At 55.3% G+C, this 57,671-nt stretch carries 42 protein-coding genes and 3 tRNA genes; 19 read left to right on the top strand and 26 right to left on the bottom strand.

The window, feature by feature from the left end:
• Positions 1-40: 40 nt before the first annotated feature.
• The 4 genes from map (at position 41) to ACKWMY_RS21005 (ending at position 5,003) form a co-directional block, all read left to right on the top strand.
• Positions 41-835: a type I methionyl aminopeptidase gene (map, locus tag ACKWMY_RS21020; protein ID WP_409486992.1), complete on the top strand. Its 795-nt coding sequence runs from the start codon at positions 41-43 to the stop codon at positions 833-835.
• Between the two features lie 61 nt (positions 836-896).
• Positions 897-3,560: a bifunctional uridylyltransferase/uridylyl-removing protein GlnD gene (gene glnD / locus ACKWMY_RS21015; RefSeq protein ID WP_409486991.1), complete on the top strand. Its 2,664-nt coding sequence runs from the start codon at positions 897-899 to the stop codon at positions 3,558-3,560.
• 42 nt (positions 3,561-3,602) lie between these two features.
• Entirely contained in the window at positions 3,603-4,427 is an 825-nt protein-coding gene (gene dapD, locus ACKWMY_RS21010; protein WP_021179905.1) for a 2,3,4,5-tetrahydropyridine-2,6-dicarboxylate N-succinyltransferase, read from the top strand.
• Positions 4,428-4,613: 186 nt separating this feature from the next.
• On the top strand, positions 4,614-5,003 hold the full coding sequence (locus ACKWMY_RS21005) for a DUF3461 family protein (RefSeq protein ID WP_021179904.1): 390 nt from the start codon (positions 4,614-4,616) through the stop codon (positions 5,001-5,003).
• Positions 5,004-5,254: 251 nt separating this feature from the next.
• On the opposite strand, the gene ACKWMY_RS21000 is transcribed toward ACKWMY_RS21005, so the two are convergent.
• Together ACKWMY_RS21000 and truC are read right to left on the bottom strand one after the other, a co-directional pair.
• On the bottom strand, positions 5,255-5,704 hold the full coding sequence (locus ACKWMY_RS21000) for a flavodoxin (RefSeq protein ID WP_024529501.1): 450 nt from the start codon (positions 5,702-5,704) through the stop codon (positions 5,255-5,257).
• A gap of 33 nt (positions 5,705-5,737) precedes the next feature.
• Positions 5,738-6,496: a tRNA pseudouridine(65) synthase TruC gene (gene truC / locus ACKWMY_RS20995; RefSeq protein WP_211134368.1), complete on the bottom strand. Its 759-nt coding sequence runs from the start codon at positions 6,494-6,496 to the stop codon at positions 5,738-5,740.
• 296 nt (positions 6,497-6,792) lie between these two features.
• On the opposite strand from truC, the gene ACKWMY_RS20990 reads away from it, so the two are divergent.
• Together ACKWMY_RS20990 and ACKWMY_RS20985 are read left to right on the top strand one after the other, a co-directional pair.
• Positions 6,793-7,794 carry a linear amide C-N hydrolase gene (locus ACKWMY_RS20990; protein ID WP_409486997.1) on the top strand — a complete coding sequence of 334 codons (1,002 nt, stop codon included), beginning with the start codon at positions 6,793-6,795 and terminating at the stop codon, positions 7,792-7,794.
• A gap of 287 nt (positions 7,795-8,081) precedes the next feature.
• The gene (locus ACKWMY_RS20985; protein ID WP_024529498.1) at positions 8,082-9,404 is read left to right on the top strand and encodes an alpha/beta fold hydrolase; all 1,323 of its coding nucleotides are present in this window, start codon (positions 8,082-8,084) and stop codon (positions 9,402-9,404) included.
• Positions 9,405-9,536: 132 nt separating this feature from the next.
• On the opposite strand, the gene pbpC is transcribed toward ACKWMY_RS20985, so the two are convergent.
• The 4 genes from pbpC to ACKWMY_RS20965 all read right to left on the bottom strand — a co-directional run bounded on the left by pbpC (position 9,537) and on the right by ACKWMY_RS20965 (position 19,000).
• Positions 9,537-11,900 carry a penicillin-binding protein 1C gene (gene pbpC, locus ACKWMY_RS20980; RefSeq protein WP_409486990.1) on the bottom strand — a complete coding sequence of 788 codons (2,364 nt, stop codon included), beginning with the start codon at positions 11,898-11,900 and terminating at the stop codon, positions 9,537-9,539.
• Between the two features lie 55 nt (positions 11,901-11,955).
• Complete coding sequence (locus ACKWMY_RS20975; RefSeq protein WP_409486989.1) at positions 11,956-17,952, bottom strand: alpha-2-macroglobulin family protein; 5,997 nt, start codon at positions 17,950-17,952, stop codon at positions 11,956-11,958.
• 71 nt (positions 17,953-18,023) lie between these two features.
• The gene (locus ACKWMY_RS20970) at positions 18,024-18,467 is read right to left on the bottom strand and encodes a hypothetical protein (RefSeq protein ID WP_409486988.1); all 444 of its coding nucleotides are present in this window, start codon (positions 18,465-18,467) and stop codon (positions 18,024-18,026) included.
• Positions 18,468-18,673: 206 nt separating this feature from the next.
• Entirely contained in the window at positions 18,674-19,000 is a 327-nt protein-coding gene (locus ACKWMY_RS20965) for a YqcC family protein (RefSeq protein ID WP_024529494.1), read from the bottom strand.
• Between the two features lie 152 nt (positions 19,001-19,152).
• On the opposite strand from ACKWMY_RS20965, the gene ACKWMY_RS20960 reads away from it, so the two are divergent.
• Positions 19,153-20,391 carry an MFS transporter gene (locus ACKWMY_RS20960; RefSeq protein WP_024529493.1) on the top strand — a complete coding sequence of 413 codons (1,239 nt, stop codon included), beginning with the start codon at positions 19,153-19,155 and terminating at the stop codon, positions 20,389-20,391.
• Positions 20,392-21,010: 619 nt separating this feature from the next.
• On the opposite strand, the gene syd is transcribed toward ACKWMY_RS20960, so the two are convergent.
• The gene (gene syd, locus ACKWMY_RS20955; RefSeq protein WP_409486987.1) at positions 21,011-21,559 is read right to left on the bottom strand and encodes a SecY-interacting protein; all 549 of its coding nucleotides are present in this window, start codon (positions 21,557-21,559) and stop codon (positions 21,011-21,013) included.
• Positions 21,560-21,622: 63 nt separating this feature from the next.
• Between syd and queF the strand changes: the two genes are divergently transcribed.
• The 3 genes from queF to xni all read left to right on the top strand — a co-directional run bounded on the left by queF (position 21,623) and on the right by xni (position 24,833).
• Positions 21,623-22,468: an NADPH-dependent 7-cyano-7-deazaguanine reductase QueF gene (gene queF / locus ACKWMY_RS20950; RefSeq protein ID WP_409486986.1), complete on the top strand. Its 846-nt coding sequence runs from the start codon at positions 21,623-21,625 to the stop codon at positions 22,466-22,468.
• Between the two features lie 183 nt (positions 22,469-22,651).
• Positions 22,652-24,016 (top strand): nucleotide 5'-monophosphate nucleosidase PpnN, encoded by a 1,365-nt coding sequence (ppnN, locus tag ACKWMY_RS20945; protein WP_024529490.1) that lies wholly within the window; start codon positions 22,652-22,654, stop codon positions 24,014-24,016.
• Positions 24,017-24,074: 58 nt separating this feature from the next.
• Positions 24,075-24,833 (top strand): flap endonuclease Xni, encoded by a 759-nt coding sequence (xni, locus tag ACKWMY_RS20940; RefSeq protein ID WP_199061441.1) that lies wholly within the window; start codon positions 24,075-24,077, stop codon positions 24,831-24,833.
• Between the two features lie 30 nt (positions 24,834-24,863).
• Here the strand turns inward: xni and rlmM are convergent, their stop codons facing one another.
• The 4 genes from rlmM to ACKWMY_RS20920 all read right to left on the bottom strand — a co-directional run bounded on the left by rlmM (position 24,864) and on the right by ACKWMY_RS20920 (position 28,088).
• Complete coding sequence (gene rlmM, locus ACKWMY_RS20935; RefSeq protein WP_024529488.1) at positions 24,864-25,967, bottom strand: 23S rRNA (cytidine(2498)-2'-O)-methyltransferase RlmM; 1,104 nt, start codon at positions 25,965-25,967, stop codon at positions 24,864-24,866.
• Entirely contained in the window at positions 25,960-26,355 is a 396-nt protein-coding gene (locus tag ACKWMY_RS20930) for a DUF423 domain-containing protein (protein ID WP_024484299.1), read from the bottom strand. Before ACKWMY_RS20930 ends, rlmM begins: the two co-directional genes overlap by 8 nt.
• A gap of 52 nt (positions 26,356-26,407) precedes the next feature.
• On the bottom strand, positions 26,408-27,325 hold the full coding sequence (locus ACKWMY_RS20925) for a transcriptional regulator GcvA (protein ID WP_024484298.1): 918 nt from the start codon (positions 27,323-27,325) through the stop codon (positions 26,408-26,410).
• 538 nt (positions 27,326-27,863) lie between these two features.
• Positions 27,864-28,088, bottom strand: a complete 225-nt coding sequence (locus ACKWMY_RS20920; protein WP_024529487.1) for a YgdI/YgdR family lipoprotein — start codon at positions 28,086-28,088, stop codon at positions 27,864-27,866.
• A 193-nt stretch (positions 28,089-28,281) separates the two neighbouring features.
• Between ACKWMY_RS20920 and csdA the strand changes: the two genes are divergently transcribed.
• Positions 28,282-29,487, top strand: a complete 1,206-nt coding sequence (gene csdA / locus ACKWMY_RS20915) for a cysteine desulfurase CsdA (RefSeq protein ID WP_024529486.1) — start codon at positions 28,282-28,284, stop codon at positions 29,485-29,487.
• 19 nt (positions 29,488-29,506) lie between these two features.
• Entirely contained in the window at positions 29,507-29,941 is a 435-nt protein-coding gene (csdE, locus tag ACKWMY_RS20910) for a cysteine desulfurase sulfur acceptor subunit CsdE (RefSeq protein WP_199061509.1), read from the top strand.
• Here the strand turns inward: csdE and tcdA are convergent.
• Positions 29,932-30,738 carry a tRNA cyclic N6-threonylcarbamoyladenosine(37) synthase TcdA gene (gene tcdA / locus ACKWMY_RS20905; protein WP_409486985.1) on the bottom strand — a complete coding sequence of 269 codons (807 nt, stop codon included), beginning with the start codon at positions 30,736-30,738 and terminating at the stop codon, positions 29,932-29,934. The genes csdE and tcdA overlap by 10 nt on opposite strands.
• Positions 30,739-30,816: 78 nt before the next feature.
• A complete protein-coding gene (gene mltA, locus ACKWMY_RS20900; RefSeq protein WP_074031362.1) occupies positions 30,817-31,962 on the bottom strand; it encodes a murein transglycosylase A in 1,146 nt (381 codons plus the stop codon).
• Positions 31,963-32,199: 237 nt separating this feature from the next.
• On the opposite strand from mltA, the gene ACKWMY_RS20895 reads away from it, so the two are divergent.
• From ACKWMY_RS20895 to ACKWMY_RS20885, 3 genes are all read left to right on the top strand, one after another.
• Positions 32,200-32,276, top strand: a tRNA-Met gene (locus tag ACKWMY_RS20895).
• 65 nt (positions 32,277-32,341) lie between these two features.
• Positions 32,342-32,418 (top strand) — tRNA-Met (locus tag ACKWMY_RS20890).
• 63 nt (positions 32,419-32,481) lie between these two features.
• Positions 32,482-32,558: transfer RNA gene (locus ACKWMY_RS20885), tRNA-Met, on the top strand.
• 104 nt (positions 32,559-32,662) lie between these two features.
• Here the strand turns inward: ACKWMY_RS20885 and amiC are convergent.
• Positions 32,663-33,913, bottom strand: coding sequence for an N-acetylmuramoyl-L-alanine amidase AmiC (amiC, locus tag ACKWMY_RS20880; RefSeq protein WP_409486984.1), 1,251 nt, complete (start codon positions 33,911-33,913; stop codon positions 32,663-32,665).
• Positions 33,914-34,141: 228 nt separating this feature from the next.
• Between amiC and argA the strand changes: the two genes are divergently transcribed.
• Complete coding sequence (gene argA / locus ACKWMY_RS20875; protein ID WP_024529481.1) at positions 34,142-35,467, top strand: amino-acid N-acetyltransferase; 1,326 nt, start codon at positions 34,142-34,144, stop codon at positions 35,465-35,467.
• A 59-nt stretch (positions 35,468-35,526) separates the two neighbouring features.
• On the opposite strand, the gene recD is transcribed toward argA, so the two are convergent.
• From recD to rppH, 12 genes are all read right to left on the bottom strand, one after another.
• On the bottom strand, positions 35,527-37,377 hold the full coding sequence (recD, locus tag ACKWMY_RS20870) for an exodeoxyribonuclease V subunit alpha (protein WP_409486983.1): 1,851 nt from the start codon (positions 37,375-37,377) through the stop codon (positions 35,527-35,529).
• On the bottom strand, positions 37,374-40,925 hold the full coding sequence (gene recB, locus ACKWMY_RS20865; RefSeq protein WP_409486982.1) for an exodeoxyribonuclease V subunit beta: 3,552 nt from the start codon (positions 40,923-40,925) through the stop codon (positions 37,374-37,376). Before recB ends, recD begins: the two co-directional genes overlap by 4 nt.
• Positions 40,922-43,813, bottom strand: a complete 2,892-nt coding sequence (ptrA, locus tag ACKWMY_RS20860; RefSeq protein ID WP_199061511.1) for a pitrilysin — start codon at positions 43,811-43,813, stop codon at positions 40,922-40,924. Before ptrA ends, recB begins: the two co-directional genes overlap by 4 nt.
• Positions 43,814-44,105: 292 nt before the next feature.
• Positions 44,106-47,477, bottom strand: coding sequence for an exodeoxyribonuclease V subunit gamma (gene recC / locus ACKWMY_RS20855; RefSeq protein ID WP_409486981.1), 3,372 nt, complete (start codon positions 47,475-47,477; stop codon positions 44,106-44,108).
• 187 nt (positions 47,478-47,664) lie between these two features.
• Positions 47,665-48,018 carry a prepilin-type N-terminal cleavage/methylation domain-containing protein gene (locus ACKWMY_RS20850; protein ID WP_370505603.1) on the bottom strand — a complete coding sequence of 118 codons (354 nt, stop codon included), beginning with the start codon at positions 48,016-48,018 and terminating at the stop codon, positions 47,665-47,667.
• On the bottom strand, positions 48,008-48,454 hold the full coding sequence (locus tag ACKWMY_RS20845; protein WP_024529476.1) for a YgdB family protein: 447 nt from the start codon (positions 48,452-48,454) through the stop codon (positions 48,008-48,010). The genes ACKWMY_RS20850 and ACKWMY_RS20845 overlap by 11 nt, the downstream gene beginning before the upstream one ends.
• Positions 48,455-48,456: 2 nt before the next feature.
• On the bottom strand, positions 48,457-49,029 hold the full coding sequence (locus tag ACKWMY_RS20840; RefSeq protein ID WP_409486980.1) for a prepilin peptidase-dependent protein: 573 nt from the start codon (positions 49,027-49,029) through the stop codon (positions 48,457-48,459).
• Positions 49,017-49,520 (bottom strand): prepilin peptidase-dependent protein, encoded by a 504-nt coding sequence (locus ACKWMY_RS20835; protein ID WP_409486996.1) that lies wholly within the window; start codon positions 49,518-49,520, stop codon positions 49,017-49,019. The genes ACKWMY_RS20840 and ACKWMY_RS20835 overlap by 13 nt, the downstream gene beginning before the upstream one ends.
• Before the next feature lie 206 nt (positions 49,521-49,726).
• Positions 49,727-50,521 carry a thymidylate synthase gene (gene thyA, locus ACKWMY_RS20830; protein WP_024484282.1) on the bottom strand — a complete coding sequence of 265 codons (795 nt, stop codon included), beginning with the start codon at positions 50,519-50,521 and terminating at the stop codon, positions 49,727-49,729.
• Positions 50,522-50,527: 6 nt separating this feature from the next.
• Complete coding sequence (lgt, locus tag ACKWMY_RS20825; protein ID WP_024529473.1) at positions 50,528-51,400, bottom strand: prolipoprotein diacylglyceryl transferase; 873 nt, start codon at positions 51,398-51,400, stop codon at positions 50,528-50,530.
• Between the two features lie 195 nt (positions 51,401-51,595).
• Positions 51,596-53,845, bottom strand: a complete 2,250-nt coding sequence (gene ptsP / locus ACKWMY_RS20820) for a phosphoenolpyruvate--protein phosphotransferase (RefSeq protein WP_024484280.1) — start codon at positions 53,843-53,845, stop codon at positions 51,596-51,598.
• A 12-nt stretch (positions 53,846-53,857) separates the two neighbouring features.
• Positions 53,858-54,385, bottom strand: a complete 528-nt coding sequence (rppH, locus tag ACKWMY_RS20815; RefSeq protein ID WP_021179868.1) for an RNA pyrophosphohydrolase — start codon at positions 54,383-54,385, stop codon at positions 53,858-53,860.
• A 696-nt stretch (positions 54,386-55,081) separates the two neighbouring features.
• On the opposite strand from rppH, the gene mutH reads away from it, so the two are divergent.
• The 3 genes from mutH (at position 55,082) to ACKWMY_RS20800 (ending at position 57,382) form a co-directional block, all read left to right on the top strand.
• On the top strand, positions 55,082-55,762 hold the full coding sequence (gene mutH / locus ACKWMY_RS20810; protein WP_409486979.1) for a DNA mismatch repair endonuclease MutH: 681 nt from the start codon (positions 55,082-55,084) through the stop codon (positions 55,760-55,762).
• Between the two features lie 126 nt (positions 55,763-55,888).
• On the top strand, positions 55,889-56,107 hold the full coding sequence (locus tag ACKWMY_RS20805; protein ID WP_021179865.1) for a YgdI/YgdR family lipoprotein: 219 nt from the start codon (positions 55,889-55,891) through the stop codon (positions 56,105-56,107).
• A gap of 234 nt (positions 56,108-56,341) precedes the next feature.
• Positions 56,342-57,382, top strand: a complete 1,041-nt coding sequence (locus tag ACKWMY_RS20800) for an NADP(H)-dependent aldo-keto reductase (RefSeq protein ID WP_024529471.1) — start codon at positions 56,342-56,344, stop codon at positions 57,380-57,382.
• The last annotated feature ends 289 nt before the right edge of the window (positions 57,383-57,671 follow it).

Genomic DNA, 57,671 nt, shown 5'->3' with positions numbered 1-57,671 from the left:
CTACCTTGTCGACAATAACGACACCTGCGGACTAACTTTCATGGCAATTTCAATTAAAACACCTGATGACATTCAAAAGATGCGCGTTGCGGGCCGCCTGGCCGCAGAAGTGCTGGAAATCATCGAGCCCCACGTTAAACCCGGCGTCACCACCGGCGAGCTGGACAGGATCTGCCACGAGCATATCACCAATACACAACAGGCAATCTCGGCCTGCCTGGGCTACCATGGCTTCCCAAAATCGGTCTGTATCTCGGTGAATGAAGTGGTGTGCCACGGCATCCCAAGTGACGACAAGGTGCTGAAAGACGCGGATATCGTCAATATCGACGTGACCGTGATCAAAGACGGCTTCCACGGCGATACCTCCAAGATGTTCATCGTCGGTAAACCGACCATTCTGGGCGAGCGCCTGTGCCGCATCACCCAGGAAAGCCTGTATCTGGCCTTGAAGATGGTCAAACCGGGTATCCGCCTGCGCACTCTGGGTAAAGCCATCCAGCAGTTTGTTGAAGCAGAGAAGTTCTCCGTAGTGCGCGAATATTGCGGCCACGGTATCGGCGAAGGTTTCCACGAAGAGCCTCAGGTACTGCATTACGATGCCGATGACGGCGGCGTGGTGCTGCAGGCCGGTATGGCCTTCACCATTGAACCCATGGTCAATGCCGGTGATTACCGCATCCGTACCATGAAAGACGGCTGGACGGTGAAAACCAAAGATCGCAGCTTGTCGGCACAGTATGAGCATACTATTGTGGTGACTGATAACGGCTGCGAGATAATGACGTTGCGCAAGGATGACACCATCCCCAACATCATTACTCACGAAATGTAAGAACCACAGGGGTTCTTGTGACAAGCCGGCCTATGCCGGCTTTTTTTATGGGCGGCGAAACATGTCTGAAAATTATCGTGAGCTAGAGACCCCGGCCGTTCCCAAAAAGCCGGATGCTCCCAGCACCTATGGCGATGAAGAGATCAATTGCCTGGCTCTTAAACAGCGGCTTGAGCAGTTTCAGCAGTGGCTGGCAGTAGCCTTCAATGCCGGAGCCAGTGCCGAAAGCCTGGTGGCGGCGCGCAGCAAGTTTATCGATCGGCTATTGCGGCGGCTGTGGCTGTTTTACGGCTTTGACACTATCCCCGAAACGGCGCTGCTGGCCGTCGGCGGCTATGGCCGTGGTGAACTGCACCCGCTGTCTGATATCGACGTGCTGGTGCTCAGCCAGACTCGCCTGAACGATGAACAGGCCGCTCGCGTCGGTGAATTCATTACCCTGCTGTGGGATCTCAAGCTGGAAGTCGGCCACAGCGTACGCACGCTGGAAGAGTGCCTGCTGGAAGGCTTGGCGGACCTGACCGTTGCCACCAACCTGATCGAATCCCGCATGATCTGCGGTGACGTCGCCCTGTTCCTGCAATTGCAGAAGCATGTTTTCAGCGACGGCTTCTGGCCTTCGCCCAAATTCTTTGACGCCAAACTGGTTGAGCAACAACAACGTCACCAGCGCTATCACGGCACCAGCTACAACCTGGAACCGGATATCAAAAGCAGCCCAGGTGGCCTGCGTGATATCCATACGCTGATGTGGGTGGCCCGCCGCCATTTCGGCGCCACCTCGCTTGATGAGATGGTCGGTTTTGGCTTCCTGACCCAGGCCGAACGCAACGAATTGAACGAATGCCAAAGCTTCCTGTGGCGTATTCGTTTTGCCCTGCACCTGGCGCTACCGCGTTATGACAACCGCCTGCTGTTCGATCGCCAGCTCAGCGTGGCCCAACTGCTGCGCTATCAGGGGGAAGGCAATGAGCCGGTAGAGCACATGATGAAGGATTTCTATCGCATGACGCGCCGCGTCGGCGAGCTGAACCACATGCTGCTACAGCTGTTCGATGAAGCGATCCTGGCATTGGACGCCACGGAGAAGCCGCGCCCGCTGAACGATGATTTTCAACTGCGTGGCGATTTGATCGATCTGCGCGACGAAACGCTGTTTATCCGCCAGCCCGAAGCCATCATGCGCATGTTCTACCTGATGGTACGCAACCGCGAAATCAAAGGCATCTACTCCACCACCGTACGCCAGTTGCGCCATGCCCGCCGCCACCTGAAACAGCCGCTGTGCAACATTCCCGAGGCGAGAGAGCTGTTTATGGCCATTCTGCGGCACCCTGGCGCAGTCTCACGGGCGTTGGTGCCAATGCATCGCCACAGCGTGCTGTGGGCCTATATGCCGCAATGGGGCAGCATCGTCGGCCAGATGCAGTTCGACCTGTTCCATGCCTATACCGTCGATGAACATACCGTGCGCGTGCTGCAAAAGCTGGAAAGCTTCTCCGATGAGGAAACTCGCCCACGCCATCCGCTGTGCGTGGAGCTTTATCCTCGCTTGCCTCACCCAGAATTGCTGTTGCTGGCAGCGCTGTTCCACGATATCGCCAAAGGGCGCGGGGGCGATCACTCCATTTTAGGCGCCCAAGACGCCTTGGAGTTTGCTGCATTGCATGGCTTGAACTCACGCGAAGCACAGCTGGTTGCCTGGCTGGTACGCTGCCACCTGCTGATGTCGGTTACCGCACAACGGCGTGATATTCAGGACCCGACCGTGATCCAGCAGTTCAGCAGCGAAGTGCAAAGTGAAACCCGGCTACGCTACCTGGTTTGCCTGACGGTCGCCGATATCTGTGCCACCAACGAGACCTTGTGGAACAGTTGGAAACAGAGCCTGTTGCGCGAGCTGTATTTCGCCACCGAGAAGCAACTGCGCCGTGGTATGCAGAACAGCCCGGATCTGCGCGAGCGGGTGCGCCACCATCGTTTACAGGCGCTGGCACTGTTGCGCATGGACAATATCGATGAAGAGGCGCTGCACCATATCTGGAGCCGTTGCCGCGCCGACTATTTCCTGCGCCATTCGCCGAATCAGCTCGCTTGGCACGCCCGTCACCTGCTGGCCCATGACTCAACCAAGCCATTGGTGCTGGTCAGCCACCAGGCCACGCGCGGCGGCACCGAGATCTTTATCTGGAGCCCGGATCGCCCTTACCTGTTCGCCGCCGTTGCCGGTGAGCTGGATCGGCGCAATCTCAGCGTACATGATGCCCAGATCTTCACCAACCGCGACGGCATGGCCATGGACACCTTTATCGTGCTGGAGCCGGATGGCAGCCCGTTGGCCCAGGATCGTCATGCCGCGATCCGCCATGCGCTGGAGCAAGCCATCACCCAACGAGATTACCAACCGCCCCGCGCTCGGCGTCCGTCGTCCAAGCTACGCCATTTCAGCGTACCGACCGAGGTCAGCTTCCTGCCAACCCACACCGATCGCCGCAGTTATCTGGAACTGATCGCCCTCGATCAGCCCGGCCTGCTGGCGCGTGTGGGTGAAGTTTTCGCCGATCTGGGCCTGTCGCTGCACGGTGCACGTATCTCCACCATCGGCGAACGGGTCGAAGATTTGTTTATTTTGGCCGATGCCGATCGCCGGGCGCTGGATCCGCAAACACGCAGAAAATTAGAACAACGGTTGACAGAGGCACTCAATCCAACCGATAAAATGTGATAAAAGTAACCTTTCGTAAATAAAATCAGGACAGAGAACAGCATGCAGCAATTACAGAACGTTATTGAAAGCGCCTTCGAACGCCGCGCGGATATTACCCCGGCCAACGTAGACACCGTAACGCGTGAAGCGGTAAACCAGGTGATCGCCCTGCTGGACAGCGGCGCCCTGCGCGTTGCCGAGAAGATCGAGGGGCAATGGGTTACCCATCAGTGGCTTAAAAAAGCCGTCCTGCTGTCTTTCCGTATCAACGACAACAAGGTAATGGACGGTGCAGAAACCCGCTATTACGACAAAGTGCCGATGAAATTCGCTGACTACGATGAAGCACGCTTCCAGAAGGAAGGCTTCCGCGTGGTGCCACCGGCTACCGTACGTCAGGGGGCATTTATCGCTCGTAACACCGTGCTGATGCCTTCTTACGTCAACATCGGTGCCTACGTCGACGAAGGCACCATGGTAGACACCTGGGCCACCGTAGGCTCTTGTGCGCAGATCGGCAAAAACGTTCACCTGTCCGGCGGCGTCGGCATCGGTGGCGTGCTGGAGCCATTACAGGCCAACCCAACTATCATCGAAGACAACTGCTTCATCGGCGCGCGTTCAGAAGTGGTTGAAGGTGTGATCGTAGAAGAAGGTTCAGTGATCTCCATGGGCGTTTATCTGGGCCAAAGCACCCGTATCTATGATCGTGAAACCGGTGAAGTGCACTATGGCCGCGTACCTGCAGGCTCCGTGGTCGTGTCCGGCAACCTGCCTTCCAAAGATGGTTCCTACAGCCTGTATTGCGCAGTGATCGTCAAGAAAGTGGACGCCAAGACCCGTGGTAAAGTCGGGATTAATGAGTTATTGCGCACTATCGACTAAGCTTGAACGGCGGGTGTATCACCCGCCATTTTTTTGCCTTCAATACGCGGGCCGTCACAGTCTGTGACGGGCGTTTTCGCCATACTCTCTGGCAGTGGAATATTCCTGATGTGTTTCGATTTGCAGCTTACAAAACTGCATATTGCGCGTTCAGGGGAATATAGTTGATTAAAAGGTGGCGCTATTATGTATGACAACCTGAAAAGCTTGGGTATCAATCAACCGGAAGATATCGATCGCTATAGCCTGCGTCAGGAGGCCAATAACGACATCCTCAAGATTTACTTCCGCAAAGATAAGGGCGAGTTCTTTGCCAAGAGCGTGAAGTTCAAGTATCCGCGCCAGCGCAAAACCGTGGTGGCAGACAATGCCGGCCAGGGTTACAAAGAGATCCATGAGATCAACCCGAACCTGCGCTACGTGATCGATGAACTGGATCAACTCTGCCAGCGCGATCAGGTGGAAGTGGATCTGAAACGCAAGATCCTCGATGACCTGCAGCATCTGCAAAACGTGGTCACCAACAAAATTGCCGAGATCGAATCCGATCTGGAAAAACTGACGCGCGGTAAATAACAGCAACCCTTGGCGATAATTTGATCGCCTGTGTGCCAGCGGGTTCACATTTTGCCGGTTTTCTGTGTGATAGGGTAAATCGGTAATCGATAGGGTTGTTACTGCTTCGGCAGGCAAAACCTAATTCTTTAACGCTTGATGGCTGCGGCCTTGAGTGCTTAAGGGATTAGGTTTTTTTTTGCTTTATCTTCACCACTGGAGATAGCAGAAATAAAGTCGTGCCTGGCCGCTCGTAACCAGGCATCGAGAGGCTATTTCAACAAAGTGCCCCACTGCTCTACCCACGGGCAGGAAACCACTTCCGGTTCGGGTTGCTCGATCGCATCGATCTCCAGCACTTCACCTACGCGCGTTGCCCCCTGCTCTTGCAGCAAGGCATCAAAGGTACGCCCGGCACCGCAGAAGTTGTCATAGCTGCTATCGCCCAGAGCAATCAAGCCATAACGCAGCTCCGGCTGATAGCCCACCTGGTCGCGAATAGCCTGGAACAGCGGCGCAATACTGTCAGGCAAGTCCCCTTGCCCGGTGGTGGAAGTCACGACCAGCGCATAATGCTGGCGGTAAAACTGCCACTCTGCCAGCGTCCCTTCTTCAAACACTTTGACCTCATGGCCCTGTTGTTGCAGGATATTTTCTGCCTCTTCCGCTACTAACAAAGAGTTACCGTAGACCGTTCCGACGAAAATGCCGACCTGAGCCATCGTTGCTGCTCCCTTATGACCGTTAAAAAATGATTAGCTATCCTGACCGTTAGCCTGCGGAAACTCAAGTTCTGGCAGCACGTTATGCCAGCCAAATTGTGACATGACACCTTGCCAATCTGCTTCCCAGGGCGCGGAAATATGCAACGGCTGGCCACTCACCGGATGACTAAGTTGAAGATGGCTGGCGTGCAACATCAGGCGTGAACAACCGAAATGTTCGGCCATACCACGGTTTTGCCGCAGATCGCCGTGAGCGGTATCACCAATAATCGGATGGCGCAGGTGCACCATATGACGGCGCAGCTGATGCTTACGCCCGGTCTCTGGTTTCAGCTCAACCAGGCTATAGCGCGAGGTGTCATAGCGGCCAATCGCCACTGGCATCTCTACCGTTGCCAAGGGCTGATAATGACTTACCGCCGGTTTTGGACCTTTGTCCGGATTGGCATGTTTATCCGCCAACTTATCCAGCTCTTCAGTCAGCGCATAGTCAACGGTGCCGCCCTCTAAAACATAGCCCCGCACCACCGCGTGATAGGTTTTCTGTACCTGATGCAGTTCAAACTGTTGCGACAATAATCGAGCTACATCACTGGACAACGCCATCAGCAATACGCCGGAAGTAGGACGATCCAGACGGTGTACGGTAAATACGTGCTGGCCAATCTGATCGCGCACGGTTTGCATCACAAACTTTGTCTCGTGACGATCCAGCCAGCTACGATGCACCAGCCAACCTGAGGGTTTGTTAACGGCGATCAGATGTTCGTCCTGGTACAACACCTTCATAGAGTGATTTTTTCCATAGATTAATCATGCATTTTATCTCCTTGCCCCTGCAAGCTGCAGCCTGCTGGCCGGTTTTCAGGGCGAGGAAAGAGGTAATTGATTGATTCTATCGTCAAACATAAATAATGACGAAACGAAAATCCCGTTTGGCGCTCTCGTTTTTGCCCCACGGGTCAGTAGTGCCTACACTGTACAAAAAGTAGCAAGGAGAGATAACATTGAATTGGAATATAACGCTTTTGATAGCCCCCCTTTTACTGTCTATATGCGGCATTCTGTTTTCACCACAGTTGGCAATGGCCTGTACTCGCGCGGTCTACCACGGCGAAGATAACCTGGTGATCACCGGCCGAACTATGGACTGGAGAGAACAGCTGCACTCTGACCTGTGGATTTTTCCTCAAGGAATGGAGCGCAGTGGTAACGCAGGCAGCAACTCGATCAAATGGACGTCTAAATACGGCAGCGTTGTGACTTCCGCCTATGGTGTTGCAACCACCGATGGCATGAATGAAAAAGGTCTGGTAGCCAATATGCTGTGGTTGGTTGAATCCCAATACCCGGTATTCGATGGCCAGCAGCCAACCTTATCATTGGCAGCATGGGCACAGTATGCATTGGATAATTTCGCCACGGTGCAAGAAGCCGTTAACTCACTGGAAAAGTCCCCCTTTATCGTAGTGACCGGCGGCGTGCCTGGCCAGGAACGTTTGGCCTCCCTTCATTTGTCGTTGTCCGATGCCAGTGGAGACAGCGCTATTTTTGAATATATTAACGGCAAATTAGTGATTCACCATAGCCGCGACTATCAGGTCCTGACCAATTCCCCTACCTTCGATCAACAGTTGGCCATCACCAAGTACTGGCAAGGGATTGGGGGTAACGTCATGCTGCCTGGCACAAACCGTGCTGCCGACCGTTTTGTACGCGCACAGTTTTATATCAACGCTATCCCGAAATATCATCAGGCCAGGCTGGCAGCCTCTAGCGTACTGAGCGTTATGCGCAATGTTTCTGTGCCCTTTGGCATCACTACCCCTGAAGAACCCAATATTTCTTCCACTCGTTGGCGCACCCTGGCCGATCAAAAGAACAAGCTGTACTACTTTGAATCAGCACTGGGCAGCAGTACATTTTGGGTAGACCTTAAACGGGTCGACTTTGCTGCTGGCGCTCCGGTTAAAAAGCTGGCGCTGGGTAAAGATGAGATGGCAGATTTTACCGGTGAGGTTTCCGCTGAGTTTAAAACCAGCCCTCCTTTTGAATTCCTTGCTGCCGACGTCATCGATAACGGCTGAGCCCGACCGATGTTGACTGGTGGCTCCGCCCTGCCACCAGCCCCCCCTTTTTATTCTCAGATAAGAATACTTATTCAGTCATACCCTCACACGTATTGACTAAAATTTAATCATTAGTGCATTTGCTAAGTTCCTTCCGCCTGTTACGCTGATGTTCACTCTTCAAACTCCGGACCATTGTTGCTTATCGATAAAATGGAGTAGATCTGAACGCTCCAGATAAACACCGATATGGCATTAAAATAACCGGCAGAAAAAAGAGAACACCATAACAGGGAGAGAAAAACATGAGCGTTGAACGAGAATATTTGTTGCCAGCGATCTGGGTACGTGAACACCTGGTCCAAGTCCCGCTGAATTGGTTCGATAGCAAGGATACCCGCACCATTGAGATCTTTGCCCGTGAGTTGGTTGACCCGTTACGCCGTGATGAGCAACTCCCTTGCCTGCTGTTTTTACAAGGTGGCCCTGGAGGGAAAAGCCCACGCCCTACGGCACGCAGCAGTTGGATTGCCGAAGCCCTCAAAAGTTATCGGGTGATCCTGCTCGATCAGCGTGGCACCGGGCGCAGCAGCCGAATTGAAGGTAAAAGTCTGGCCGGGCTAACCGCCCACCAGGCAGCAGATTACCTGGCCTGCTTCCGCGCCGACTCGATAGTGAGCGATGCCGAATATCTGCGTAAAAACTGCTTTGGCGATCGCCCGTGGAGCACGCTTGGGCAAAGCTATGGCGGCTTTATCACGCTGACCTATCTTTCTCAGGCTCCGGAAGGCCTACACTGCTGCTTTATGACCGGCGGCCTGGCAAGCCTGCAGCCCGATGCCGATGAAGTCTACGCTCATACCTATCCGCAGGTGATCGCCAAAAATCGCATCTTCTATCAGCGTTACCCACATCTGGAGCCGCTGCTTGGCCAGATTGCCGACAAGCTGGAGCAGGAAGAGGTGTTGTTGCCCGATGGCGACCGGCTGACCGTACGCCGCCTGCAAAGCCTGGGGATCGATCTTGGCATGAGTGAAGGTTACGAGCGGCTACTTTGGCTATTTGACGAGGCCTTCAACCCTGACGGTGAATTCAGCGATACCTTCCTGTCGCAGGTGATGGCGTTGACCAGCTACGCGGAGAATCCGCTGTTTGCCGCGCTGCATGAAAGTATTTACGCGCAGGATAAGGCTACCAACTGGGCCGCCGAGCGGCAACGGGGCAACTTCGATGCTTTCGCCGAGGATCGGCGCCCGCTTTACCTGACCGGGGAAATGATCTATCCCTGGATGTTCACCGAGATCGCCGCTCTGCGCCCCTTCAATGAACCCGCCAAGCTGCTGGCCGATCGCCGCGTGTGGTCACCGCTGTATAACAGCGATCGCCTGCTCGACAATCGGGTACCGGTATTCGCCGCCATTTATTTCAGCGATATGTATGTCGATTTGAAGCTCTCGCTGGCGACGGCGCAACAGGTGGGTAATTTGACGCCGTGGATCACCAACGAGTATGAGCATAACGGCTTACGCGTTGGTAATGTTTTTGGTCATTTGCAGACGATGGCGCAGAAAGCGGGCATTTACGCCCCCTCTCCCCACACCTCTTTCGCAGGAATAGGGAGCTGGTAGGCCCTGCTCTTTTGGAGGTAAAGGTAATCTCAGCAAGCTAGAGCCCCCACTTCCAAGGTGACTCACTACAATTTCAAACACACTCGTTCGGTTCCCTCTCCCTCTGGGAGAGGGTTAGGGTGAGGGGGCATCTTAGTTCACCAGCTCAATGGTGATCAGGCGGCTATCGGCCCGGCCATGATCGTCCACCGCCCGGATGCGATACTGGCCATTGTTGACCGGCCGCCAATCGATGGCGGTTTTACTGGCGCTGCTGCCAAGATAAATATCATCGACAAACCAATACACCGTTTTACTGTCCGCATCCGTCACCGCATTGAAGGAGATTTTGTCACGCCCCTGCTGCGATTGCCGCAAGGTATAGGTGGTATTTTTCAGCGGCGAGGTAATGCGCGGCGGGCTGCCACCGATCGCCACCGCATTATCCTTGCAATGGTTTAGCGGCGGAGCCCGTTTGGGTAATCCAGCCTGAGCAAACACGTTAGCCAAATCGGAAGGCCAGAACTCAAACACTTCGGTGCGGGTTTGCGTTTCATCATATGGCGGGCAGGCCACCTCACCGCTGTGAATATCCAGCACCACCGGACGATAGACGGTATCGACCTTGATCGGCGACTTGCCGGGGATAAACCAGGTTTTGCCTTTCTGCTGGCACCACTGAGTTGGTAAGTTACCGCTGGCCAGGCAGATATCCACCCGCTTCAACTGTTTCGGGAAGGGATGTTTCGGCTCCTGCAAGGCCGGATAGCTGGCGTTAATGCTGTCGATAATATTGAAAAATAGCGGAGCTGCCGCATCGGCCCCCACAAACACGTTGTTGCCTCTGCTGTCGAAATTCCCTTCCCACACCACCAGTACGTAAGGCCCAAAAATCCCGACGCTCCAAGCGTCGCGGAAGCCCCAGGAAGTCCCGGTTTTCCAATAGACCGGCAGGGATGACGAACGTTGTGCCAAAGTGTCACCTGGCCGACGATGCTGGCGCAGCATATCCAGCGTAGTAAAGCTGGCTTCTTCACTGAGCAAACGGATCGGTGGTGGATAGGCGTCATTCTTTTGCATCCTCAATGGACGTAATACGCCCCGGTTAGCCAACAGCGCATACAGCTTCGCCAGTTCCTGGGCAGTGATTTCCCCCCCGCCCAACACCAGCGACAGCCCATAATGATTCTCACTGGCCAGATTGGCGATGCCGGACAGGCTTAAAAACTGATAAAACGTCGGCTGCCGTAGCTGCGAAGCCACATACACCGCAGGAATATTACGGCTGAAGTTCAACGCGTCTGTCGCCGTTATCGGCCCGAGGAAACGTCGGTCAAAGTTTTCTGGCGCATAGGCGCCAAAGGACGAGGGCACGTCCTTCAGGATGGTCATCGGATGCAGTACCCCTTGCTCCATCCCCAAGGCATAAATAAAGGGCTTGAGGGTCGAGCCAGGTGAGCGTTTGGCATTGGTCCCGTTAACCTGCCCCTGGATCTCGCGGTTGTAATAATCAGCAGAGCCCACCAACGCCCTTATCCCCATATCACGGCTGTCCACCAACAGCACCGAGGCATTATGGATCCCCCGGCTCTGGTTTCGGACGATAAACGCATTCACCTGCTTTTCGATCAACCGCTGTAGCCCGGCATCCAACGTAGTATCCACTCGGGTATCCAGCTGCACTAACTGCTGGGTCTGTTGGCGTAACTGTTCGATAAAGTGTGGAGCAATGTACGGCATCCGCTCTGGCTGGCGCAGTGCCAAAGGGAGTTGAAACAAGGCTCGCTGGCTGCTGTCGGTGCTATACACGCTCTGCCAGCGTTGAAACAGGCGGTTACGGGCCTGCGTCAGAGCTTGCCCCAACACGCCGGTTTTAGGGTCGATGCGATAGCTGGGTGACTGCGGCAACACCGAGAGCGTCAGCGCCTCCGGCAAGGTCAAATCCTGCGGTGCCTTGGCAAAATAGATCAGGCTGGCCGCACCGATGCTTTCAATATTGCGGCCATAGGGGGCGTAATTGAGATAGGCTTCCAGAATATCGTGCTTGGAGTAGCTGAGTTCCAACTGAACGGCCCGCAGTACCTGCATCAGTTTACCGCCAGGTGTACGGGTATTCAGATGCCAATGCATGCGCGCCAGCTGCATGGTGATGGTCGAACCGCCCTGCATTTTGCCACCGGCTACGTAGCTGCGCCAAAAACCACGCAGCAGGCTGACGGGGTTAAATCCGGGGTTGTAATAGAACCAGCGATCTTCATGCAGCAAAATACCCTGCACCGCCAGCGGCGAGATCTTTTCCAACGGCGTCCATAGGCGATAGCGATCGTCATTGGCCAACGTGAGGCGCATCAGCGTCCCGTGGCGATCGTAATAAACCGTGGAAAAGGGCACGCCCTGCGAAAGCGGAGGATGCGGCCACAGCCGCGCACCTACCAGGCCCAGCGCCAGCAGAAATACCGCCATCAAGATATTTTGCAGCCAGCGTTTTGCCACAGCAGATGCAGGAAGGATTTTCATGGAGTCTCGGTACCCACGAACCCCGCAGCCCAACGCTGCGGGGCATCGTGATGGCTTATTGACTTTCCGCCGGTACAACCACCAGTTTACCGCTGCTGGCCGACATGGCCTGCACTTCACGATCGTACATGGCTTCACCATAAGCCGGAGGGATCACAAAGCTACCGGTGTTGGTCGCTTTAATCTGGTAGACAAACTCCTGCACGTCGGTGCTGGCGCTACCATAGATAATCACCCGGTCTTCGCGGATATCGCTGTAATCAGGTGCCCAAGTGGAGCCCGAGGCAGCCAGTGGCGACTGCCACCCTGCGTCCGTATTCTCGCTGGCTTCACCGTCTTCGCCGGTCGATTCTGGCTCTGGTGCCGTTTGCTGCACCACTTCAAATCCACCAGGCAGCAGATCGACAATCGCCAGGTTGCTCTGCCCTTCTTTCGAATTGGCGCGGATTTTCAGATGAACGTTGATCTTCTGCCCCAGCGTCACCTGAGTGACAGGTTTACCCTGTTCATCGGTGTAATCACGGGTAATTTCCAAACCGCGAGCAATGGCTTTCTGTGGAGCAGCCAGATCGTAACCGGCCTGAGTGACCACATACCAGGCCGGAGCGTCGGCACTGTTGGTAAAGCGGATGGCTTTGGCCTCGGCCGTAAACTGGCCTTTGGCAAACAGCCCTATCATCTCTGAAATCACCTGCGGATCGACGTTACCTTGCTTGCCGAGCTGCGCAATCGTCAGCGAATCTGTGGCATTGGCCTGCGCCGCCACCTGAGCCGAGTAGCTTTCCAGCGCCAGGATACTCATCGCCGAAGAGTAAGTGGTGTAGCGCTCTTCTTTCAACGCCTTGACCATGTTCTCCAGCACCTGCGGAGGGATGGAAGAAACCTTCTCCGGGAAGTGGCGAGCGATCAGGTACAGACGCGTTGCGTCCTGCACCAGCGGATCGAAGTAATTCTGCGTCCACCAGCCTTTGTCATAGGCTTTGCTCAGTTGCTTCCAGCTAGGCTGCAGCAAAGCATTGGCCTCATCGTCCATTTTCAGCAGACGGTAAGACGATGCAAGATACAGGGCGCTCAAATCGGTTTTCCAGCTGTCTGGATACAGTTTCTGCAACGTATCCTGCACCGAGGCCAGCGAGTTGGTGGTAATTTCGCCCTGCAAGGTCAGCAGGTAGACCGCCCAGGTACGCAGACGCAGATGATACATATCATCATAACGGTTGGCTGCCAGCTCACGCAGCGCGCCGTTGGCATCTTCCAGCATCCCTACCGGCAAGGCATAGCCCGCCGCTTTGGCTTCCAGCAGGTATTGCACCACGTATGGCGTGACGAAAGGATCGGTTTCCGGCGATGAACGCCAGGCACCAATGGCCCCGCTGTCGTTCTGGCGGGAACGCAGTACGCCGAGCAGGTTTTTCAGCTGTTTGCTGACTTCGGCCTGGCTCAGGCTGCTTTTCATTTCCGGATGCTGGCTTTGCATGATCAGCGGAATAGAACGGCTGACGATCTGCTCAGAACAGTAATACGGATAATCTGCCAGATACTGCGCCAGACCGTTGGTCAGCACCAACGGCGAGTGGGATACCGCCGCGCTACGCTGCGCATAGGCATCAAACATCTGCCGCAGATTATCAATATTCTGGCTGCTGCCACTCATCCGGCCCATCACCGTCTGGGTGCGGTAAGGCATTGCCGGACGTACCGAGGTGCTAATGGTACGGCGGCTGGTTTTATCACCATAACGTGCATCAAATACCAGCGGAGCATCACCCAGTACCGCCTTGGCACGTAGGCGGAAGTTGATCACGCCTTCACGCTTCTCTGCCAATGACAGGCTTTGCTCGGCCTTACCCACCACTTCCAACTGCGGCGGTGGAGTCAACTGCACGGCGATCGCCACAGGTTTACCGTTCAACCCTTCGAGGTTATTGCTAACCCCTACGCTAACATCAAACTCATCCCCCGGAGCCACCATGTAAGGCACGTTCGGCGTCATGATGAAGTTGTCACGTACCGTCGCGGAGGTTTGAGCCTTGCCGATTTTGCTTGGCGTCACCGAAATGGCCATCACACGGATCTTGCCGTTGAAGTAATCCGGTACCGGATAGGTAAACTGCTTCTCGCCGTTGACTTCGGTAATACCAGACCAATAGGCCACCGGCTTGTCACGCTTGCGTTTGAACGGGTTCAGGTTGAGATCCAGCCCTTCCCCCGCATCACCGCCTGGTGCCGCCGAAAGCGCCATCAGCTTGCTGAATTCCGGCAGGATCAGATCGAGGATCTGCGAGCTTTCTACGCTCAGTTCACGCTTACGGAAGAAGTACTCCAGCGGATCTTTCAGGCGGTAACGCGCTACCTGCAAGATCCCCTCATCTACGGCAAACAGTGCCACCTGCTGAGGACCATCGGTTTTCACCGTCATCGTCAGGTTTTCACCCGGCTTAATTACCTCAGGTGTTACTATTTCCAGGCCGTTTTGCCGGGCTTTGGTGCTGATTTTAAACGGCATGACGCCATAGCTCAGCGGGCTCATAAAGATCTCGCTGGAGTTCACGTCGCGCACAAACTGCACGTTGATATACCCGTTGCCTTCCATCCCGGCCGGAACCCGGATTTTCTGCACCGAGCTGGTGGTATCGGTGTGGAACCACTGCCAGGCATAGACACGGTCTTTTTCAATGGTGATCAAACCGCTGCCGGTATAAGGCGCGTTGATCGCCACTTCTATTTCTTCACCCGGCTGATATTCCGCTTGGTTCAGTTTCAGCTTCAGTTCGGCATTGCGATCCAGCGAACGGCTGAGGTTGGCGTTGCCCGCCACGCTATAGGCGATACGGTTGAGCACCTTGCCCTGCGCATCTTCAATCACCAGAACAAAGTCACCTGGGGTTTCGGTCGCCAAGGTCAGATCGGTGCCCTGCTCGCTCAGCGCCAACGGCTGCTCGGACAGCTGCACCTCTTTCATTTTCGACTGGTATTTATAAACGCCAGAATCCTGCTTGGTCAGCACCGAGATGTATTTCTGCTCGATCAACACCTGCTTCAGATCGGCGAGCGGGATCTGTTTCAGGGACGGATCGACGGCAATCACGTTCAGATGACGCGCCGACCCCCGGTTGATATAGCCTAAATCACCGTCTGGCTTCACCCCCACCAGATAGTCATACGGCGACACCAGCACCCGAGCGGTGGCGGCAACGGAACGCCCACCACCCGCGACAAAGGCTTCCGACAGCAGTTGCAACTGGTAGGTCGCATCCGCATAGGACTTCAGGTCCAGCGGAATATTCGCCACGCCCTGCTCGTTGGTGGTGCGGTCTTCCAGTTCCGTTTCAAAACCGTCGCTATTCTGGCGGTTCTCAAAGAAGGCGTAATCCGGGAAGCGATCGAAGCTTGGATACATTGGCCGTAGCGTCAGCTTCGAGGTAACTCGGCGATCCTGGGCCGGTGTGCCAAACAGGTTCTGCACATCGATGTTCGCCTGCAGCTCAGAAGGTTTTACCCACCCTTGCTGCCGGTTCGGCGTCAACTCCAGCTTGACCTTCAGTTGGTCTGGCTCAAACTCTTTCACGTTGACGGCGGTATGGCCGAGCAAGGTGGATGTGTCGTTATTTTTGCCAATCAGATACAGGTAGACGTTCCACTCGCCCGTTGGCGCGTTCTCATCGGTGGTGTAACTCAATTCATTGAAACCACTGCCACCGAGAGTCAGCGGCACCGTCGTCATCAGTTTGTCGCGCGGATCGCGGATTTCGGCACGCACCGGTACGCCAGCCAGGGCTACGCCCCAATCGACCGCACGGGTAATCAGACCAATATTGAAGGTATCGCCCGGACGGTACACGCCACGATCGGAGAACAGGTAACTGCTCAGGGTACGTGGATCGATCGGAGTTTCTTCGCCTTCAATATCAAAGCGGGAGAAATCCAGCCCGCGATCGTTGTAGCGGGTGGTCGGCAAGAAGGAGACATCGCCTTCTTTTTCCACCAGGAACATCACCGGCTCGCGTTCGTTGGTATACACGTCCAGCGCAGGGAAACGCACGTGCCCATTGGCATCAGTCACCTGGCTAAGCAGCGTCACGCCGTTTTTGGCGATCACCGAGACTTTGGCGTTACCGACTGGCGCACCGCTGTGGATAGATTGGACAAACACATCGCGCGTTTTATCCTGCGAACGTTTGGCAATAATCCCCAGATCGGTCACGACGACAAAGCGCGAATCTCCCACGCTGGGTGAATCATCCCCTTCCTGCTCGCCCTGATCGCCTTCATCCTCTGTGGCCTGCGTCTTTTTCTTTTCCGGCTGCCATTCTGACAGCGTCAGTAGGAACACACCGCGATGGGAATCCGTGCTGGTGGAGAGGTAACGTGAGAGATCGATGCCCTTGTAGCTCACTTCACCCGGCCGATCGTTATTGATTACCGTTTGATACTTAAAGTGTTCGGTAAAATATTCATCGTTAAGCTGGTTGAACTGGGCCGAAGAGTATTCGCTGCTTTTGAATGAGACGATATGTTGCAGCTGGCTTGGGATCACTCGCTTGATATCCAGACGCAGGCCGGGCACGTTACGCGCCGCCACGCTGATTTGCTTGTCACCATTCACCGACAGCAGAGAACCCTGTGACATAAACTGCAAGGTTTTCGGGAAGTCCGGGACTTCGACGATGCGGTAGACCTTCTCCGGCATTTTATAGCCGCCCGAAGAAGTCATCAGGTTGGTGATTTCCAGCAGCATAAAGCGGTGAGCCGGTGCGTCAAACTTGAAGCTGAACTGCGGTTGATAGGTCTCTTCCGCTTCATTCAGGGTCAGCGTCAGTGGCGTAGACTGGGCCATCACGCTGTTTTCGATGCTCTCGGTCCCGCCCCACTGATAAAAATCGTCCGGTTCGTTACTGGCTTCAGAGTCGTTAGGGTTATGCTGCGGCAATAACCAGGCCTTGACTGCACGCCCGGCATCTTTGTCTTTGATCGCATCGCTGAAAGCGACAATCAGCGCACGCTGGCCTTTAGTGCCATCGCTATCGACCACCTGAGCACTGGCATCCTTCACCGTGAGGCTATACAGGGTTGGCACCGATACCCAGCTGTCTTTCGATTGAGCGATCTCATTGGCAGACACCACCGACTTGATGCCCTTGCCCAGCACCAGATGCACTTTACCACCGTGATCCAGCGCTTTCAGCGGTTCAGAATGCACCCAGGCGTTCAGTTTCTTGGCGTCAAAGACCACGGAGAAATTGAGTTTCTTTTCAGATTTGGCGTTGGCTTCGATCAACCCCATGGCGATCTGCTTTTCAAAGCTGGCCACGTCTACTGGCGCATTGAATTTGACGTTGAAGATAGCGCTGCGCTTTTGCGGATCTTGTGGGTCCTGATAATACTCGGCTTGCCCAAGTTGATAGTCAAAAGCCGGGGCACTAAAGCTGTAGTTGGTGTTGGCGAGTTTAATCTGCGGGGCCAGCAACACGGCAGGCTCAAGCTTAACCTCATATTTGCTGCCCATCGGCAAAGGGCTTTTCGGCGTGAAGACCAGGGTCCAGGCATTATTCCACTTCCACTGCCCTTCAAGGGCCGGGCTGATGGAGATGCCTTTTTCTACGGCCTTGCCGACATCGGTCAAGGGTGCCACGGAGTTTCTAAAGGTAAGGGTGACCTGCTGTGGCGCAGATTTCTGCACGGCATAGTTAACCGGCTCAGGATCGGATACCCGCACGCTGGTTTCCTGGTACACCATCGGTGCCGGTTCAATCGGCTGTGACCGATTCAGCCACCAGTGCCATCCGTAGAAGGCGCCACCCGCGGCGCACAACAGCACCAGCAACGACAGGCTAATGGCTTTGGGATAGGTGTCTACCCCGCCTTCCAGCCGCAGGAAGCCGCGCTTCACCCCGCCGGATACCGCTGCCCACCAGGCAGGTGCATTCCAGTTCAGGTTGCCCACCACCGGCTTGAACAGCCGCCCCAACAGGCCAAAAATCAGGGCCAACAGGCGGAACAGGCCTTTGATCAACGTAAAAGGCAAACGGAGGATAAACTTCAGCAAATCCATGATTGCAGCACCTTTTTATTCCTTGAAAGACACCCAGAGAGACAACATTTCCGACGCCGGAACCGAGGCAGCTAACAGACTGCACCCACTCCAAAAATCAGTGACAACACCAAAAAAACAAGAAAAATAGCCATGACCACGCCAAAAGCAAACATGGCAATTTGAAAAGCCAGCGTGCCAATTCCGAGCATTACCGCAACAGAAACCGCGCGCGGGTTTTCCTTACACGCCCTAGCAATAGCGCCCAGGACCACGGCCCCCACCGCCAATACGGCAGTGACGATCTTCAATATTCGATCGACATCATAATGAGGCCGCGAGACCTTTTCAGGGATTTGATGGCCAGCCAATGAGGCCAACAGTGATTCTTTGATGGCCATCGCTTTGCCCGCCACGAGGCTTTCCAACGTCTGCTGAGGGGCAAATGGCCCGGCATAGAAATGCACCATAGCCAATAACAGCGCCAGGCCGCCTAGCGCGATCCCCGACCAACCGAATATATTTTGTTTGAGCATGAGAAACCCTCCTTGGTAACTCGCGATAATGCGCACATTATCTACTAGTTCCACACGGCGGTGGAAACTCTATTTTAGCCATACCGCGTGAATTGCGCATTACCACGCATAAATCGGAAATTGCTGATAAAACGCAACGAGTTCACGACAGACAGGCTAAGCGGGCGCAGCATGCGGCGCCCCCTACGGTCGAACATACAGCGCGATTACAGCTCGATATTAAGCAGTGAATCCAGCTGCTGTAGCAGCAACAGCAACGGCAGGCAGTTCGGCTGTTTATCTTTTAGCGCTTCTTCAAAATAGGGGGTGATGGCAAAACGCGTTGGTAGTGGCGCATTGGCATCGAGCAGCGCATGCATCCTTGGCAACAGTACCCACTGCAACCACTCTTCGGCCTGCATGCTGTCGATGCAAAAAGGTTCCGTGCTGGCAAAAGCCTCGGCTTCCGGCGGCGTCAACTGCCACAGCGTCAGATCGCGCATGGACTGTTCAATCGCCTGTAAATTGTGGCGAACCTGGTTGGATATACTCATCGACATTCCCGAACAATTTAAGCATGTTAATCAGCCTACGGCTGCAAGCCGCAAAGCATAACATTTAAGCCCAAAGCACCCAATTTTATCTGGTGGCGCCACGCCTGGCACGGCACAATACGCGCACCCAACAATCACACATGATAAAAGACATGCCCGCAACATCACTCAATAAAAATCACGCTACGCCCGGTAAAGCCATGCTGGCTTCGGTTACCGGTTATGCTATGGACGGCTTCGATCTGTTGATACTCGGCTTTATGCTGCCGGTGATCACTACTGAACTGGGTCTCACCTCATCACAAGCCGGTTCGCTGGTGACCTGGACATTGATCGGCGCAGTGATTGGCGGCGTGATCTTCGGCCATCTCAGCGATCGTTTTGGCCGCATCCGCGTGCTGACCATCACTATCCTGATGTTTTCGCTGTTTACCGGCCTGTGCGCCGTTGCCGTCGGTTACTGGGACTTGCTTGCCTATCGCACCCTGGCCGGGATTGGTCTAGGCGGCGAATTCGGTATTGGCATGGCGTTGATCGCCGAAGCCTGGCCCGCTGAGAAACGTAACCGTGCCTCAGCCTATGTGGGCATGGGTTGGCAGCTCGGCGTGCTTGCCGCAGCCTTCCTCACCCCGCTGTTGTTACCTTATATCGGCTGGCGTGGCATGTTCCTGGTGGGCCTGCTGCCGGCGCTGGTTTCCTTCCTTATTCGCCGAACCATGGGCGAACCCAAAGAGTTTACGCAGCAAAAAACCAGTGAACAGCAACTCTCCTTTACTCAACGATTAAAGCTGTTATTTAAAGATCGCGCCACCAGCAAGGCCAGCCTGGGGATCTTTATCCTCTGCTCGGTGCAAAACTTTGGCTATTACGGGCTGATGATCTGGATGCCGACCTATCTGGCCAAAAACTTTGGCTTCTCGCTGACCAAATCCGGCGTCTGGACGGGAGTCACGGTGATCGGCATGACCTTCGGTATCTGGCTGTTCGGGATATTGGCCGACCGCTTTCCCCGTTGGATCATCTTTGTCATTTACCAGGTTGGAGCCGTGGTGATGGTCATAAGCTATGCGCAACTCACCGATCCCACGCTGATGCTGTTTGCGGGTGCACTGATGGGGGTGTTCGTTAACGGGATGATTGGCGGCTACGGCGCGCTGATTTCTGACACCTACCCGGTACAGGCTCGTGCCACAGCGCAGAATATCCTGTTCAACCTGGGCCGCGGCGTCGGTGGGCTGGGGCCATTGGTGATCGGTGCGCTGGTCACTCAGGTTTCCTTTACCGCCGCGATCAGCCTGCTGGCTGCAATCTACCTGTTGGATATTTTCGCCACGTTGTTCCTGCTGCCGAAAAAACAAAGCACGGGCGATACATTGGGGGCAATCGGGTAAACCTTGAGGGGGAAGCCAGGCAGGATTTGCTGTCTGGCCTTTGCTCCAGACAAAAAGTTGGGGGCACTGCGTTAACAGTGCCCCCGGTTCGTTTTATAGCTAATCCCGCTACAAGTGTGCTCCCTGCTCAATCCCTGAAAACTTTTCCTTTCGGCCATCCTGACCAAAACAATCCTTCGCAAAATCCTATAGCATCATCCTGACGCGGTTCCTCGGCCTTCCTGACCCACCAACAATCCTGTGCTGGCTCTCTATCTCCGTCCTGGAGGTGTCCTTGGTTTCAATCCTGAAACATCCTGTGTATCATCCTGATACCAATCCCTTTCACTCTTCCTGAGTGCATCCCTTTCTTCTTCCTGAAGCTGCATCATCCTGACGCTTTCCTGCTCCATCCGGCTTCCTTCCGGTAGACATAAGATCGCTTATTTCCTTTCCGTTAACAAGGGCAAGTAGGATGGATTACAGTAAATTTGACTTAGCCCACATCAGCATAAACATATAACAAATTGATATATAAGATTAATTATCGAAAAAACACCAACTAAAGTAAAAAATTAAAAGCGATCTCTCACAGCTTTTGTAAGAGATCTCGCACACGCACTAAAGGCAAATTAGCCGATTAATCAACTCTGGGGCGTAAAGCATTGAGAAAATCCCCCAAACAGGCAGCTAATAGCGTGCGTTTTTTGCTGCCAAATTGCTCAAGCAACACGTTGCCACTGACATTACACAGCGACACCACCGTCATTTCCGATTCTGTGGTCGCCAGGAACAACGTAGGCGAGAGCTTAAGGCGTTTTTGCGTCACCAGATGCCCAATCAGATTCTCCTGCAGGCGAATAAAGTCGTCTTCACTCCAGACCTGCAATAGCGTCAACGGATGCTCGCCAAACTTCGCACTCATATCCCCGGCATAGTGTTGGGTGTAGAAGGTGTGGATATCCGGCTGTAGTCGCAGTTCCAGCGCCTGCTCCACCTTTTCCAGGCTGGCCGCTGGCGTAAACGGCTGCGGCAGCCACAGCACCGTATCATCGCGATTTTCGACAATACAGGGGGAAGCCACACCGTACAGTTCCTGGCTAGCCGGGGCATGGCCGTACTGCTGTTGCCAAGCGTCGACATAGCGCTGGGTAAATTCACGCAGGGCGTGCGATACATCATGGTCCATATTTTTTCTCGCATACGGTAAACTGGTGCCTATTGTACCTATCTCACACCAAGGTGACAGCTCATGTCCTCCTATCAAGATCATCAGGCTCTGGCGGCACTGACGCTGGGCAAACCAACCGCATACCGTGACTGCTACGATGCCTCACTGTTACAAGCGGTTCCTCGCAGTATGAACCGGGAACCGCTGGGGCTTTATCCCGATAGCCTGCCGTTCCACGGGGCCGATATCTGGACGCTGTATGAACTTTCCTGGCTCAATGCCAAGGGGCTGCCACAGGTTGCGGTGGGAGAAATCAGCCTGAATGCCAACAGCATCAACCTGATTGAGTCCAAAAGCTTCAAGCTCTATCTCAACAGCTTTAACCAGACCCACTTCCCGGACTGGGAAGCGGTACGTTCTACGCTTCAACGCGATCTCGCCGCCTGCGCGCAAGGGGATGTCAGCGTGAGCCTGTTCAGCGTAGATCGGCTTGAAGGCAGCCTTATCGCCCGGTTGGAGGGCGAATGCCTTGACCACCAAGACATCAGCATTGATAACTACGAGTTCGATACAGGCTACCTAGAAGGCTCCGCCGGTAGCCAAGTCGTAGAGGAAACGCTGGTCAGCCATCTGCTGAAGTCCAACTGTCTGATCACCAACCAGCCCGATTGGGGCTCGGTACAAATCCGCTATCGTGGCCCGCAGATCAACCGTGAAGCCCTGCTGCGCTATCTGGTTTCGTTCCGCCATCACAACGAATTCCATGAACAGTGCGTTGAGCGGATCTTTAACGATCTGCTGCGTTTCTGCCAGCCGCAACAATTGAGCGTTTATGCCCGCTATACCCGGCGCGGGGGTCTGGATATCAACCCTTGGCGTAGCAACGTGGCGTTCGAACCGGCGCATGGCCGTCTGGCTCGCCAATAATGCTCAACAACTGAGCTAACAGGCGGTTTGTATTGGTAAAAATCCGGAGACGGCGGTAAGGTTAAATCAAGAGTGCCCGCTTTTTGCTCAGGCATTCCAGTAGGCAATACAAAATTCTTACCGCAGTGCGCAGAGGCAGGTAAGGATTATTATCGCCCTATTTATGGGCGCAAAGGAGTTACCTTGATTACACATATCAGCCCACTTGGCGCTATGGACTTGTTGTCACAGCTGGAAGTTGACATGCTGAAGCGTACCGCCAGCAGCGACCTGTACCGTTTGTTCCGCAACTGCTCCCTGGCGGTATTAAACTCCGGCAGCCAGACCGACAACAGCAAACAGTTGCTATCGCGTTATGAAAACTTTGATATCAACGTGCTGCGCCGTGAACGCGGCGTAAAACTCGAGCTGGTGAACCCGCCAGAAGAGGCTTTCGTTGACGGTCGCATTATTCGTTCACTACAAGCCAACCTGTTTGCGGTGCTACGCGATATTCTGTTTGTCCACGGCCAAATTGACAGCGCCGAACGTTTCCAACACCTGAATTCGGAAGACTCTGTTCATATCACCAATCTGGTGTTCTCCATCCTGCGTAATGCACGTACGCTACACCTCGACGAAGATCCGAACCTGGTGGTGTGCTGGGGTGGTCACTCGATCAATGAAAACGAATATCTGTATGCCCGTAAGGTCGGTAGCCAGCTGGGTCTGCGCGAGCTGAATATCTGTACCGGCTGTGGGCCAGGGGCAATGGAAGCGCCAATGAAAGGGGCCGCCGTCGGTCATGCGCAGCAGCGTTACCACAACAGCCGCTTTATCGGTATGACCGAGCCCTCCATCATTGCCGCCGAGCCGCCGAATCCGCTGGTTAACGAACTGGTGATCATGCCAGATATCGAAAAACGTCTGGAAGCCTTTGTGCGTATCGCGCACGGCATCATCATTTTCCCTGGCGGGGTCGGCACTGCGGAAGAACTGCTGTATCTGTTGGGCATTCTGATGAACCCGGAAAACAGCGAACAGGTATTGCCGCTGATCCTCACCGGGCCGAAAGAAAGCGCCGATTATTTCCGCGTGCTGGACGAATTCATCATGAAAACGCTGGGCGAGAAAGCCCGTCGTCACTACACCATCATCATCGACAATCCGGCCGAAGTGGCCCGTCAGATGAAAAAGGCCATGCCACTGGTGAAAGAAAACCGCCGTAATACCGGGGATGCCTACAGCTTTAACTGGTCGATCCGTATTGCACCGGACCTGCAGCTCCCCTTCGAGCCAAGCCATGAAAACATGGCCAATCTCAACCTGTACCCTAATCAACCGGCGGAACAGTTGGCTGCGGCTCTGCGCCGTGCGTTCTCAGGGATCGTGGCGGGTAACGTGAAGGAGAACGGCATTCATGCCATCGAACAGTTCGGCCCTTACAAGCTGCATGGCGATCCGTTGATGATGAAGCAGATGGACAGCCTGTTGCAAGGTTTTGTCGCCCAGCACCGTATGAAACTGCCGGGAACCGCCTACGTACCTTGCTACGAGATTGTAGCCTGATCATCACCTCTGGGCGGCGTCATAGCCGCCCTTCTTTTCTGACGTTGTTGCCTTGCCTATGCCTATACATTTACTGATTGTCGATGCTCTGAACCTAATCCGCCGCATTCATGCAGTGCAGGGCTCCCCTTGCGTCAACGCTTGCAAGCATGCGCTTCAGCAGTTGATTCAACACAGCCAGCCCACCCATGCCGTGGCGGTGTTCGACGAAGACGACCGTAGCGAGAGTTGGCGCCATCAAATTCTGCCCGATTACAAAGCCGGACGCTCGCCAATGCCGGAAAACCTGCATCAGGAAATGCCGCAGCTGCGCGAAGCGTTTGCCGAGCTTGGGGTGGCCAGTTGGCATTCCGCAGGCAATGAGGCGGACGATCTGGCTGCGACTCTGACGGCCAAAATTGCCGCTGGCGGCCACCAAGTGACGATTGTCTCCACCGACAAAGGCTACTGCCAACTACTGGCACCCAGCGTACAGATCCGTGACTACTTCCAGAAACGCTGGTTGGATATGCCGTTTGTGCAGCAAGAGTTTGGCGTGTTACCGCAACAGCTCACAGATTATTGGGGGTTGGCAGGGATTGGTAGCAGCAAGATCCCAGGCGTTGCCGGTATCGGGCCAAAAACGGCAGTATTGCTGCTACAACAGATGGGCAGCCTGGATGGTCTGTATCAACACCTGGAGCAGGTGCCGGAGAAGTGGCAGGGCAAGCTGTTAGAGCACCGCGAGCTGGCCTATATCAGCAAGCAGGTCGCCACCCTACGTACCGATCTGACGCTGGATGGCAATCTGCAACAGTTACGTTTGCCAACAAAGTAAGGGCGCTGCCAGTAGCAACGCCCATATGCCTTACTCGCGCTCGTCGCGGCGGCCGGGAATAGCCGACCACATGCGGCGCACGTGTACGGTGATCTCTTCACGATCGTGGTACAGCTGCTTGGCGTGGATCTCTGCGCTAATCCCCTCGTTGGCCAAGGCTTCGTGGATACTTTGCAGGTTCTGCGCCACCTCTTCGTAGCGCTTCTTCATCGGCAGCTTCAGGTTAAAGATCGCCTCACGGCACCAGCCTTTGAGCAACCATTGGATCATCAAGCTGGTCACTTTTGCCGGTTTCTCCACCATATCGCACACCACCCAGTAGTTTTTGCTGGTGGTCGGTTCAAAGCGGAAGCCGTCGACACGATGATGGGTCACCTGCCCGGTATCCATCAGGCTCTGGGCCATCGGGCCGTTGTCCACCGAATGCACCATCATGCTGCGTTTGACCAACTGATAGGTCCAGCCGCCAGGGCAAGCCCCCAGATCGACCGCAAACATCCCGCTACCTAAACGCTCGTCCCATTCGTCTGCCGGAATGAAAACGTGGAAAGCCTCTTCCAGTTTCAGCGTAGAACGGCTTGGTGCATCGGACGGGAACTTCAGCCGTGGGATCCCCATATAGAACGGGGAGTTGTTGTTGCTGTAGGAATACCCCACGTAGCAACAGCCCGGCGCGATAAAGAACACGTGAACCACTGGACGAGAGGGATTCTCACGCGCCATCAGCACTTTCTGCTCACGCAATGCGCCGCGTAGCGGCACAGTCAGCTTGCGGCAGAACTTCAGCAGCTCTTTGCTTTCGTTGGTATCCGGCACTTCTACCCGTAATTCACCGCCGCGGTCGACCACGCCCATCAGCATGCCGACAATCGGTGAAACCCGATCTTCCGGCGGCAAATCACGCAGCAGTTCTCCCACCACCAACATCTGGCGGGCAAAGATCAGCTCACGGAACGGGATTTCTTTCGCCAGGCGATCGGCATCGTCCGGCTGATAGCATTCAAACAGCACATAGCCGCTGTTGTCTTTAACCCTGGCAAAGCCGAACACTTCCAACTGGGCGGCCTTGTCGGTAATTTCCGCCGCGCACTCTTTCTCAAAGCCTTGGCGGCAGTACAACGCGATCTTATTCATGGCGCTCGGCCTTTTTCCTCAGACGCAAAGCGCCAATCAACATCAATGCCCAACCGATCAGGAAGCAGGTCCCGCCCACTGGCGTGACATAAACCCAAACCTTTTGGTGAGACAGCGCCAGACAGTACAGGCTGCCGCTGAACAACACGGTGCCGAGCGCCAACAGCGCTCCGCTCCAGTAAAACCACAGGCTGACCCGACGCTGCATGGCGACGGCCAGCCCCAGGATGGCCAGAGTATGGAACCCCTGGTAATCAAGCCCGGTGCGGATCCAGGCCATTTCATTGACCCCAAGCGCACTACTCAATACGTGCGCACCAAACGCGCCCAGAGCAACGTAGACAAAACCACTGATAGCAGCAAAAATCAGCATAGAACGGCTACTCATCATTATTCACCTTAATCGAGATTAACCAGCCACAACGTCACCGCAACTGGCCCTATTGTTCATAGCGAAAGCGGAACTTCTCCTGTTCGCTGGCCGCACGCGCCAAGATCCATTGGCGAAAGGCGGCTATTTTACCCAGTTCTGCCTGGCTGTCATGACATACCAGATAAAAAGCGTTTTTACTTACCAGCACATCGTTAAACGGGCAGACCAACCGACCGGCTTCAATCTCGGTTTGCGCCATCACGTTATTCACCAGCGCAATCCCCTGGCCGTGAACGGCCGCCTGAACCACCATGGCGCTATGGCTAAAGATTGGCCCTTGCTGCACGTTGATATGCTGTAACCCCAGTTGGCGGGTGTATGCCAGCCAGTCGCGGCGTGAAGTATCATGCAGAAGCGTATGATAAGCCAGATCGCCCGGCACTTTCAGTGCATGATCGCCCATTAACAGGCTGGGAGAGCAAACCGGCAGCAGATATTCCGCATACAAACGCTCGGTGCGTACTCCCGGCCAGTTGCCACGGCCATAAAAGATCGCCACATCAACGTCATCCGCCAACTTTTCTTCTTCGCGGTCAATAGCCTGGATACGCACATCGATCCCCGGATAAGCTGAGTTAAAACTGGAAAGACGGGGTACCAGCCACTGAATGGCGAAACTGGGCGGCAGGCTGACGGTTAAAGCCCCCTTGGCACTGCGTGCCTGAAGCTTGCGTGTTGCCTCATTGATCGAAGAGAAGATCTCTTTGATATCCAGGTAATAACTCTGCCCCTCTTCCGTCAGCAGCAGCGAACGGTTACGCCGTCGAAACAGTTTCAGCCCCAGGAAATCCTCCAGAGACTTGATCTGATGGCTGACTGCGGCCTGGGTAACAAACAGCTCCTCTGCCGCCTTGGTAAAGCTCAAATGGCGGGCTGCCGCGTCAAAAACCCGCAGAGCATTAAGAGGAGGGAGACGTTTAGACATGAATTAACCCTTTTGTATTGCAAACTGCGGCGTTGTCGGCTGAATGCGCCTTTACCGCCGCCTGGCTGTGCCGAACAGGGATGTTCAAATGCCGCGAGCGCAAGGATACGCCTAAGCGGCCAATCTGCAATTCATCGGCTTTAGTTACATTTATGTAACAAATGGCCGCCGGGTTTCGCAAACGAGATCAGGCTGCACGATACATAACGCCACTAGCCCATCCGCATGGACTATTGCCATTAGTTTTTTTAATCCGAGCCATTATAAATTGTCCGTTGAGCATGCGCCAGTAAATACCTATAGTGGCGACACTTCCTGGGCCGGAACGAAAAGGGATTGGGTGTCGAGGACGCCGATGAACTTTTGGCTTGTGGTTGTGATGTTGTGTTTGCAATTTGTCCGCCAATTCGGACATGGTAGCTAGGCTACTGTTTTTCACTTCCTGTACATTTACCCTGTCTGTCCATAGTGATTTTATGCAGCACCGCCAACTTCGCGGTGCTTTTTTTTGCCTGAAACTTACTGTTTTATCTGAAAATTACTGATTACCTTCAACCATTTCCTTCACGTCGGCACGGTTAATCTGCTGCTGAACGCCGTTGGCGTCTTTGTAACTGATCATCCCGGTATCGTCATCCACCTTGGGTTTGCCATCGGCAACAATGGTGCGTCCATCGCTGGTATGCATGACGTAGTTGCTTGAGCAGGCTGCCAGGGTAAACGTGAGCATCAGGGCAGAGATAACTGCGGCTGTCTTGTTCATTTGTGACTCCTTGTAGATAAAAATGCTGTAAAACTCACTTCTGTTATTTAAGGAACTCATTAGCGCGCCAATATTCAGCATAACAAACTTTCGTCAGATTTCCAGGAAACGGCGACAATTGATCGGGATAACTTGTCTCTGACACTAAAATAGGACAGGATCAATGGCTGACAAAGCCACTGATAATCAGCCGATGAAGCCTTTTGAGCCTACCTTGTTCCGCAGCCAGTTCCCGGCCCTTCAACAGGCAGGAATTTATCTGGACAGTGCCGCTACCGCGCTAAAACCGCAGGCGGTGATCGACGCCACGCAGCAGTTTTACAGCGCAGATGCCGCCACCGTACACCGTAGCCAACATCGTGCGGCGCAGGATTTGACCCAGCGCTTTGAACAGGCACGCCAGCAGGTCGCCACCTTGATTAATGCCCCCTGTGCGGACGATATCGTTTGGACCCGTGGCACCACGGAAGCCATCAATCTGGTCGCGCAGAGCTATGCTCGCCCACGCCTGCAACCTGGGGATCAGATCCTGGTTAGCGAGGCGGAGCATCATGCCAACCTGATCCCGTGGTTGATGGTGGCAGAACAGACCGGTGCCGAAGTGGTGAAGCTGCCGCTTGGCCCCGATCGCCTGCCAGATTTGACGCTGCTCCCTACCCTATTGTGCGAGAAAACCCGCATTCTGGCCTTGGGGCAAATGTCCAACGTCACGGGAGGCTGCCCGGATATCGCGCTGGCTATCGAGTTGGCTCATGCGGTGAACGCAGTAGTGATGATCGATGGCGCACAGGGCATTGTGCATTGCCCTGCCGACGTTCAGCGGCTCGATATCGATTTCTACGCCTTCTCAGCGCATAAACTCTATGGCCCAACTGGCATTGGTGCGTTGTATGGCAAAACCGCGTTGCTGGCCCAAATGGGGCCGTGGCAAGGCGGGGGGAAAATGCTGACACAGGCTTCTTTCAGCGGCTTTACGCCACAAAAACCGCCGCACTGTTTTGAAGCCGGTACGCCAAATATTGCCGGAGTGCTGGGGCTGGGTGCCGCGTTGAGCTGGCTGGAAACGCAGGATATGGCCGCCGCCGAGCAATACAGCCGCGCTCTGGCGCAAAATGCCGAACAGCGTTTGCAGCAGTTACCCGGATTTCGCAGCTTCCGCAGTTCCGGCTCCAGCCTGCTGGCCTTTGATATCGCCGGGATCCACCACAGCGATATCGTCACCCTGTTAGCCGAACAGAACATCGCGGTCCGCGCGGGCCAGCACTGCGCCCAACCCTTGATCGCCGCATTAGGGGTCAGCGGAACGTTACGTGCGTCATTTGCGCCTTATAATACGCCGCAAGATGTCGATGCTCTGGTGCTGGCGTTAACTAACGCCATCGAATTACTGGCGGAATAAGATGCAAAACGGAGAACCGATGCTTGCCCCTCACCCTTTTGGCCGTGAAATCACCGCCGAGACGCTGATAGCAACCTTCAGCGCGCTAAAACAGTGGGAAGACCGTTACCGCCAACTGATCATGCTGGCGAAACGCTTACCATCGCTGGCGGACGACCTGCGGCAAACGGAGATGGAACTGAGCGGTTGCGAGAACCGGGTCTGGTTGGGGCACCAGTTGTTGGCTGATGGAACACTGCATTTTTATGGCGACAGCGAAGGACGTATTGTGCGTGGCTTGCTGGCGATCCTGCTAACCACAGTCGAAGGTAAAACGCCGCAGCAGGTATTAGCTACCGATCCCCTGGCCTTGTTTGATAGCTTGGCGCTGCGTGCCCAGCTCAGCGCCACCCGAGCTAGCGGCCTGGCTGCATTGGCAGCCAGGATTCACGCCATCGCTGCCAGCTATGCCTGACGTGCCGCCTTTGCCACCATCTTCTTCAACGCGTGGGAGACGGCAATAAAACCAAAGGTCGCGGTGACCATGGTCGCTGCGCCAAAACCCACGCTGCAATCCATTCTCTTCGGCCCCTCTGCGGTACTGCGTGAGGCACATACTGAACCATCCGGCTGCGGATACACCAGCGGCTCAGTGGAGAAGACGCAGTCGATCCCCAGCTTGCCTTTGCTGTTTTTCACTACGTTAAAATCGTTCTTCAACCTTTCACGCAGCTTGGCTGCCAGCGGATCCTGGATGGTTTTGGCCAGATCGGCCACGGCGATCTGCGTAGGATCGATCTGCCCACCGGCACCGCCGGTAGTCACCACCGGGATCTTGAAGCGGCGGCAATAGGCTAACAACGCCGCTTTGGGTCGCACGCTGTCAATAGCATCAATCACATAGCTGAAATTATGGTTCAACAGCTCGGCGACGTTGTCCGGGGTAATAAAATCATCCACGCAGGTCACCCGGCATTCCGGGTTGATCGCCAGGATCCGTTCCGCCATCACTTCGGTTTTCGACTGGCCAACGTGCTGGCGCAAAGCATGGATCTGCCGGTTGGTGTTGGTGACGCATACGTCATCCATGTCGATCAGCGTGATCGCACCAATGCCGGTTCGTGCCAGCGCTTCTGCCGCCCATGAACCGACACCGCCAATGCCGATCACACAAACGTGTGCCTGGGCAAACAGGGCCAATGCCGGCTGGCCGTACAGGCGCGCCGTGCCGCCAAAACGCTGTAGATAGGCCTCTGAATAGGCTGTACTCATTTCGCTTTACTTACCTTGGTTGCAAATAGTCAGGGCCGGAAGATCCGGCCCTGCGCGTCAAGCTATATACCGTCTTTCTCAGCGAGTCACCAACTGGGAACCACTCGAGGCGGTCAATGGTTGATTGGCGCTAAACAGCTGTGCCCCAGCGTTGCCGCCTTTCAATACCCAGACCCGGCCATAGTGATTATAGAACCCTGCCGAGTGACCGGCTTCTGGTCCAATCCCCTGGTACATGTCAAAGTGCTGACCCTTGATGGCACCACCCACGTCGAGGGCGACCATCAGGCGCATTTCATATTTTCCCGTGAACTTGCCCTTGTTGTCCAGTAATGGGACTTCTGTCAGCAGCGTAGTACCGGCAGGGATTAGGGAGCGATCGGAAGCCACGGAGGCTTTGGCAATCAGCGGCACCGCGCTGGCCCCTTTCACCGGAGCGAAAGGCACCGGATGGAAGAACACGAACGACGGGTTTTGCTCCAGCAGTTCGCGCACTTCGGCTTCGCTATGGTTATCCGCCCACTGGCGAATGGCCTGCATCGACATATCGGCCTTGGCCACTTCACCGCGATCGATCAGCACCTTGCCTATACTGCGGTAGGCGTGGCCATTCTTGCCGCTATAGCCAAAGAACACCAATGGCTGACCGTTGCCGAAATCGACATAGCCGCTGCCCTGCACTTCCATCATGAAGTTATCCATCAGGGAGTTGGTGTAAGCAATGATGTAACGGCTGTCCAGCGCCCCTGAATAGATACCGGCACGATCTGGCAGGCGACGCTTGCCTTTGGCTGGCATGCTGTACAGCGGGTAGCGGAATTCGCCCTGTTGGGTATAACGAGCCTGCAGCACTGGGGTGTAATAACCGGTTAACTGGACGTTGCCATAGCTATCGACGCCTTCCATCTGATAGGCGCTGAGGCCGAACTGGTTCAGTTGGCGCGTATCCGCCCCCGCCGCCATCCAGTTTTGCACCGCTTGATAGGTGGAGTTATTGCGGTTAAACAGCGACGGCGAAGCGTATTTAATCTCCATCAGCTGATTGGAGTAATCCTGGCCGTTGATCGGGGCGCCTCTGGCATTGGGGCGATCCACCAACTCCAGCGACTGATCCAGATGACCATCTTTATACTGCTGCCCCCGGTCGGTCGGTTTTGACGAACAACCGGCCAGTACCGCAATCACTACCCCACCGAGCAGGTATTTGCCCCAACGTCCTTTCATTGCACACTCTCTCAGACTGATATGTTCCATACCCAATGGATACGGGTAAACTGGCTGAACGATAACAAACGGCTATAGATAAAGGAATCGCTACCGCTAAAAATTCCCAGCCAGATGATTATGATGAAAAAAAACGCAAATTGTGGACTAATTCAGCATAAAAATGGCTTTCGATGAATTATATGCAAAAAGGGTTTGCAACAAAATGCCTGGAGAGTATAGTGCGCTTCCATCGGACGCGGGGTGGAGCAGCCTGGTAGCTCGTCGGGCTCATAACCCGAAGGTCGTCGGTTCAAATCCGGCCTCCGCAACCAACCGATACTGTGTTAACGGTATCAAAAACAGGTTGGATTCGATGAAAGAAAAGGTATTATACGGACGCGGGGTGGAGCAGCCTGGTAGCTCGTCGGGCTCATAACCCGAAGGTCGTCGGTTCAAATCCGGCCCCCGCAACCAACCGATACGGCAATAGCAGTATCCTATGAAGGGTTGGTTCGATAATATCAGTATCAAGACGGACGCGGGGTGGAGCAGCCCGGTAGCTCGTCGGGCTCATAACCCGAAGGTCGTCAGTTCAAATCTGGCCCCCGCAACCAATCTTGATAACATCAGACAAGCACCTTAACGGGTGTTTTTTTGTATCTGAATTTCCCCTACCTTGCTAATCAACCACACTGCCCCTCCTTGGGCTACGCCTGGTTTAACGCCGTGCCAATGCGCCACCGTTGGCGAAATAGGCTTTGATCCCAGCCAGAATAGATTGCGCCACCTGCTGCTGAAAATGGCTGGTGCGCAGCTTGCGTTCTTCTTCCAGATTGCTGATAAATGCCGTTTCCACCAGGATCGACGGAATATCCGGGGCCTTCAATACGGCAAAGCCAGCCTGATCGACACGATTCTTGTGCAGACGGTTAATTTTACCCATCCGGTGCAGCACTTCCTTACCGAACTTCAAACTGTCATTGACGGTAGCGGTCTGCAATAGATCGAACATGGTGTGATCCAGGTAGCGATCGCCACTCTTGCTGACTCCACCAATGTCGTCTGCGGCGTTCTGGGTTTGCGCCAGAAACTTGGCGGCATTGCTGGTTGCTCCTTTGGTCGAAAGCGCAAACACCGAGGAACCGCGGGCCGCACGGTTGCTGAAGGCATCGGCATGGATCGAAACAAACAGATCGGCCCGCTGCTTACGAGCTTTGGCTACGCGCACTTTTAATGGGATAAACACGTCTTCATTGCGCGTCATAAACACTTTCATGTTGGGTTCGCGTTTGATCAACGCACTGAGGCGACGGGCAATCTGCAGCACGATGTCTTTTTCACGGGTTTTGTTTTTGCCAATAGCCCCCGGATCTTCACCGCCGTGTCCAGGATCCAGCATAATCACAATCGGCCGATCGCGCCCAGCCTTACCGGCCTGAGGTGCTTCTGCCGGTAACGTCCGCTCCAGATCGCCCTTGTTGTAATCTTCCAGTAACGCCAACAGCGGATCATACTCTTCACCGCTGCCCCCCTTGGTAGGATAAAGATCCATCACCAGGCGGTTGCGGTATTCGGAGACGGGTGTCAGGGTAAACATATTTGGGCTGACGCTTTGCTTGAGTTCCAGCACCAGCCTGACGGTATTCTTGTCAAACTGGCCGACCCGCGCCTGTTTCAGATAGGGATCTTCTTTGCGCACCTGCCCGGCGATACCTTTGAGCACGCTATTTAGCTGTACCCCTTCCACATCCACCACGATGCGCTCTGGATTGGTCAGGGCAAACTGTTTGTATTTCAGTGGAACATTAGATTCCAGCGTGACTCGGGTATAGGTCGAGGAAGGCCAGACACGGACGGCAATCACATGAGAAGCAGCGGCGAAACCAACGCGACTCACACTCAGCAACCAGGTTGCGGCACCCCCCTGCAACAAACGACGGCGGCCCGGATTGTGATTAGAGTTAGGCATGCGGCTCCGGTAAAAATAACGATTAAAAAAACAGCAAAAAAAAACAATGGCAAAAACTTTACCCAATCCATTCACTGCTGTCATCAGAAAATCTTTTTATGATCTTTCAATTTATTAATCAGTTAGCGCATTTGTCAGAAAAATCGTGCTCATTTCCTACTTGCCTTTGGCGCAATAAAAGAATAAAAATACAAAAATACCGTATAAATATGCAAATGAGGTCTTGCCGTGAAGGAACGTAGTACAGAGCTGGTGCAAGGATTCCGTCACTCAGTTCCCTATATCAATACTCACCGTGGCAAGACCTTTGTCGTCATGCTGGGTGGCGAAGCTATTGAACATGAAAACTTTTCCAGTATCGTCAACGATATCGGGCTGTTACATAGCCTGGGCATTCGTCTGGTGGTGGTCTACGGTGCGCGGCCGCAGATTGACAACAATCTGGCGCAGCATAACTACGAGCCGATTTACCATAAGCATACCCGGGTGACCGACGCCCATACGCTAGAGTTGGTCAAACAGGCCGCTGGCTTGTTACAGCTGGATATTACCGCACGGCTTTCCATGAGCCTGAATAACACCCCATTGCAAGGGGCGCACATCAACGTAGTGAGCGGCAACTTTATTATCGCTCAACCGCTGGGCGTGGATGACGGCGTCGATTATTGCCACAGCGGCCGTATCCGCCGTATTGATGAAGAAGCCATTCATCGCCAACTAGACAGTAAGGCTATCGTGCTGATTGGTCCGGTGGCGGTATCGGTGACCGGTGAAAGCTTTAACCTGACCTCGGAAGAAGTCGCCACCCAGTTGGCAATCAAGCTGAAGGCCGAGAAAATGATCGGTTTCTGTTCATCACAAGGGGTGACCGATGCGGAAGGCAATATTCTTTCCGAACTGTTCCCCAACGATGCACAAAAGCGTATCGAGCAGTTGGAAGAGGCAGGTGACTACCATTCCGGCACCGTGCGCTTCCTGCGCGGCGCGGTAAAGGCCTGCCGCAGCGGAGTACGCCGCAGCCACCTGATCAGCTACCAGGAGGATGGTGCACTGGTACAGGAGCTGTTTTCACGCGACGGTATTGGTACCCAAATCGTCATGGAGAGTGCCGAACAGGTACGCCGGGCGACCATCAATGATATCGGTGGGATACTTGAGCTGATCCGCCCATTGGAGCAGCAAGGGATTTTAGTCCGCCGTTCGCGCGAGCAGTTGGAAATGGAGATCGACAAGTTCACGATTATCGAACGCGATAACCTGACCATCGCCTGCGCGGCGCTCTACCCGTTCCCGGAAGAGAAGATTGGTGAGATGGCCTGCGTGGCGGTACATCCGGATTACCGCAGCTCGTCGCGGGGCGAGATGCTGCTGCAGCGGGTAGAAAGCCAGGCGCGCCAGATGGGGCTACAGAAGCTGTTTGTGTTGACCACACGCAGTATCCACTGGTTCCAGGAACGCGGCTTCACTCCGGCCGAAGTCGACGTGCTGCCGATGCAGAAACAGGCTTTATATAACTACCAGCGCCGCTCGAAGATCCTGTTGGCCGATCTTTGACTTACCCTGGCTAACCCATTGTTATCATGACGGGCGCAGCGTGCTGCGCCCCCTCGTTGTTACTTCCCGATCTGCAAGCGTTCGGCCAACCCGCTGCGGCGCTGCGTGGGGGTGCGGATAGCGCTTACCAACACCTTGTCTACCGCATATAGCGAAAGCCGCTGGCGTGCACGTGTAATGGCGGTATAAACCAGTTCGCGGGTCAGCACCGGCAGAAAATGATTCGGCAACACTAGTGCCGTATGGTCGAACTCCGACCCCTGTGATTTATGTACCGTCATCGCATAGGCGGTTTCATGCGCCGGTAAGCGGCTAGGCTGTACCGATTTAATGCTGCCGTCCGGTAATTGGAAATGCACGCGCAGATCGCCGCCCTCACCGGGTAAGGCAATGCCAATATCGCCGTTAAACAACCCCAGCGCGCTATCGTTGCGGCCAATCATCACCGGCCGCCCTAAATACCAACGCCCGGCGGGGCCAGGATTACGCCGAATCAAACCGGCACGCTGCAGCCCGCTTTCGATACGCTCATTCAGCCCGGCAACGCCAAATGGCCCTTCGCGCAGTGCGCAAAGCAACTGGAAGCGGCCAAAGGCATCCAGGATCGTCACGGCCCCCGCCCCTTCTGCCACCAGCCGCAGATAGTCGCGATAACCGGCAACGCAGCTATCCAGTAGCCGTTGATAATCTTCGGTTTCTGCCAGCGGGTAACCCGCTACGTCGGCATAGCTGCCGTTCAACGCTGCCAGGGCACGCTTGCTATCGCCAGCATTCACCGCCAAAGCCAACTGGCCAATGCCGGATTTGGCATCAAACCGGTAACTCTTGCGCAGTAGGCACAGGCTATCGCGCACCGCTGCCTCGGCCTCCGCTGGCTGCCCTTGCACGGGGCAACCGGTCAGACGCGCCAACTGTGCCGCACGGGCTTCGCTATATCCCTGCTCGGCAAACCGGCAGATATCCCCCAGCACGGCTCCAGCCTCCACCGAGGCCAGTTGATCGCGATCGCCCAGGAAGATGACTCGCGCCTTGGGGGGCAAGGCAGCAATCAACCTTGCCATCATGGGCAAATCCACCATCGAAGCTTCATCCACTACCAGCACATCCAGATGCAGCGGGTTCCCCCGGTGATAACGCATGCGCTGACTGTTTGGCTGGGCCCCCAGCAAGCGGTGTAACGTCGCCGCTTCCGTAGGGAATAGAGCCCGTTGCTCCGGGGTTAGATCCAACTGACGGCTAGCGCTTCCCAGGGATTCGGTTAGACGAGCCGCTGCTTTACCGGTAGGCGCAGCAAGTTGAATCCGCAGACGCTCCCCGTCCGCCAACTGCACCAGTGCCGCCAACAGCTTGGCAACGGTGGTCGTTTTGCCGGTGCCGGGGCCGCCGGAAATAATCGCGATGCGGCGCGTGGCGGCTACCGCTGCGGCAATTTTTTGCCAGTCGGGTTCGTCCGTAGCCACGCCAAATAACCGATCGAGAATGGTGCGTAGCTGCGCCTCTTCAAGTTCCTCTGGCACACTGTCGCTACTGATAAAAGTGGCGACGTCACCTTCGCTCTGCCACATGCGCTGCAGATACAGCCGCTGCTGTTGCAGGACCATCGGCGTTGCCGTACTGCCATCGCTAACCGCAGGCGATCTCGCCAGACGCTGTTGCCAACTCGCCACGTCCGGTTGCCCGCAGGCCTGCCAGGCAGCCAGGGCCAACTCAGGCTGGCGGCCATCAAACAGATTTTCCGGCAATAGCTGTTCGAGCAACAGACAAACGTGGCCCGCACCGGCCTCCGAGCTCAGGCAGGCGGCGGCCAGCAGGATATCCGGTTCATCATCGTTGGCAACCACCTGGGCAAATTGCACGTCCAGCGGTCGCAAGGCGCCCAGAGCCAACGCCTGATGCAAAATCTCAATCATTGCCCATCCTCAACGTTGGCCGTTTCACCGCTAAACAGGCGATCCATTCCTTCAACCAGAGCATACTCCGGACGACAGGCAAAAATACCGTTGCCCTCATGCTCGGCATCTACCCCGCGTAAAAACAGATAAATCACCCCGCCAAAATGGCGCTGGTAATCGTAATCCGCCAGGCGATGCCCCAGATAGCGGTGCAGCGCCAAGGTATAGAGTTGGTATTGCAAATCGTAGCGGTGTTCCGCCATCGCCCGCGCCATCGCCTCTTGGGTATAGGCGCTGCTGTCTTCGCCCAGCCAGTTGGATTTGTAATCCAGCAGGTAGTATTTACCCTGCCAGCAGAATACCAGATCGATAAAGCCTTTCAGCATGCCCTGAACCTGTTGGAAATCCAGCGCCGGGCAGCCAGCAGAAAGGGGATCGTAGCGTTTTACCAACTCATCCAGTTGCTGCGCTTGCAGCAGGCCACCGATCGGCAGATAGAACTGTAATTCTGCCTGCCTGGCTCCCGACGGTAAGGCGGATAGCGCGACGCCGCTGCTATTAAGCGGCGCATTCAGCAGCACGTGCATCCAGCCGGATAATACCGGCAACCAATGCTCCTCCAGCCCTTGGTGTTGCAACTGCTCCAGCAGCCACTGCTCATCTAGCGGTTGGGTAAAATCCAGCTCCTCAAACAGGCTGTGGAGGAAAGTTCCAGGGGCCGCACCGCGCGGGAAAGTATGGGGAGTAAATGCGGGGGGTGTAACCGTATCGCCCTCACCAACGGCATCAACGTCCAGGTGCGGCAACAGCTCCTGCATCCGGCTTGAGCCATGCTGTTGCAAGCCGGTATAGCTGGTTACCCGCCAGAAGTCCTGCATCCTGCGTGGGAACTGCCTGGCCGCCAGTTCTGCAGCGGTTGCCGTCTGCGGCTGCCAGCTCTGTTCACCTGGCGCATCCACCAGCGACAGCGCAATGCCTTGGGTTGCCAACTGCTGCAGGCAGGTTTGCAGATAGGCCGCATCGCCCGCCTGCCCAGCCTGCACCAGATATCCCAGCGCACTGCGGTGCAAATCCGTATCGCCCTGTTTCTTGCGCGTACCGAGGAACAACGGCGCAATACCGATGCTGCAGTGATACACCGAACGTGTCAGCGCCACATACAGCAGGCGCAAATCCTCCGCCAAACGCTCCTCTTCCGCCCAGGCCACGCTTTCTTCGTTGGCATTAAGATCCAGCAGGGCTTTAAAGGTCTGGCGATCGTGGTATAGCACCTGCTGCTGTTGACGGAAATTCCCCACAAAAGGCAGCCACACCAGATCGAACTCTAACCCTTTCGACTTGTGGATAGTGATCACCTGCACCAGATGACGGTCGCTTTCCAGCCGCAGTTGCTGATTATCCGACTGGCGATTCGGCTGAGCAATCTGCTGCGCCAACCAACGTACCAGCGCATGTTCACCATCCAACTGCGCCGTGGCTTCCTGCAACAGCTCCCCCAGGTGCATAACATCGGTCAAACGGCGCTCGCCACCTGGGCTGGCCAGCAGGTTTTCAGCCAGATGCCGCTTGGCCATCACCTCACGCAGCATCGGTAACACGCCACGGCGAAGCCAGTGGCTACGGTATTCATCAAACTCGTTGACCAAATCATCCCAAGCGGACTCGTTATGGTTTAGCCCATCCAGCGTCAAGGCATCCAACCCCAATAGCCCGGTGGCCAAAGCGCAACGCAGGGTTCGCTCCTGTTCGGGAGCCAGCACCGCCTGTAGCAGCCACAGTAAATCTTTGGCTTCCGGCGTATCAAACACGCTGTCACGGTTGGAAAGATAAACCGAGGGGATGGCCAGCGCGCTGAGTGCGTCACGCACCAACGCCGCTTCGGCGCGGCTACGCACCAGAATGGTTATATCCGATGCCTGAACGTGACGGCGTTGCTCTCCTTTGACCAGCCAGGCTTCTCCGGCCTGCCCGGCACTCAGCCAATCGCGGATCTGGGCTGCGCACAAGCGCGCCATTAATTGTTGGTAATCACTTACTCCGGCCCCATCCCCGGGTTGCAACCAGAATTGCATGGCCGGTTGCGGTTTATTCTGCCACTCGAAGACCAGTTCCTGATTCTTCGCTGCGGCAGCCACCTCGATAAACGGGATTTGGCCAAACAGGAACGGCTTTTCCACCTGAGCAAACAGGCGGTTAACGCTGCCAACCATAGCCGGTGATGAGCGCCAGTTGGTCTCTAAGGTGTAGTGGGCACTTACCTCCGAGCGAGCCTTCATATAGGTAAAAATGTCTGCCCCACGGAAGGCGTAAATCGCTTGTTTTGGATCCCCAATCAGCAGCAGACCACACTCTTCCCGGCCAACATACAGTTTCTGGAAGATCCGGTACTGCTGTGGGTCGGTATCCTGAAACTCATCGATCATCGCCACCGGATAACGCTGACGGATCGCCAACGCCAATTGTTCACCACCGGCGCTTTGCAGTGCCGCATCCAGCCTGCTGAGCAGATCGTCAAAACCCAGTTCGGCACGCTGGCGTTTTTCCTGTTGAATAGAAAGGCGTATTTCACTCAGCGCCCGTGCCATGATCAGGTCACGCAGGGTCAAGGGTTCGGCAAATAGCTCATCAACCGCCACAAACAGCGGATGCCTCGGGGCTTCACCTTTTTTGGTTTTCTCCAGCAGCACCGATTGGCGGAACTTCTCCAGCTCTTTAGGTAACAGGTAATCTTCGGTTTCCTGGCCCGCCCATTCCCCGACCTTATTCAGCCAGTTGGGTAAATGTTTGCTGCTGTAGCTGCGTTTGTCGACGCCAGACTGACTGATAAGCGCTTCCAGATCCGCCGCCGATGCCTGCCATTGCGCCTTGAGGGCATCGATCCGCGCAACTATCTGTTCATGGCGCATCAGCACCGTTTCTTCATCTTTAGGGGGCTGACGCAGAGTGGGAGCTTCGCCATGCAGGTAGCCCGAGAGATCGCTCAACAAGGCCTCTGGGCCGCTCCACTCCTGACTAACCGCCCGGGCAACGCCCAGTGGCAATGGGTAGCAGTGACGCCGCCAAAAATCGGCGCAGGCCTGACGGCGCAACGGCAGTTCGTCCTGCACCAGCGTTTGTTCAAACAGAATGCCCGACTCGAATGCGTTGTGAGTGAGCATTCGCTGACAAAAACCGTGGATAGTGTAGATCGCCGCTTCGTCCATCTGGCGCTCGGCAGCCAGCAATTGCGCTGCGGCCTCTGGCAGATCGCCAATCTCCGCCATCAGCGCGGCAAACAGCGGGTCTGAGCTATGCCCACGTACGCAGGCAATGCGTAATGCGTGGATATTGCTGCGAATGCGACCCCGGAGTTCCTCTGTCGCCGCTTCGGTAAAGGTAACCACCAGGATCTCTTCTACCGTGAGCGGCCGTGGAAACGCCGCTGCCTGGCCTAAGCCAAGCAGCAAACGCAGATACAAAGCGCCGATAGTGAAGGTCTTCCCTGTCCCTGCCGAGGCTTCGATCAGCCGTTCACCAAACAGTGGCAACGTCAGTGGATCAAGCCGCTGAGGAACGCCTTTCGTCATGGCGTCGCCACTTTACGAGGCAGCGTTTTTTGCAGGGACGAGGCGTTAGGATAGGTCACCCAACCTTCACCCGGCGCAGCAAAGTCGGCTTTCTGCTGGCTGCTGCCACTCACCTGAGACAACAGTGCCAGACCCTGTGGCTTAATCACCGCCTGATGGAAGTAATCCGCCAGTTTGGCAGGCGTTAGAGTCTGCACCTGGGCGATCAGCTTTTCACGGGTATCAAAGGCGAAATTACCGCGATCGAAATCGCTACTGAAACGGCCCGCTTCTTCACCTAAGGTCTGTGGACGCTGTTGCAACTCATTGATCATGGCCTGTTTGTATTGGGCAAAATCGGCATCGCTCAATTCACGCAGGCGCTTTTCCGTCTTCGGATAGAAATCTTGATAGCGCTGGTAGAGATAGGCTGGCTGCTTACTGTTGCTTTGCAGCAGGAAACCGATGCCCCACTGGCGGCCAACCGGCATCGCAAAGGAGAACACCGCATAGCCGAGCTGCTCTTGGGTACGCAATTGGCTGTAGAACCAAGGTTGGATGATCTGCCCCAGCAATGAGCTATACGCCATGCTGGTCACTTCGTCATACCCCGTTGGGACATACACCGCCGCCAGCGCCGAATCGGTGCTGCTGCCAGGACGCTGCAGATTGGCAAACTGGTTTTTATCAATCACGACGTTTTCGCCGTGCCACCATTCCACACCGGTACAACCCAGGCTGTGCTTCAGTGAAGAGGCCAGCGTGTCCACCTGTTGCTTGCTCATATTACCCACTACCAGCAACTCCGGCGTGGCCCCGGCCATCAGGCTGTCGCGGTAAGCCAGCACGTCTTGCAACGTTATGGTTTTCAGCACTTCACGGCGTTCACTGCGCTCGGAGTAAGGCACGCGGGACAGCATCTGTACTGGCTGGATCGCCAGCTCAAAGGCTTTGCCCTTCTCGGCGGAATCCAACTGTTCCAGATACCAGGATTTCGCCTGTTCCAACTGCTCTTGCGTTGGAGTAAAGCTGGAGTAGCCTTCAATCAATGAGGTCAACAGCTGTGGCAAGCGCTGGGTGAAACCATTGGCGCTAAACATCAGGCCATTATTGGGCGCGGTAGAGAAGCTAATCCCGCCCACCGAAGCCTGATAGCTCAACTCATCGAGCGAGATCCCCGCCAGATAATCCATCAACGAGAACAGCACCTGATTACGCGCCGAATCCATGGTTTTGGCGTTACGCAAAGCTACCGTCACATCGGCCTTGGGTTCATCGGCAAAATAGCGGCTTGGCATATACAGCACCCGCAGCCCTGGCTGGTTCACCACCATTTCCGGTTTGGTAAACTCATGTGAGGGCTTGTTCAGGGTAAACTCATCCGGAATATAAGGGTTCAACCCCGGCAGAGAAAGCGCGATATCTTTACCCAACTGCTGCCATTTCGCGAAGCGTTCCGCGCTGATTTTCTCAACCTGATAAGGTGCATCAACAAAGTATGCCGTTTTGTTGTGCGGCTCATTCGGGCTGACAAACCAGATACGCGCATTTTGTGGCGTCATCTGGCTCAGGCGTTCAGCAATGGCTTTAGGATCGTAGCGATCGGCCAGGTACGGCGCATCCAGCGTATTCTCTACCGGTACGCGCAGCATGGTGTCCACCAGCCATTCGATATAATTCATGTCGCGGGTAATCGACGGGTAGCGGAAATCCAGATTCAGCACATGGGCGATCTCGTCAAAATAACTTTGTTTGATCCCTTCGCCCTGCAGCATTTTCAGATAGCTGAAGATCGCTGCCACCACCTTGTCACGCTCTGCCAGCCCCTTGTCGGTCAAGGAAACGCTGATTGAGAATACGCCGCCGTTGCGATCGACCATCGGGTCGGCACCCGCATTGATGGCATCTGCCAGCCCCTGCTTCTGCAGCCAGTCGGAAAGCGTATTGGTGCTGCGATTGCCAATCAGGTAGCTGATATAGGTATCGGTTTTGCTGCGGAACTCGGCGCTGTTGTTATCGATACGGAATTCGACCTTAAGCTGTTTACGTGGCTGCGCCGGAACATAATGAATAATGATGCCCTGCTGCTCCGAGGTGGCCGCCGGAACGGTGATCGGTGGCACTTTCGCATCGTGGTTAGGAATGCGGCCGAAGGTTTTGACCGCCAGCGCTCTCAGTTCAGGCAAGGATTGGTTGCTGTACAGCACGCCCTTCATCAGGTTGGCAGAATAGTAACGCTGATAGAAACCAACGAGTTCTTCATGCAGCTTGCTGCCTGGCTTGTCCTGCAAAGTCTCGAGGTTGCCGCCAGAAAAACGTGCGCTAGGGTGAGCCGGATTAAGGGTTTCTGCCCCAACCTGCGCCATGCGCATACCGTCACGGGAGCGCGCCATCGTTAACTCGGCATTCACCGCGTTGCGTTCACGGTCCGCGTTGCCGGGATCGAGAATGGGTTCGGCAATGGCATCGGCCATGCGGTCGACAGCCGGCTCTAAAGCGTCGTTTTCCACTTCCAGATAGTATGCGGTGCGATAAGACGCGGTGCTGGCATTGTGGCTACCACCGTGCTTTTTCAAAAACTCGGAGAGGTTTTCGGGTTCTGGATAGCGCTTGGAGCCCATCAGTACCATATGTTCCAGGTAGTGAGCCAGGCCAAGTTGGCTGTTGGGATCTTCCAGCGAGCCTACCGGCAGCGCCAGGGCAGCCAGTGACTTTGGTGCCAGCGAGTCAGACACCAGCAGCACGGTCATGCCGTTATCCAGCTTGATAGCCTGATATTCACGCGGATCGTGATCGCTTTTGTTGATCTTTTCCGCCAGCGGTTGCCAGCCTTGTGCGGCCCAACTTAACGGCGCCCAAAACATAACCAATAACATCAACCCGGTAATGCGGGTCAACAGTCTGCGCATATCCAAAATAAACCCCTGTTCTCTGGCTGTCACGCCAACTCCCTGACGGTGACAGCATGGTGCAAAATGACACAACCGGAAGCGATGCCCAATGAAATTCAATTTCTAACTCAAAGCATTACGGTTTTAAACACTCAACTCACTATAGCCCACATCGTTGGGGGCGTAACGTACGCCACGTCTACAACGTATATGCCTATACGTTATGTAAGACCAGACTTAACCTCAATGGTTGAGTATAAAAGCGTAAAATTTTTATCATCTCACTGCGACCTGTATCACCGAGGGGGTGTTACCCCAGGTTATTGCGGGCCACGGGCAGCAGGTAACGCTCTGTTTCTTTCAGGATTTGTTCAAGGCGAACATTATCCATTTGGCGGAAAACGCGCTGGGTATAGGGATCTGCCCCCTCGCCCGGGATCCGCTGATCGCCCTGCCAGGCTTGCAGCAGCTTGGCACGCGCCTTGACCTGGACTTCTTCATCCCAGTCTATCTGCTGCGTTTGCGCCTGATAACATTGGCTCAACCAGGCCCAGCCGCTTTTATTGAGCAGCATCAGCGGCTGCGACAAGCCACGGCGGTAGCCCGCCACTAGCTCAGCCAACTGCTGATGGGCCTCCTCGCTCGTAAGCGCAGCGAAGCGCCAGGCGGAATTCTTGCTGCCAAACATGCGGCTTTCGCCGCTACCACCAACGCAGCAATACACCAGGTGCTCCAGCCAAAGTAAGATACCGTCTACGGCCGAAAGCGTTGCTGGCCGCCAGCGTAGCAAGCCATCCTGCTGTACCTGATGCAGCCAACCGGTGATACGCATGCCCGCCACGTCGATATCCAGCTCCAGGCTGCCATTCTCCTGGCGCTGTTCACGCACCCGTTCGGCCAGCTCCGCCATTTCTTCCTGCTGCTTTTGCCAGTAAATCTCACCGAAAGCTCCGTAAGGTAATCCTCCCGATGCCCGTACCCGTTGGTATAACTTGCCGGCGTCCTCCCCCTCGATCAGCGTGTTCAGCAATTGGCTGTTGAACTGATAGCGGCTGAGGTTATCCAGCGTAAAAGGCTCGTCTTCCGGCAGTTCGGTCTCTTCCAGAATAAAGTTAACGCCAAGACGTAGCTGGAAGAAGGCACGGATTGGATGGCGGTAAAAACGGAGCAGTTCATCAAGAGAAACCTGGGTTTTCTCTTCCACCGCCAGCGGTTGATTAAATTCCGGATGTGCAGCACCACGACCATCGGCAGCGGCCAACCATTCTGCCGCATAGCTTTGATCTTCACTCCCCGGCAGGAAGTTTTCCGCAGCAAACGGCATACGCGCATGACGTTTAAGCAAGTGCTCACCGACCCTGCGTGCGCTGCCGTCCGCATCCAGCCCTTCATCGCCGGGCAAGCAATAGCTTTGCTGCAGATATTCCAACAGTTCAGTGACCAATACGGAAGGATAGCGCTCGCTGTTGTCCTGAATGGAACGGCCAATAAAGCTGATATATAGCTGCTGCTGGGCAGAGAGGATCGCCTCCAGGAACAGGTAGCGGTCATCGTCACGGCGGCTGCGATCGCCCCGCTTAATCTGCTGCGCCATCAGGTCAAACCCCAGCGGCGGCAAGGTGCGAGGGTAGACACCGTCGTTCATGCCCAGCAGGCAGACCACCTTGAACGGAATGGAACGCATGGGCATCAGGGTACAAAAGTTGATCTGGCCAGCCAGGAAACGCTGGCTGATGCGTTGCTGATCGAGCCGTGCGGCCAGTTCATCGCGCAGCAGCGTCAACGGCACAGCGTCGGGATAGCGTGCCGCCAGGCCAAAGCTGGCCACTTTCTGCCACTGCTCTTCGATCAGCGCCAACGCCTCTTCCGTTTCGCTGTCCGTCTCAAAGAAGCTATTGAGCAGTTGGCGGCACAGCGGCAGCCATTCGGCTAACGGCCGCTCTTCGCTGAGGATTTGCCGCCAACGGCTGAGTTGTGCCAGCAGATCGGCCAGTTGCCCGGCCAGTTCGGCCACTAATCCACTCGATTCATCGTAAGGTAATACGCCCTGCCAATCTCCGGCGTTACTGTCCATGGCGTAGCCCAGCAGCATCCGCGTCAGACCAAACCGCCAGGTATGCTGCCCGGTTGCGGGCAGATCCAGCTCACGCACGTTGTCATCATCCAACCCCCAACGTACCCCGGATTCGCCAGTCCAGTGGCGTAACAGGCTTAACCCCTCTTCCTGAATCGAGAAACGCGCCGCTAACGCGGGCACGTCCAACAGCGCCAATACCTGCTCTGAGGTAAAACGGCTTTGCGGCAGATCCAGCAAGGAAATAAAGGCTTGTAGCGCGGGATGCGCCTGCCTGGCCTTACGATCGGAAATGGCAAACGGCAGATAGCGCCCGGCGGGCGCATTGCCAAACACCGCCTGAATATACGGGGTGTAGCTGTCGATATCCGCCACCATCACGATGATGTCGCGCGCGGTAAGGTGGGGATCTTCTGCCAGCATGGCCAGCAACCGATCGTGCAGCACCTCGACTTCGCGCTGCGGGCTATGGCAGGCATGAAGACTGATGGAACGATCCTGCGGATCGAGCTGGCGCTTATTGTCACTGCGCTCCAGGGTTTCTGGCGTGGTGCCGATCAGTGCGTGATCTTCCAGCTCCAGCATGTCGTGCTGAATAGCGTGCAGCAAGCTATCTGCCGGGATCTCGACAAAGGCATCCACTTCCTGCACCGCCTCCATCTGCGACAGTAAATACAGATGATCTCGCCCCAGCTTCCCCCAGGAAGCCAACAGCGGGTTACTCAGTTGTTGCTCACCCTCGGCATCAAATAGTTGGGCGGCCTGTTCTGGCTGACGGAACAAGCCTTGCTCGCGTGCCTGGTGATAGTGACGGCGTTTACGGCTCTGCAAACGGGCCAGGAAGGCGTAGTCCTGAATGTCACCCCAGTAATAGCGGCAAGGGTTGGTAAACATCAGATGGATATCAATATGTTTACCCAAAGCCTGCAGCGCTTCCAGGTAGATTGGCGGCAAGGCAGAAATCCCGCAGATAAATACCCGTGGCGTCAACCCCGCAGGGCATTGAGTGGCATTCTCCAGCGCGCTGATAAACCGGCGATACAAGTTGGCGCGGTGCCATTCGGGCTGGCCCAGCTCGTGGGTATATTCCACCAACCGATGCCACAGAGGAGCTTGCCAGCTTTGCGCCTCTGCCAGCCCTTCTACCACCTCCCCACGCTGCCAACTCTCCAGCCACTGCGGGCGATAAACCAGATATTGGTCAAACAGATCGGCAACGCGCCCGGCGAGCTGGTGGATCTTGCGCTTGTCGGCGTCATCGGTCAGGTAATGCTGTAAAGGAGCAAACTCGGGCCGGGTCAGCATGCCTGGTAGCAGCCACATCAGCTTCCAGGTCATGGCATCTTTGCTAAAGGCGCTCTCTTTCGGAATGCCAGGCAATACCTTGGTGAACATGTCCCAGATAAAGGTCGCCGGTAGCGGGAAAACGATATTCGCGGCAATGCCAAACTGCTCGGCCAGCTGCATCTGCAACCACTGCGCCATACCGGGGCTTTGCACCAGCACCACTTCCTGTTGAAACGGATCGGCCAAAGGTTCTCTGGCTATCAGCGCGCTGGTCAGCGTTTTCAGCAAGTCCAACTGATTGGAATGATAAACCGTAAACATGAGGCTCCTTGGAAGCGTAAAAGGGCATTACCAACTACTGACTCAACGTCCCCTCACCCTAACCCTAACCCAAAGGGAGAGGGAACCGATCGAGAACACCTCGACCAATATAGAGAGGGATATCGATCAAGACGACTGACAAACCTCACCGGCCCACTACATAGGGGCGCTACATGTAAGGCCCACGCTACAGCCCGCAATACCAACGGCTGAGTTCAACCTGTTGCTGCAGCGGCGTTTGTATTTTCACCGTGCGCTTCAGGCATGAGCCTTGCGCCTGGAGGGTTTCGACTTGGTAATGCCAATTAGGCGGTAGCGATATGGCATGGTTTATTTCGGCACCGGCACTGAATATTTCCAGCTGTTGGTGCGCCAGCGACCAGGCCTGTCGATATTGCCACTGCCGTTGAAAAGCCTGCAACAACACCTGCTGATAGTGTAACAGCCCGAGCAGCGAGACGGCGAACAACAATGCCGCGATCAACACTTCAGGCAGGCTGAAACCCCGTTGAGTTCGCCAGCCTGTCCGTTTATTCAGCACAATCGCTTTCCCGCTTTTCCGGGCAAAAATCCAGCCAGCCGCCTTTTTGCGCTTTCAGCAGGTGGCCGCCAGCCCCGCCTTGTTGTGTAGCCAGTTGGTATAGCCACAAGGGCTCAGATCCCGCGATATCCCCAGCCCCACGAACCATCACCAAACCGGTACGGGCAGAGAGCCGAGCGCAGGCTTGCAGCGCCTCGCCGCTTATCTGCTGACAGGACCAATGGTCCGCCTGTAGAGACTCCCGTGGCCACGACTGCGCCAGCCCCCAGCTTAGTGCCGAAGCCGCCTGGTTATAGGCCCGCAGGTAACGTTGCTGATCGACAGCCAGCAATAGCGCGCTGTCCAATTGCCGCTGCTGGGCGGTGAGCAGCATCAGCCCCATTACCAGCAACAGCATCACCGCAGCCAATGTGCTGCCCCCCTGCTGCCTATCCATCTCTAGGGTGCCTCCATGCTAACCGCCCACTCCAGGCGGCGTTCTATATTTGCCCGCACCGTTGAGCGGCCACTTAGGGCAAACAACATCAAGGATTTGCCATCGCGCCCTGCAATCTGGCTGACAGAAAAAGACTCAATCCGGACCGCTTCCTGATCGAGCAAACGTTCCCAGCCACTGCCTTGGCACTGGATCACGCCGCTTTGCCCCTCCAGCCCACCGGCCCGCAGGCGGTAACCAAAATACTCGGCATCGCCACCGCTGTCCCAGTTGCCATTGCGGTCAAGATCGTAGGCCACGATCACACAGCTGCCCGGCGCTTCCCCTGCCGCATGGCTAATCAGCAGCGAACGCCCCTGACACTGCCCGGCACAAAACCCGCTACGGCGCAGATCCTTTTCAATCCCGAAAGCCAGCTGGCGTAACACCAGATCCAACCGATAATGACGGTCCATATCAACCGTCTGCTGACGCAGTATCGGTAAGGTTTTCGCAGCAGCCAATGCTATCAGGCTGCCGAAAGTCATCGCCAGCAGCACCTCCGGCAGGGTAAAGCCTGGTTCTAAGGTTCGCATAAGGGCAGGCTCCGGATGGCGGTTTCTTCGCTGCACAGACGCAGTCGCCCTTTGGCGGAGAGCACCAGACGTATGCGGCCAGCATGATTGCCTAACAGAATATGCCCGGCCTGGGCATTGTTGCGCACCCCATAAAATCCCATCTCCTTTTGGGTATAACCTTGTAGCTCCACATCCAGGTGTTCTGGGGTAAAGGCCCGATCCGCCAGTGCAGTACAGGATGCCACCTGCGGGCCGCTGCCTATGCACCAGATTTTGCCTGGCCGAAACCACAATAAAGCGTTGCGGTTATGCCAGTTGGCATCGGCCTGTAAGCGCGTTAAAAATGCCAGCAGTTGCTGGGCAGTCTGCTCCAACCGCAGCGCCTGTTGATAGTGATGCCACTGGTTAACCCCCCAAGAGGTCAGCATCCCCGCCAGGACCATCACGATCATCAGTTCGATCAGCGTCAGGCCTTGCTGGTGTTCGGGGCTATTTTTATATCGGTTCATACGGCGAGTGTAATCGGCCAGAGGCACGATGAAAGGCACCTTTTCTCAGGCTGGCAAATGATGCGCAGAATTTTTAGTTAGCAGGTAACAAGCTGGGGGAAATTGAGTACGGCTTCGCATTTTTGGCAATGCAGCACGGGCGCAGCATGTGGCGCGCCAACTTTCAGCGGGATGAAGAAAGAGGGCCGGATACGGCCCTCAGCAAATCAGATAGCGACAGGAGCCTTGATCGGCGGGTGCGGATCGTAGCCTTCAATCTCGAAATCTTCAAAGCGGTAATCAAACAGCGAGGCTGGCTTGCGTTTGATCACCAGCTTAGGCAACGCACGCGGTTCGCGGGTTAATTGCAGCTGCGTCTGCTCCATGTGGTTGCTATACAGATGGGTGTCACCACCGGTCCAGACGAAATCGCCCACTTCCAGATCGCACTGTTGCGCCATCATATGGACCAGCAACGCATAGCTGGCAATGTTGAACGGCAGGCCCAGGAACACGTCGCACGAGCGCTGATACAGCTGGCAAGAGAGTTTGCCGTCCGCCACATAGAACTGGAAGAAGGCATGGCACGGTGCCAGAGCCATCTTATCCAGCTCACCCACGTTCCAGGCAGAAACGATAATACGGCGCGAGTCCGGGTCCTGTTTCAGCTGTTGCAACACGGTGCTTAGCTGGTCAATCTGGCGACCATCCGCCGCGCCCCAGGCACGCCATTGCTTGCCATAGACCGGGCCAAGGTCGCCGTTTTCATCGGCCCATTCGTCCCAGATACTGACGTTGTTTTCGCGCAGATACGCCACGTTGGTATCGCCGTTCAGGAACCACAGCAGCTCATGAATGATCGACCGCAGGTGGCATTTCTTGGTGGTCACCAACGGGAAGCCTTCCTGCAGGTTGAAACGCATCTGGTGGCCGAAAATCGACAACGTGCCAGTGCCGGTACGGTCGGCTTTAGGGGTGCCCTCGGCGAGCACTTTGTTCATCAAATCCAGATACTGTTTCATTTTTCCTCACGACTGTTGTTGCTGTGGACGACGACGATACGCCCAGATCATCATAATAATACCGGCGAGCACCATCGGCACGGACAGGATTTGCCCCATGCTGATCACCCCGTCAAACAGGCCAAGCTGGGCATCCGGCTGGCGGAACGCTTCGACGATAATGCGGAATGTGCCATAGCCAATCAGGAACAGGCCCGAAACGGCCCCCATCGGACGTGGTTTGCGGATGAACAGGTTCAGAATGATAAACAGCACGATGCCTTCCAGCACCATTTCATACAGCTGCGACGGATGACGTGGCAACACGCCATATTCATTGAGCAGCGGCAGCAGTTGAGGATTGGCGGCAGCGATGGCGATATCTTCCGTACGCGAGCTTGGGAACAGCATCGCCCAAGGTGTATCGGTAGTGACACGCCCCCACAGCTCACCGTTGATAAAGTTGCCCAGGCGGCCAGCGCCAAGACCAAACGGGATCAGTGGGGCAATAAAATCAGAGACCTGGAAGAAGTTGCGCTTGGTACGACGGGCAAACCACAGCATCACCGCGATCACGCCAATCAGGCCGCCGTGGAATGACATACCGCCATCCCAGACTTTGAACAGGTAGAGCGGGTTATCCAGGAACAGCGGCAGGTTGTAGAACAATACATAACCGACACGGCCACCGATAAAGACCCCAAGGAAACCGGCATACAGCATGTTTTCCACTTCGTCTTTGGTCCAACCGCTACCGGGCTTGTTCGCGCGGCGCACCGCCAACCACATGGCAAAAACAAAGCCAACCAGGTACATCAAACCATACCAGTGCAAAGAGACCGGGCCGATAGAGAAAATCACCGGATCAAATTTTGGAAACGCCAGATAGCTAGTGCTCATCTATCACCACAATATGTCTGTTATTCATCCCCAAACGGGGGCGGCAGGTGCCAAACGCGGTGCAAAACCCGTGCAACGGGAGCACCGCATTGAGATGGCGCATCATAACATAGGCTTAACCACGTCCGGGCTCACCGGCCGGGAAAAGTTCTGTAAAAAAATAGGTCTACGCTTAACGGGCTGGGCAACGCCCAATCAACGGCCGCCGCGGATCAGCCCCCCCATGCCGCGCCGTTCCATAAACGCCGCTACCTGGTGACGAACCTCGGTGGTCATCTGGGCGCTCAATACCCGCTGGGCCAGCCCTTGAGCGTCTTCCAGTTCGATATGGCGCAACAGATATTTGATTCGTGCGACGCTGCGCCCGTTCATGCTCAGATTGCGGTAACCCATTCCCACCAGCAGCAGAGCGCCCATCGGGTCGCCCGCCAGTTCACCGCACAGGCTGACCTGCAGACCGGCCGCCGTCCCCTGCTCGATGATCAATTTCAGTACCTGCAGCATGGCTGGATGCAGGCTGTCATACAGCGAGGCAACGCGGGTGTTATTACGATCCACCGCCAGCAGGTACTGAGTTAAATCGTTGGTTCCCACCGAGATAAAATCGACGCGAGCGGCCAGATAAGGGATCAGGAAGATCATCGACGGCACTTCCAGCATTACGCCGATCCGCGGTTTGGGAATATCGTATCCCAGCATCTCTTCCACTTCTCGCCCGGCGCGATCGATCAGGCGTTTGGCCTCGTCGATCTCTTCCAGGCTGGTGATCATCGGCAACAGGATCCCCAGATTGCCGGTTCCCGCATTGGCACGCAGCATGGCACGCACCTGGATCAGGAAGATTTCTGGCTGATCCAGCGTAATGCGGATCCCCCGCCAACCAAGGCACGGGTTTTCCTCGCTGATCGGCATGTAGGGCAGTTGTTTATCAGCACCGATATCCAGCGTACGCAGCGTTACCGGCTTATGCGGATAGAAGAGTTGCAGCATGCCCTGATATTGCGCCACCTGCTCCTCTTCCGACGGGAAGCCGCTTTGCAGCATGAACGGGATCTCGGTACGGTACAGGCCAACGCCGTCCACGCGCGCACCCAGCAGTTGTTCATGTTCCGGGCTAAGGCCAGCGTTCAGCATCACCTGGATCCGCTCACCGCTTTTCAGCTCTGCGGGCTGTTCAACGTCGTCTTCTGCCAGCTTGCTGAGCTCCTGCTCTTCGCTGATCAGACGTTGATATTCCTTCACCAGCACCGGTTCCGGATCGACCAGCAGCTCGCCGCGATAGCCATCAACAATCAGCATTCGCTGGGCCAACAGCGCAGGCTGGATGTCTGCCCCCATCACCGTTGGCACACCCATGGCCCGCACCAGGATCGCGGCATGGGAGTTGGCAGCACCGTCCCGCACTACCACGCCAGCCAGGCGATCCTGCGGTACTTCGGCCAATAGGGTCGCCGTCAGCTCATCGGCGACCAGCACAAAACGGGCTGGCCATTGGCTGGCCCCTTGGGTGGTATCGTCGAGGTGGAATAGCAGGCGTTGGCCAAGCGCGCGCAGATCGCTGGCACGCTCGCGCATATAGGTATCTTGCAAGGTCGCAAACTGGGCTGCGAAGGCTTCAATCACCTGTTTTACCGCCCATTCGGCCACCGAACCGGCATCGATCTCCGCGTACAGTTCACGTTTGAGGCGAGCATCGTTGAGCAGGTGGGAATAGAGATCGAAGATCGCCGCGCTCTCTTTTTGCGAGCTAGCGCTAAAACGCTTACTGAAGCGGCGGAACTCTGCTCCAGCCTCTTCCAACGCCTGTGTCAGGCGTTCGCGCTCGCTGACGGTATCCAGCGTGGAGGCTTTATACACCTGATCGAGTGAAGGCTGGCTACTATCTAACCAGCCCTCCGCCACCGCCACGCCAGGAGCCGCAGCCAGCGCCCGAATGCGGGTCTGGCGATACTGGCCAAAAATGGCGTTTAGCTGTGATAACGAGAGGATCCCGGCCATTTGGGTGGCCAAGGTAACCATGAAGGATTCTTCGCTTTCATCAAACTGGCGCAGTTCACGTTGCTGCACCACCAACACGCCAAGCAGCTGGCGGCGATGAATGATCGGCACGCCAAGGAAGGATCGGAAACGATCCTCTTTGACCTGCGGAATATATTTGAAGCTGGGATGGCTTTGGGCATCCGCCAGGTTGATCGGCTCCGCCCGCCGCCCGACCAGGCCGACGATGCCTTCGTCAAAGGCCAGGGCAATAGTGCGTCCACGGGGCTTTTTCAACCCGCGCGTCGCCATCAGGTAATAACAGCGGCGGTCGTTGTCTGCCAGATAAATCGAGCAGACTTCGGTGTCCATCGCCAGACAGGTTTCATTGACCAAAAGATCCAGCGCATCTGTCAGACTGGCCGCCGCGGCCACTTTCTCAACAATTTCTCGCAAGCGCGTGAGCATAGTCGGTTTGACTTAACCTCTCTTTCGGCGATAAGCAGGAGGCTGCCGCTGTGCTGCCAGTTCCTGCATTGGCATGACGGTTGCGGCAAACTCTTTCATAACCCGGCGGTACACGTCGCGTTTAAACGACACCACCTGGCGCACCGGATACCAGAAACTCACCCAGCGCCAGCCGTCAAACTCAGGCGTACTGCTGCGCTGCATGTTGATATCCGCGTCATTGCACATTAACTGCAGCAGAAACCATTTCTGCTTTTGGCCGATACAAACCGGCTTTGTGTCCCAACGCACCAAACGTTTTGGCAATTTATAGCGCAACCAGTTGCGGGTAGAGGCCAGGATACGCACATCCTTTTTACTCAGCCCCACTTCTTCGAACAGCTCACGGTACATCGCCTGCTCAGGCGTTTCGCCAGGGTTTATTCCCCCTTGGGGAAACTGCCAGGAGTGCTGACCGTAACGGCGGGCCCATAGGACCTGCCCCTGACGATTACAGATTACGATACCAACATTCGGGCGGTAGCCATCATCATCGATCACCGGACTACCTCGATAAGCATAAATTCGTATTGATAACCTGATTGTTTCACACAAGCCACAGGCGGTAAACCACTGCTTTGCAACGCCGTCGCTCGAATAACATTGGGATAACTCACAGATAATGGCAAAGTTATAAACATGTAACGAGGTTCGAGGGCGGTTTTATTCACTTTTTCTGTGGATAGGTGTGTGAAGAACTCTAGGGATAAGCCGGGAAAACTCGATTGAACTTAAAATATGTCGTATTTTCAATTTTTAATTATTCTTTTAAATACAATGCAATAATGACTCAAAAGCAGTTATGAACAGGGTAAAAATGTGATCTATGCACGCTTTGGATCTTTCTCTGGTGAAAGATCCACCAATGCGGATTTTATCCACAGATTATTATACCCGGTGACCTATAAAACCGCCAAATTCGTAAAAAATGCCCCGCGTCAAGGCTGTAAATCAAACCAGTGATCGGTAAAAAGTTGGGTTATCCCAGAAATCTGTGGATAAATAGGTGTAAGATCCTGTTTATTGTCGGTGGCTACAGGTGCACAACCCCGCACTGAAAATTTTCTACCGCGATTGGGTAGCCAAAAAGTCATGCAAAATCATGCTACTATTGTTGTTTTCCCCAGCCAGCTTTTCCCTTTTAAGGCTGTGAGTAAATTCGGTACATTTTTTAACCACAATGCATAGGTCTGATTTATGGCGTGTTTATCCCCTCTGCCACCAGAAAACGAGCAGCAATTATTAGCCCGTGCTCAGGCGCTGGCTGGCTTTAACCTTGGCGAACTGGCAGCCCGTGCGCAGGTCAGCATCCCCAAGGATCTCAAACGGGATAAAGGTTGGGTCGGCATGCTGCTGGAGCTATATCTGGGGGCCATGGCGGGCAGTAAACCTGAACAGGATTTCCCAGAGCTGGGCATTGAGTTGAAAACCATCCCGGTCGACGCCGCCGGTAACCCACTGGAAACCACTTTCGTCTGCGTAGCCCCACTGACAGGCAATAGCGGCGTCACTTGGGAAAATAGCCACGTACGCCACAAACTGGCACGCGTACTATGGATCCCAGTGGAGGGCGAACGACAAATCCCGTTGGCACAGCGCCGCGTAGGTTGCCCGCTGCTGTGGCAGCCCAATCAGGAAGAAACCGAGATGCTGCGCCGGGATTGGGAGGAACTGATGGATCTTATCGTACTCGGCCAGGTTGAACGGATCACCGCCCGCCATGGTGAAGTGCTACAGCTGCGGCCAAAAGCGGCCAACAACAAGGCACTGACCGAAGCCACCGGCGAACAGGGCCAACCGATCCTGACCTTGCCGCGCGGCTTTTATCTGAAGAAAAACTTCACCCGGGCGCTGCTCGCCAGGCACTTTACGCTTTGATTAGCCCTCCGCCCTCTGATTTCACTGTCATTTTTCCTTACACAGATGGGATACGTCCGAAAGCCATCTTTGGCAGAGTTTGCTACCCTATTAAGACTATTATTCTCTGTATATAAGGTATTCGGCATGAAAAAGTGGGTAATGGCTATTTCCGCCCTGATGATGGTCGCCGGATTAGCAGGCTGTTCCAGCGACTATGTGATGGCCACCAAAGACGGCAATATGATCCTCACGCAGGGTAAGCCTAAAATCGATAAGGATACCGGCCTGATCAGCTATCAGGACGAGCAAGGCAACCAGCGCCAGATTAACGGCGATCAGGTCTCGCAGGTTATCGAACGTTAATCCCAGCCCCCGTATCATCCTGGCCCCTGACGGATTATCAATCAGGGGTTTAGCCCGTCAGTTAAATACCCTATGGATTTCAAACTGCAGCTTGAAAGACGGCGGGTATAATCCTCTTCCACCATCTGCCACGCTTGGTTATAGTCAAGTAAGGCGTGTTACGCCGTTGGATCTCTGGCTTCTGTTTTACCGGGCATCACGCCCGTAAGCGCTAACATTGAAGGAAGGCCGTTAATGCAATACCACCGTATTCCCCACAGTTCTTTAGAAGTGAGCGTGCTGGGACTGGGCACCATGACCTTTGGCGAACAAAACAGCGAAGCCGATGCCCACGCACAGCTGGATTATGCATTAGCCGCTGGCATCAATCTGATTGATACCGCAGAGATGTATCCTGTGCCGCCGCGCCCGGAAACCCAAGGGCTGACAGAGCAGTACATTGGCAGTTGGATCAAGGCGCGCGGTAACCGCGATAAAATCGTGTTGGCAAGCAAGGTCTCCGGGCCGATTCGGGGTAATGACGCGGGCATTCGCCCACAGCAGGCGTTGGATCGCAAAAATATCCGCGCCGCCCTGGACGCCAGCCTGAAACGGTTAAATACCGATTATCTGGATCTGTACCAGCTACACTGGCCACAGCGCACCACCAACTGTTTCGGCAAGCTCAATTATCAGTACACCGATGAGAAGGCCACCATCCCGCTGCTGGAAACCCTGGAAGCGCTAACCGAGCAGGTCCGTGCCGGCAAAATTCGCTATATCGGCGTCTCTAACGAAACCCCTTGGGGCGTGATGCGCTATCTGCAACTGGCAGAAAAACACGAACTACCGCGTATCGTGTCGATCCAGAACCCCTACAGCCTGTTAAACCGCAGCTTTGAGATTGGTTTGGCAGAGATTAGCCAACATGAAGGCATCGAACTGTTAGCCTATTCCAGCCTGGCCTTCGGTACGCTGTCGGGTAAATACCTCAACGGTGCCAAACCAGCCGGGGCACGCAACACCCTGTTCAGCCGCTTTACCCGCTACTCTTCAGCCCAGAGCCAGGCGGCGATCGCCGAATACGTGGCGCTGGCGAAAAAGCACGGGCTGGATCCTTCACAGATGGCGCTGGCATTCGTGCGCCAGCAGCCGTTCGTTGCCAGCACCTTGCTGGGTGCTACCACACTGGAACAGTTGAAGATGAATATCGACAGTTTTGACGTGGTGCTGAACGAGGAGGTGTTGCAGGCCCTGGAAGAGATCCACAGCCGCTTCACCATTCCGGCGCCGTAAATGCCCCTCACCCTGACCCTCTCCCACAGGGAGAGGGATCCGATCGAGTTCGATTTCGGTTGCAGAAATCTACCTGACCACCGCACCGAATCAGTTCTCTTTTATTGATCACGGTACCTGATTACGACACCATTCCCGCTTCCACAGGGGACCGAGAGTGCTACTATTCAAGTTCTGTCTCTAAACTCAGCACCGCACCAGCCTCATCACTTTTGGCAATGAGCGTTGAAACAGCCCCCCCTACTCCATACCCAACCATAACGCCGAATCAGCTCCCTCTCCCTATGGG

The organism is Serratia sp. J2, from assembly GCF_046269175.1.
Classification (GTDB): domain Bacteria; phylum Pseudomonadota; class Gammaproteobacteria; order Enterobacterales; family Enterobacteriaceae; genus Chania; species Chania fonticola_C.
This window is presented reverse-complemented; position numbering and strand designations above follow the sequence as displayed.

Excerpts from the sequence above, each read along its gene's own strand:
- recB (WP_409486982.1), bottom strand. The coding sequence starts at position 40,925 with ATGACGAAAGGCGTTCCTCAGCGGCTTGATCCACTGACGTTGCCACTG.
- amiC (WP_409486984.1), bottom strand. The coding sequence starts at position 33,913 with ATGCCTAACTCTAATCACAATCCGGGCCGCCGTCGTTTGTTGCAGGGG.
- mutH (WP_409486979.1), top strand. The coding sequence starts at position 55,082 with ATGGCGTGTTTATCCCCTCTGCCACCAGAAAACGAGCAGCAATTATTA.
- pbpC (WP_409486990.1), bottom strand. The coding sequence starts at position 11,900 with ATGAAAATCCTTCCTGCATCTGCTGTGGCAAAACGCTGGCTGCAAAAT.
- ACKWMY_RS20930 (WP_024484299.1), bottom strand. The coding sequence starts at position 26,355 with ATGAGTAGCCGTTCTATGCTGATTTTTGCTGCTATCAGTGGTTTTGTC.
- lgt (WP_024529473.1), bottom strand. The coding sequence starts at position 51,400 with ATGAGCACTAGCTATCTGGCGTTTCCAAAATTTGATCCGGTGATTTTC.
- ACKWMY_RS20990 (WP_409486997.1), top strand. The coding sequence starts at position 6,793 with ATGGCCTGTACTCGCGCGGTCTACCACGGCGAAGATAACCTGGTGATC.
- ACKWMY_RS20985 (WP_024529498.1), top strand. The coding sequence starts at position 8,082 with ATGAGCGTTGAACGAGAATATTTGTTGCCAGCGATCTGGGTACGTGAA.
- tcdA (WP_409486985.1), bottom strand. The coding sequence starts at position 30,738 with ATGAGTACAGCCTATTCAGAGGCCTATCTACAGCGTTTTGGCGGCACG.
- ptsP (WP_024484280.1), bottom strand. The coding sequence starts at position 53,845 with ATGCTCACGCGCTTGCGAGAAATTGTTGAGAAAGTGGCCGCGGCGGCC.
- ACKWMY_RS20835 (WP_409486996.1), bottom strand. The coding sequence starts at position 49,520 with ATGAACCGATATAAAAATAGCCCCGAACACCAGCAAGGCCTGACGCTG.
- ACKWMY_RS20920 (WP_024529487.1), bottom strand. The coding sequence starts at position 28,088 with ATGAACAAGACAGCCGCAGTTATCTCTGCCCTGATGCTCACGTTTACC.
- ACKWMY_RS21005 (WP_021179904.1), top strand. The coding sequence starts at position 4,614 with ATGTATGACAACCTGAAAAGCTTGGGTATCAATCAACCGGAAGATATC.
- thyA (WP_024484282.1), bottom strand. The coding sequence starts at position 50,521 with ATGAAACAGTATCTGGATTTGATGAACAAAGTGCTCGCCGAGGGCACC.
- ACKWMY_RS20965 (WP_024529494.1), bottom strand. The coding sequence starts at position 19,000 with ATGAGTATATCCAACCAGGTTCGCCACAATTTACAGGCGATTGAACAG.
- recC (WP_409486981.1), bottom strand. The coding sequence starts at position 47,477 with ATGTTTACGGTTTATCATTCCAATCAGTTGGACTTGCTGAAAACGCTG.
- ACKWMY_RS20840 (WP_409486980.1), bottom strand. The coding sequence starts at position 49,029 with ATGCGAACCTTAGAACCAGGCTTTACCCTGCCGGAGGTGCTGCTGGCG.
- ptrA (WP_199061511.1), bottom strand. The coding sequence starts at position 43,813 with ATGCGCAGACTGTTGACCCGCATTACCGGGTTGATGTTATTGGTTATG.
- ACKWMY_RS20925 (WP_024484298.1), bottom strand. The coding sequence starts at position 27,325 with ATGTCTAAACGTCTCCCTCCTCTTAATGCTCTGCGGGTTTTTGACGCG.
- mltA (WP_074031362.1), bottom strand. The coding sequence starts at position 31,962 with ATGAAAGGACGTTGGGGCAAATACCTGCTCGGTGGGGTAGTGATTGCG.
- recD (WP_409486983.1), bottom strand. The coding sequence starts at position 37,377 with ATGATTGAGATTTTGCATCAGGCGTTGGCTCTGGGCGCCTTGCGACCG.
- map (WP_409486992.1), top strand. The coding sequence starts at position 41 with ATGGCAATTTCAATTAAAACACCTGATGACATTCAAAAGATGCGCGTT.
- ACKWMY_RS20960 (WP_024529493.1), top strand. The coding sequence starts at position 19,153 with ATGCCCGCAACATCACTCAATAAAAATCACGCTACGCCCGGTAAAGCC.
- glnD (WP_409486991.1), top strand. The coding sequence starts at position 897 with ATGTCTGAAAATTATCGTGAGCTAGAGACCCCGGCCGTTCCCAAAAAG.
- truC (WP_211134368.1), bottom strand. The coding sequence starts at position 6,496 with ATGAAGGTGTTGTACCAGGACGAACATCTGATCGCCGTTAACAAACCC.
- queF (WP_409486986.1), top strand. The coding sequence starts at position 21,623 with ATGTCCTCCTATCAAGATCATCAGGCTCTGGCGGCACTGACGCTGGGC.
- csdA (WP_024529486.1), top strand. The coding sequence starts at position 28,282 with ATGAAGCCTTTTGAGCCTACCTTGTTCCGCAGCCAGTTCCCGGCCCTT.
- rlmM (WP_024529488.1), bottom strand. The coding sequence starts at position 25,967 with ATGAATAAGATCGCGTTGTACTGCCGCCAAGGCTTTGAGAAAGAGTGC.
- ACKWMY_RS20970 (WP_409486988.1), bottom strand. The coding sequence starts at position 18,467 with ATGCTCAAACAAAATATATTCGGTTGGTCGGGGATCGCGCTAGGCGGC.
- ACKWMY_RS20845 (WP_024529476.1), bottom strand. The coding sequence starts at position 48,454 with ATGGATAGGCAGCAGGGGGGCAGCACATTGGCTGCGGTGATGCTGTTG.
- ACKWMY_RS20975 (WP_409486989.1), bottom strand. The coding sequence starts at position 17,952 with ATGGATTTGCTGAAGTTTATCCTCCGTTTGCCTTTTACGTTGATCAAA.
- csdE (WP_199061509.1), top strand. The coding sequence starts at position 29,507 with ATGCTTGCCCCTCACCCTTTTGGCCGTGAAATCACCGCCGAGACGCTG.
- syd (WP_409486987.1), bottom strand. The coding sequence starts at position 21,559 with ATGGACCATGATGTATCGCACGCCCTGCGTGAATTTACCCAGCGCTAT.
- ACKWMY_RS21000 (WP_024529501.1), bottom strand. The coding sequence starts at position 5,704 with ATGGCTCAGGTCGGCATTTTCGTCGGAACGGTCTACGGTAACTCTTTG.
- dapD (WP_021179905.1), top strand. The coding sequence starts at position 3,603 with ATGCAGCAATTACAGAACGTTATTGAAAGCGCCTTCGAACGCCGCGCG.
- xni (WP_199061441.1), top strand. The coding sequence starts at position 24,075 with ATGCCTATACATTTACTGATTGTCGATGCTCTGAACCTAATCCGCCGC.
- ACKWMY_RS20800 (WP_024529471.1), top strand. The coding sequence starts at position 56,342 with ATGCAATACCACCGTATTCCCCACAGTTCTTTAGAAGTGAGCGTGCTG.
- ACKWMY_RS20805 (WP_021179865.1), top strand. The coding sequence starts at position 55,889 with ATGAAAAAGTGGGTAATGGCTATTTCCGCCCTGATGATGGTCGCCGGA.